This is a genomic window from Rhodococcus sp. PSi06, from assembly GCF_054960675.1.
The window spans coordinates 170,974-227,254 of the sequence record NZ_JBHNYO010000002.1 but is presented as its reverse complement, the minus strand read 5'-3'; the positions used below and the strand labels follow the sequence as shown (position 1 = coordinate 227,254).

Below are 56,281 nucleotides of genomic sequence, written 5' to 3'. Positions count from 1 at the left end.
GAGGGATTCGATGTCCTGGTTGAACGTCGCAAAGATCATGCCGCCGTAGGACTCGGTACGCAGCTTCTTGAGCGAGAGTTCACCCTTTTCGATGACCCCCTCGTAACCCTCGGGGTACGGAATTCCGCGCAGCTGGCCGTCGAGGCTGTAGGACCAGGCATGGTACGGGCACGTGAATCCGTTTGCTACGCCGGTCTTCTGCTCACAGATGCTGGCACCTCGATGCCGACAACGGTTGAGCAGTGTGTTGACCTGCCCCTTGCGGTTCTTGGTCACGATGACCGGCTGTAGGCCGACGTGAGTGGATTTGAAACTGCCCGGCTTGGGCAGTTCCGATTCGTGGGCAACCCAGATCCAGGTGCTCTCGAATATCTTGGTGATCTCCTCGTCGAACACGTCGGGGTCGGTGTAGATCCGACCCGCGACACGATCGCCCATCACCAGGTCGGATGCCGCGAATGTCGGTGCGGTCTGTTCGGTGTCGTGCACGGTCATCGATATCTCCAAAGGTTCGACGTCGTCGAGGTTGTCAGTGGTGGCCACCGAATGACGCGGCTGGGCAGCGCCATTCGGTGGAGCGTGAGTGCGCGGTGTTTCAGTACGTGCGGGGAGTGAGCGCGCGGCCGATGCGGGCCTCGATCTTCACGAACTTCCACAGCTTCCAGTCGCTCGTTCCCACTTCGATCGTCCGCAGGAAGTTGCACGCTTGCTTGACGGTGTCGTGAGAGTCGACGTCGGCGAGCAAGTAGCAGGTCCACGGCCACGAGTCCGAGGGGCCGACCATGGTGGCGTCGTCATCGATATCGCCGATGAAGTCGACTCCCTCGAGCCCCTTGATGCCGTCGGAGAGGGCGACGAACGCGGTCCAGACGTCGCCTGCTGTCACCCCGGCCTCGGGGAGATCGAAGAAGTTCTGGTTGATGCCGATGCAGAACAGGACGCGGAGCGGAGTGGTGGTCATGTGTTGTCTTTCGTGAGTCACTTGAAACCGGGGATGGTGGACGGTTGGCCCATCAGTACCGCGCCTGCGGCATCCAGGATCGCCGGCCCCAGAAAGGCATGCTGTTGGGGGACGAGTGCGTCACCGGCCCACTGCTGGAGAGGGTGTGATGCGAAAATTGTTCCGGTACCGGAGATTTCGATGATCTTGGTGACCACGGAGGCAGATGTCTTCGCAAGGTGGCTCGAGGCCAACCGAAGGTGTGCGTTCTGGGCATCGGTGGGCTCGTCACCGCGCAGCACCGAGTTCCACACTTCTTCGGTCACCTCGTAGAAGTATGCACGCGCCGAGCGTAGAGCGGCTTCGGCTTCGGCGACGGCGATGCGGTAATACGGTCGGTCCGCCAGCTTGGGCGCGCCGGTGATGCCGGACCTGCCGGCACCGATCTGCACTGCATAGTCGAGTGCGCTACGGGCAACGCCCGCCCCGACAACCGCGAGAACCTGTGCTGCGTAGGCGATCGTGGGGTAGTGGTAGAGCGGCTCGTCGATGGTGGCCGCGCCGCCACGGATGAAGGTCCACTCGCGTGCTACCTCCACCTTGTTCACCACCAGATCGAACGACCCGGTGCCGCGCATGCCTACGACATCCCAGTCCTGGACGATTTCCACGTCGCTCGGCCGCAGCAACGCTGTCCGAGGCTTACCTCCGGTCGAATCGTCGCCGGGTATTCCCACGCCGAGGATGTCGGCACCCATCGAACCGCTCGCGAACTTCCAGCGGCCGTCGACCAGGAATCCGCGGTCGGTTGCCGCCGCCGGTTGTACCGGAAAGAGCCCACCTGCAAAGACGACATCGGGTCCGTCCGAGTACAACTCGGCCTGGGTATCGACCGGCAGTGCCGCAAGGTAGATCAGTGCGGAACCGAAGCTCGCCACCCAGCCGGCGGACCCGTCGACGATGGAGATCTTCTCCACGGTCCGTAGAAAATCGGCCGGTGCCTGGGGATCGCCGCCGAAGCGGCGAGGGGTGGCGGCCCGATAGATACCGATCTCCTTGAGACGGTCGATGAAATCGGGGGATACGAAACGTTGATCGCGAAACTCCTGCCGCCGCTGTGCGAGCTCGACCAACACATCGTCGAGAGTCGCGGCGTTCCGCGCTTCCGGTGGGGCGTGCTGAGTGAGTGTCATGACCGTCTCCTTGTGCCTGAAGCCTGGAAGCCTCGTGCCGTGTTCGTTGGTTCGACCGTAATGCGAGTCACGTTCGGCGAAAATCGGTAAAGAGTGCGGTCGGCAGGGGGTGCGTCCATCAGTCGTGTAGGTAATTTCTTCAGTCCGCCCGCGTAATTCGGAGCTTTCGCACACCGCCCGGGGCACCGCGCTTACGCTCTCGAGATGTCCATGGACCCACGTGCGCCGGAGCTGGTGTCGGCCGATTTCGTCGAAATGATGAACCGTGCGCAGGTATGCGTGCTCATCCACGACGGGGTGTCCAAGAGCATCCTGTGGGCCAATCCGGCCGCCTGCGCGATGTTGGAATTCGATCTCGACGAGATACGCCCTTTGAAGGCGAACGACATGAGTAGTTCTGCGCAGCAATACGACCGAGTCGTCGGCCGCGCGTGGCTGCACGAAGCCGTCGAGCACGGCGGCAGCCGTATGGAGTGGCATTACCGGTCGAAATCGGGACGCATCATTCCGACCGACGCGATCGCCACCAGGATCGAGTTGCGGCAGGGTCCGGCAGTGATGGTGCAGTTCCGTGACATCGAGAACGAACAACGCACCGAGCGTGCCCTGAGATTGACCACCACGTACGTCGATGCACTGTCCAGAAATACCTCGGCGATCGCTTTCGTCCTCGACGAAACCGGTGCGATCGGATTCGCCACCGATACCGCCATGGAACATCTGGGTATCGATCCGAGTGTCGAACCTCCAGCGGGCAGGTTGCTCGCGTCGTACTCGTCCTTCCACATTGCCGGTCGTCGATCCACGTGGAGTGAGCTGGTGCGGGATGCGAGTCCGGTGGCATCGGTTCGGCTCGAGGTACCCGCGGGCGACGGCAAGACACTGTGGCTCGACGGCAGCGTCGAGCGGTTGCAGGAGAACGAGGTCAACGCCTATCTGATGTTGCTGCATGATGTGTCCGATCGCGTGCGCACCGAGGAGATTCGCGGATTGGAACTGCAACGGGAGAATTACCTGGCGCGGTACAACGCCATGGGCGACATGGCCATGGCGATCGCCCACGAGTTGGGGCAGCCACTCGCTGCAGCAGGCAACTTTCTGGCGGGCATCGGGACGATCCTGACCGACGACGGACCACTCGACACGCGTGTGGAGTACGGGCTGGCATCGGCGCACAGGCAGATCGAAAGAGCCGCAACGATTGTCTCGACACTTCGAGCCTTCGTGGGTCACCTCGAACAGATCGAGCAGACCGTCGACCTCAACACCGTGGTCACCGAATGCCTGTACTTCATACGACTACGCGCGGAACAGAATTCGGTCCGAATCCTGTTCGAGCTCGCCGACGAACAGGTCCCGGTGCGGTGCGAACGCGTGCTCACCGGCCAGGTGATCATCAACCTCTGCTTCAACGCCATCGACGAAATGGCTCACTGCCCGCCGGCGCAACGCACGATCACGTTGGCGACCGGGAACCGCGAGGACGGTGGCACCTTCTCGGTGAGCGATCGCGGACGAGGGCTGCAGCGCAACCCGTTCGAGGAGTCGTTCACCACCAAACAAGCCGGTAGCGGGATCGGTCTGGCCTTGAGCTACCGCATCATCACCAGGCAGCACGGCTCCATCTGGTACACCCCTGGGAAGGACGGAGGTTCGGTGTTCGGCTTCGCGCTTCCGACGGTCGACGGCGACGTGATTCCAGCGGACCGGTGATGTCCGCCGGTGTAGGGAAAATCTTCAGAGGCGGGAAGGAAACTCTCGATTCCGGTACGACCGCAGAACTCGTAGCGTCGACCCATGATCTTCGGTTGCTGAGCACTGCGCAACCGGACCTATCCGGGAGAGCGACGTATGGATGACACACGAGAGTGCATGACCCTGATGTGCTACAACGATACTCACGGATACGGGTGGCGGCACGTCGACCTGTTCATGCACGACAGCGACGGCAACGAGCTCAATTGGGTGCACTGGCAAGTCAAAGCGGACGGGCCCGATGCAGCGGACCAAGCCACCGCTCGGCACGAGCCGTTGCTTCGCCGCGTCTCGGAGTGGCGGCATTTCGTCAGCGCCAGCGGGATGGACTACTGGACCGCTGATGCCGTGTGGGGAGACCGATGACCGTCGACTCGCCGCTGCACCGGCCGTGGTCCTTGGCCGACCTCGTCGCCGATCTTCGGGCCGGAAGAACCACCGCAGCGGATGCGTGGCAGCGGTCCCAGAAGCGGATCGACGACACCGAGCCGGAGCTGGCGGCATGGGTGGTCCATCGACCCCCGGCCCCCTCGCCCGATCCGTCCGAACCGATGGGCCCACTGGGCGGAATTCCGCTGGGAGTCAAAGACATCATCGATGTATCGGGTTTTCCGACCAAGTGCGGTACCGACCTCTACGCAGACCGACCGCCGGCCGATCTGGACGCTGCAGTGGTGGACGCGTGGCGCACTGCCGGTGCCGTGCCTGCGGGCAAGACGGTCTCCACCGAATTCGCCTTCTTCGCACCCGGTCCCACTCGTAATCCCGCGGATCCGACGCACACTCCCGGGGGATCGTCGAGTGGATCGGCAGCCTCGGTGGCGTCGGGGCAGGTGCCTCTGGCTCTCGGTTCTCAGACTGCCGGATCGGTGACCCGCCCGGCGTCGTACTGCGGTGTCGCGTCGCTGGTCATGACCAGGGGCCGGCATTCGACCGATGGGGTGACCGGCCTGGCCGAGAGTCTGGACAGTCACGGGCTCTACGCGGCTCAGGTTCGCGACCTGGCGTGTGCGTGGTCTGCATTCGTGGGGCAGGAGGTGGTGCTTGGATGCTTGTCCGCGCGTCCACGGGTAATGCTCTGGGACGCCAACGAACTGGGAGTGGTGGAGCCCGTCATGGCGCACGCGCTCGCCGCTCTCGGTCGAGCGATCCGTGCAGACGGTGCCGAGTTGGCGGGATTCGCTGCGGCCGACGCCGTCTCCGAGGCCACCACGGCTCATGCCGTCGTCATGGCCTACGAGGCAGCGCGCGAACGAAGTGCACTGTTCGCCGACATCGACCGGCTCAGCGATCCGTTGGCCGCCCTGCTGCGGCGCGGTGCGGCAACGACCACCGCGGACTACCGTGCGGCCTGCACGACCATCGCCGATTCGCGTCAGCGCATCCTGGCACTCTTCGACGATGTCGACATCATCGTCGGGCCCGCCGCTCCCGGTGCGGCTCCACCGGGTCTGGACGCAACCGGAGATCCGGTGCTGAGCCGGGCCTGGCAGGCATGGGGACTGCCCGTGGTCACCGTGCCCGGCCTGACGGACGGTTCCGGATTGCCGCTGGGAGTACAGGTGATCGGACCGCCGAATGCAGAGTCCGAGTTACTGGCCGGCGCGTCCTGGATCTCCGCCGTGATCGCCCATTCCGCGGCGTGACCTCGGCACCACCGATCGTCCATTTTTCGTTATCGAGCATCATTCTTCCCACCGAGCACAGGAGGCGGCCATGACCGCAGTATCGAATTTCACCACCGATCTTTTCGTGGACGGGGTCTGGAGCGGCGGTGGTGCCGGAACATTCGAGACGTACGACCCTGCGACCGGTGAGAAGCTCGCCGATATCGCCTCGGCCGACGCCGCCGACGTCGACCGTGCGGTCGGTGCGGCGCAGGCCGCGTTGACCGGAAGTTGGGCCGCGGTGCCGCCGTCGCACAAGGGGCAGCTGCTGAACAGGCTGGCCGATCTCGTCGAACGTGACGCAGAGACTCTCGCTCGACTCGAATCGCTCGACATGGGCGGTCTGTTCGTCCTGGGTAAGATGATGTTCGTCCCGAATCTCGTTGCATCGCTGCGCTATTACGCGGGTTGGGCGGACAAGATCAACGGCGAGACCCTGCCCAACGATGGCTACATGGGTCGCCCTACCTTCGCCTACACACGCCGCGAGCCGGTCGGAGTGATCGCCACGATCATCCCGTGGAATGCACCGCTGATGATTCTCGGGTGGAAGCTGGCTCCGGCCCTGGCAACGGGCAACACCGTGATAGTCAAGCCGGCGGAAGACGCATCGTTGTCGATCCTGCATCTTGCGCGGCTCATCGACGAGGCAGGTTTCCCGGCAGGCGTCGTGCAGGTCCTTCCGGGTATCGGTGCGATCACCGGTGAGGCGCTGACGACACATCGCGGCATCGCGAAGGTCTCGTTCACCGGATCCACCGCCGTGGGTCGCCGAATCCTGGTCAACTCCGCGATGGACTTCAAGCGGACCACTCTCGAGCTCGGTGGCAAGTCTCCGCAGGTCATTTTCGGCGACGCCGACCTCGAGTCCGCGGTGGGTGGAGCTGCGATGGGTCTGTTCACCAACTCGGGAGAGGTGTGCGCCGCAGGAACTCGCATCTTCGCGCACCGGTCCGTCTACGACGCTGTGGTGGACGGTCTCGGCGCCGCTGCAGGTGCTCAGGTGCTGGGCAATCCGTTCGACGAATCGACCACCATGGGCCCGTTGATCAACGCCAAGCAGAAGGAGCGTGTGCTCGGCTACATCGAGCAAGGCAAGTCCGAAGGTGCACGCATGGTGGCCGGAGGTGCCGCCGTCGACGGAGAAGGTCACGAGCGGGGGCATTTCGTGCGACCGACGGTGTTCGCCGGCACCAACGACCTGACGATCGCCCGCGAGGAGATATTCGGACCCGTCGGCATCGTCGTTCCCTTCGACGACGACGCCGAGGCGATCGCGATGGCCAACGACAATCAGTACGGCTTGGCGGCCACCCTGTGGACGACCGATCTGGCGCGCGCACACACCGTGTCGGCAGCACTGCAGGCAGGAGCCGTAGCGGTCAACGGATGGTCACCTCTCGCCCCCCAGTTGCCCTGGGGTGGAGTCAAAGCCAGCGGGCTCGGCCGTGAGCTCGGATACGAAGGAATCCTGGCCAACACCGAGGCGAAGACCGTCACGATCGTTCTGTGACCGACGGCGTCCACGCCGCCGACCTTACGGTCGGCGGCTTCCGCTGTGCGAGGAGCGATTCGGGGCTAGTGTCGGAACTCATGGAAACCGTGAAGCCCACCGTCGTTCACGTGGTCGACGACGACGAGGATCTCAGGCAATCACTTGCGTTTCTTCTTCAGAGTGTCGGAATAGAGGCGTTGACCTATCCGACTGCCATCGCGTTTCTCGAGGAGATGGACGCGGCGGAGCCGGGGGTGGTCATCGTCGACGTGAGAATGCCGGGAATGAGCGGCTTCGAGCTTCAGGACGAATTGGTCAGGCGTGATTATCCGGCTCCGATCATTTTCTGTTCGGCGCACGGCGACATTCCCATGTCCGTGCGTGCTCTGCGTGCCGGCGCCGTCGATTTTCTCGAAAAGCCCTACGAGCCGCAGCGCATGCTCGAAGTCGTGCAAGAGCAATCGAGGTTGGCGGCCGGCGTGTTCTCCGAGCGTGCGGAGCGTGCCCGAGTTCATCGACGACTCGACACCCTGACGCCACGCGAGCGAGAGGTGTTGCGGCTGGTGGTCGAGGGTATGGCGAGCCAACAGATTGCTCGTCGCCTCGGCACCAGCGTCAAGACCGTCGATGTGCACCGAGCTCGTATCAAGGCCAAGACCGAGGCGGAGAGCCTCGGAACCCTGGTTCGTGACGTGCTGGCGTGGCGAGTGACCGTCTGACACTTCACGACATTCGATTCGGACGGTATGTCTAAAGGTTTCCCCCCTACCTGTAAGAGCGGGCCGGAAATTAATTTGGGTCATACCAATTCGGTCAACCGTCGAGAATGCTCAGGAGATCGCCATGCCTCGAACAGTGGCAACAGAGGAAGCACAGAGAACGTTTCGAGAAGTGACAGGACACTATCCGACGGGAGTCGCGGTGGTGACCGGCACAGACCCGACGGGCGAACTACTGGCACTCGTCGTGGGTACCTTCAGTTCGGTCTCGCTCGATCCTCCACTGGTCTCGTTCATGCCCATGAAGACCTCGCGAACCTTCGCGCGTATGCAGGATTGCTCGTCCCTGTGCATCAACATCGTCGGCGGCGATCAAGAACGTGAGGTGATGTCGATTGCGCGGCGCTGGGAGAACAAGTTCGACGGAATCGACTGGTATCCATCGCCGCACGGCAGCCCGGTGCTCACCGATGCGATCGGGTGGATGGACACGACGATCTGGAAGACGGTCGATGCCGGAGATCACTGGATCGTGTTGTGTGAGGTTCAGGACATGGCCATCACGAACCCGGTGTCGCCCTTGATCTTCTTCCAAGGCGGTTACGGCAGCTTCGTGTGCACCTCACTGCTCGCTCGAATGGACCACGAAATTCTCCCGGCCATCCATGCTGCCCATGCTGCCCGCTCCGAGGTCGAAGCTCTCGCGGCGCACATCGGCTGTGAAGTCTCGGTCCTGACCGCCGTCAGTGCCGACGAGATGGCGACGGTGTTGTCCGCCACCGCACCCGGCGTCGATCGCGATGCCGCTCTGGCTCAACGCATCCCGATCGTGCCGCCGATCGGCGACTCGTACGTCTTCTCGTTGCCCGAGGCCGAACAGGACCGGTGGATCGACAAGCTCAAGGGCGACGACAAGGACACTCAGGTGCATCGAAACCGTCTGAACTTCATTCGTGAACACGGTTACGGGATCTCGTTCCTCCCGGCGGCAGGATCGGATGCGTACACCGAGATGCGCCAGGCCACCAAGCAGTACGAGTCCGGCCGGCTGACTCCGAGGCAGGAACGCGAGATCAGAGCACAGATCGGCCGCACCTCCGTCGATTACCGCCCGCAGGTGCTCGACGACGCCGGCACGTACAACGTCGGATCGGTGGTGCTGCCCGTTCGCGATCCATCGGGTCGACACACCTTGACCCTTCGCCTCGCTCAGGTGCCACAGAACGTGACCGGACGTGTGCTGACGGAGTGGATCGCGAGCGCCAGAGCCGTTGTGGCAGTGCTCGAAACGGCACCGGGTGGAACGGGTAGCGACGCCGCGTTCGCCGATGCCGCGTTCACCGATGCCGCAGTGGGGCTCTGAGCGCGACGCACAGACCACAGAAACGAGCCCCCGGACCTTGTTGGTCCGGGGGCTCGTTTCGTGCGTCACCCGTCCGTACGGCGTCGACTTCCAGAAAAGAACCCCCTGCCGGCATCCATGGGAACTGGATTGCGGCAGGGGGTTCGACGGACGTGCTCGTCGATCGACAGCGTCAGGGCGTGGCGTCGTCGCGATGCAGTGACGGAGTCCGGTCGAGCCGTGTGTCGATGATGTGGCCACCGACGACGCCCGCGACGAACACCAGACACAGCGCGGCAAGGAATGTGACGGCAACCGCTGCGGAGCCGCCTATGAGGGTGGTGAAGTTGTCCAGCACCAATGCGGTGATGGCAATGAGGCCGATGCTGCCGAGTACCGGTGCGACGCGGGTGTTCCACAGACGCGAATCCACGTCGGTGCGATGGAAGAACACCACGATGGCGAAGCTCGTCAGAACCATGACAGCGAGGATGGCGACGATGGAGATGCCGGACATCCAGGTGAACAGCTGGAGCACCGGGTCGGCCCCGGCCAGTGCGAAGACGCCGACGACCAGCACCGCGGAGACGGTCTGCAGGATGGAGCCGCGGTGCGGTGAACCATGTTGGGGATGCACCGCGGCGAAACGTGATGGGGCGTAACCCGATCGCGCGAGCGCGAAGACATAACGCGAGATTGCCGAGTGAAATGCGAGCACCGCAGCGAACAAGCTCGTCACCAGCATGATCGCTATGACGTCCGCAGCCATCGGTGACAGGTAGACCGCAACTGCGGCGAACGTGAGATTGGCGGTGTCTTCGCTTGCGGCAGCGGCGATTCGGTCGCTACCGTACGCAAGCACCAAGGCCCAACTGCACACGGCGTACAGGGCACCGATCAACACGATGGCGACGTAGGTGGCGATCGGAACGGTTCGTTTGGCGTCGCGTGCTTCTTCGCCGTAGATGGCGGTTGCCTCGAATCCGACGAAGCTGCCGACAGCGAACATCATCGCGATTCCGGGGGATGCAGAGAAGAACGCGTGCGGGGTGAACGATTCGAAGTCGACGCCCTGAGCCCCGCCCTTGATGAACACCGCTGCCGAAAGGGCGACGATGGCAACGATTTCGAGCACCAAGAGACACCCGAGAACTTTGGTTCCGACTTCGATGTTGCGATATCCCACCAACGCGACGCAGGCAATGAGCGCGAAGGCCCACACCCACCACGGCAGATCCGGCCCACCGTACTGGACCACCAACGAATCGATCGCGTTCGCGGCCAATCCGTAGATTCCGGCCTGAATGGCGGTGTAGGCGAAGATTGCCAGCGCCGCCGCACCGACCCCGAGCCGAGCATTCAACCCCCGTGTCACGTAGGCGTAGAACGCGCCGGTGTCGGTGATATGTCCGCTCATCGCGGCGTATCCGACGCTGAAGACCAGCAGAACGATTGCGGCAACCACGTAGGTCGACGGTGCGCCTGCTCCGTTGCCCAGGGCGATCATGACCGGCAGCGAACCGGCCACAGTGGTGAGCGGGGAGGCGGCCGCCAGCACGAGGAAGACGATGCCGGCCACCCCGATGGAGCCTCTGAGTTGTTGGGAGTTCGATGACATCGCGGACGTCCTTGTCGGTGGTAGTTTGCGACGGAGAGCGAAAATCTACGTTCGTTGATTGATCTGACGAAGCTACCGCCGCTGTGACGTGGCGTACATAGGGGTTTTCCTTATCGACATCGACGCGGTGAGGAGCGGTTCGGTGCTGCTCAGCGGTGCACCGCATAGGCTGGTTCGATGTTCCTCCTCTTCGGTTTCGGCAGTAAGCGCACAGTCCTGGGTCAGGGTTCGGTGCGCACATGTCCGCGTTGCCACAACTCGACCCAGTGGGCGCGCATGAAGCAATACCGTCAGTTCTCGCTGTTCTTCGTGCCGATCGCACGCTGGAACCGCGTCGAGTTCGAGGAATGCGGAATCTGCGGAGCTGCGACGTCCCCGTGACCGGCGTCTGCGCGCGCAGTCTCGGTGCCCGATCGCGGGCTCGCGCGCCCCTGACGAGCCAGGCGCGCGAACCTCACGAACGACGAGCCGCTCACGCCGGTGCCAGCACCACCACCGAATTGTGTCCACCCATGCCCAACGACGACTTCATCGTCAGGCCGGGCTCGGCCTTGGTGAAACCGTCGAGCAGCAGTGGATGAGCGGTCGAGACCTGCGGTGCAGCGGGAACCAGGCCGCGTTCGAATCCCATGACGGCAGAGACGGTTTCGATGGCCGATGCCGCACCTTGGCAGTGGCCGGTGAGAGGCTTCACCGAATACACCTGTGCGCGTGATTCGAGAACGGTCTCCATCATGTCGGTTTCCGCCGCATCACACTGCGCCGTACCGGGTCCGTGTGCGTTCAGGTAACGGACCTGCCGTGCCGTGACGTCGGCATCGGCCAGGGCTGCCTCGAAGCACTCACGTATCCGAGTGTGTGCGGGGTCTATCGACGTCGCGTGGAAGGCGTCGTGTGTCATCGACCCGCCCAGGACCCGCGCATACGCAGCGTCGCTACCCTTGGTCAGCACGAAAGCCGTTGCTGCTTCGCCCATTCCGAATCCGCGGCTGCCTTCCTGGAACGGCCGGCAGCCCTGTTGGGGCTCCACGTCGACGATGCCGACGCCGAGCTCGACGAAATGATCGATGTTCTCCGGCGTCAGCGACAGATCCGTGGCGACGAACACGACGTCGTCGACGAAGCCGGTGTCGAGCCACATCTTCGCAGTGAGCAGGCCGGCGTTTCCCGACGCGCACATGGCCGAGACGTTCATGGCCGGACCGTGAAATCCGTGCTCCTGCATCAGGAGCGACACCGGCGTGGACGGCATCAGCGTGAGGTAGTCGCGCACCCGACGCGCACCGCCGTCCTCGAGATAGAACTGTCGCCACTCGTCCACCTCGCCGAGGACGACCGCGTGCACCAGGCCCACTCGTCGGCCCGGTCGCCACCCGCGACGGAGCGCGTCGTCGATGGCCTCGCGCGCAGCCCCGCGCAACGCCCGACCGAAGCGGCTGGTGCCGTCGTCGAGCCGACCGCCGTCGGGCACCTTGGCGAGCCAGACCGGGTTCTTCCCGGCTCGGGACGGATTGTGATGCAACGTCGCGGCGGCCTTGCCGGTGGCCAGACCGTTCCACAGCGACGCCGTGCCCCAGCCGTAGCCGGAGACTGCGCCCATTCCGCTGATGTCGATTCCGTGCGTGTTCATGATCGATTTCCGTTCCTTCTCGAGTTGTACGAGCCGTTTTCGGCCGGTTACTCGATTTAGCCCCGCAAACGGGGCTTCGGTCCACTCCGAAAAGGTGCAAAGGGGTCGAACCGTGCAGAAGTTCCCGGCCGAGTCGACGAAAGTGGTTCAATCGAGTGTTGACCGACCGCCTACGAACGCGAGGACCGCAGATGGCCCCAGGGGAGCGCGACGTTGTCGGCGACCCCGGAGTAGATCCCGGGTCGCCGAGCCTTGCCGATCGCTACCGGGTGCTGATCGAACATTCGCCGGACGCGATCGGCGTACACCGACAGGGCACACTCGTCTATCTCAACCCTGCTGGGTTGCGGTATCTGCGCGCCGAGACCCTCGACGATGTGGCGGGCCGCCCGATCACCGACTTCATCGCGGCCGATTCGATCGGTCCGATGCTCGAGCGCATCTCGACCTTGGACGTGCACGGGGCAGCAAGTGCCGCATCGGAAGCCACGGTGCAGGCCCTCGACGGGTCGACGCTGACCATGGAAGCGGTATCGGTTCGTACGGCGTGGAACGGTGAGCCGGCCTTCCAGGTCATCCTGCGCGACCTCACCGAACACAAAGCCGCTCAGAAAGCCCTCCAGTATCAAGCTGCTCTGGTCGAGCACGTCAGCGATGCGATCGTGGGTGTGTCCGCCGGCGGTGTCGTGTCGAGTTGGAATCCTGCTGCGGAATCGGTGTACGGACGCCGCGCGATCGACGTGTTGGGCGGCAGTGTCTCCGATGCAGTCGGGGTGCCGTGCGACCCTGTGGCGATACTCGCCGCCGGCGGCCGGCTGTGGGATACGCATCGGCGCGCGGACGGGACTCCCTTGGCGGTCGTGGTGTCCGCCGCTCAGATGCCGGACGGTTACGTGCTCGTCTGCGCGGACCAGAGCGCTGTCCGACGGGCAGAAGAACATTTCACCGCCGTGGTGGAGTCCCTGGAGGCGGGCGTCGTCGTACTCGATCATGCCGGCCGCATCAGCTCGGCGAATCTGGCGGCCAAGACCATTCTCGATGTCCAGGTAGGGCTGACGACGACCGGACAATCCGAGTCTCTGCCGTTCCGGGTGTACGGCACCGACCAGGAACCACTTCTGCCACTGGAACATCCGGTCGCCATCACAGGCCGGACGGGCAATCCCACACAGGCGGTGATCGGAGTCGAACGCCGCCGCGACGGACGCCACTTCTGGTTGTCGTTGACTGCGACGATGCTCGATCCAGGCGAGCCGTCGCCGTCGATAGTGGCAACGTTCGTCGACATCACCGATGCCTATCGGATGAGCATGAAGCTCGAACATGCGGCAACGCACGACGACCTCACCGGGTTGCCCAACCGCCCACTCATTCTGGCCCGCCTCGATCAGGAATTGTCCCGCCCTTCCCGACAGGCCGCCATGGCTGTGTTGTTCATCGACCTCGACAACTTCAAGACCATCAACGATCTGCACGGGCACACGGTCGGCGATGCCGTGTTGGGAGTCGTGGCCGCGCGTCTGACGCGGGCTCTGCCCGCCGACGCATTCGTCGGACGAATCGGCGGCGACGAGTTCGTCGCCGTGGTTCCTGGTTGCTCGGGTGCCGAGGCCGACGACGTGCGCTCAGAACTCGCCACCCCGATCACGACCGCGGGCCGAGAGCTCACGGTGACCGCAAGCATCGGCTGCGTGACCGTCGAGCGTGGAGATTCCCGCACGGCACTGGACATACTCGACGACGCCGATCACGAGATGTACCAGGCCAAGCCGATGTCGCAGTACCTGTCGCAGACGTAGAGCCGATAACGAATCGGCTCGACTGTGCACCGTTGTTGCTCGTGGGGCTCGTGCGTCGTACATACTTCAGCGGTGATGACGACCCTGCGCAAGCACGCGTTCGCCCTTCCCGTGACGCTCGTCGCCGCCGCCGGGCTGTTGATGGGTGCCGCCGGGACCGGTGCGGCTGCGCCCGCGGTGACGTACACCATGGTGGCCTTCAGCAACGACAGCGATCGCGACATGGACGTGTACCAGTCCGACAACGGTACGGACTTCACCACCCTGCGAACCGCTGCGTACACCCCGCCTTCCGGTGTGGTGCGCGACTCCAGCATCTTTCGAGCCGCTGACGGAACGTACTACGTGACCTACACGACGGGCGGCGGGGCGGAGATCGGTTTCGCACGCAGCACCGATCGCGTCGACTGGGAGTTCATGCAGAACCTGCCCATTCCGTACTGCTGCTTGCTCCTGCCCGGCACCGGTGCAGGTACCGGGTCGGCAGGGTCCTCGGAGATACCGTCGCTGTCGCCGTTCACCACCAAGGCCTGGGCTCCCGAGTGGTTCGTAGAGGGTGACCGCGTCAGCATCATCGTGTCGCTGTCGGCCGGCGGCGGGTTCGTTCCGTATCTGATGACCGCAACCGATCCCGGTCTGACGACATGGAGTTCGCCGACTCCGTTGACCGGGATCATCAACGATCACATCGACACCACGGTGGTGAAGGCCGGGGCGTTCTACCATGCCTTCACCAAAGGCGAGAGCAAGAAAGTCATCGAACACTGGATCGCACCGTCGCTCGGTGGTCCGTACGTTCTGGACCCCACCTTCCGCGACTTCGGTCCCTTGAAGGAAGGGCCTGCCGTAGTCGAATTGCCCGACGGCTCGTGGCGGTTGTACTACGACGACTACACCAACCAGAAGTATTTCTACTCCGACAGCGCGGACTTGGTCGGCTGGTCGGAACCGAAGGAGCTCCCGGGCCTGTCCGGAACCGTGCGCCACATCGGCGTGATGCGAGAGTCGGCCTGAGACACGATCACTCGTCTGATCCCGAGAGAGCTCGGAGACCGGCCGCGATGAACTCCCCGGTGGCGTTCGCAGCGTTTCGGGCACCGGCCCCGGTATCGGAACCCGCCAGCGCACGGTGAGTGATTCCCTCGCCGATCACCCCGAGCTTGAAGTTGGCCAGGGCCAGATAGAAGCCCCAATTCGCCAGCTCCCGACCCGATTCGACGGCGTACTGTTGCGCGAGATCCGCAGCCGAGGGGTACCGGTCGCTCGTCCATGCTGCATCCGCGCCCAAGACCGCATCGAACACGGGCTGCCGGTAGATGCACATCAGCGCGACGTCGGTGAGAGGATCGCCGAGCGTGGACATCTCCCAATCGACTACGGCAGCAACGGAACCGACGTCATCGGCATCGAGAATGGTGTTGTCGACGCGATAGTCCCCGTGCACGATCGACGACGCAGAATGCGACGGTATCGCGGCTTCGAGTGCTCGGTGCAGCCGATCGACGTCGGGCAGATCGCGGGTCTTGACGCTCTGCCACTGCCGAGCCCAGGTCGCCACCTGACGGGAGACGAAGCCGTCGGGTCGGCCGAACGATTCCAGGCCCACCGCACCGGGGTCGACGGCATGCAGGCGGGCGAGCACCCGGACGAGCTCGGCAGCGTTCGCGGTGACATCCGAGTCCGAAAGATCCGCCAGATCCTCACGCGTGCGGACGACTCGGCCGGGGACGAACTCGACGACGGTCATCGGTGCGCCGAGGACCACACCGTCCCGATCGAACGCGACGGTGCGCGCGACGGGAACGTCCGTGGCTGCCAGAGCTTCGGTGACGGCCCACTCGCGGGCCATGTCGTGGGCCGAGGGAGTGAGTCCACTGGTGGGAGGACGCCGAACAACCCAGGTCGAGCTGTCGTCGTAGGCCTTGTACGTCAGGTTGGAGCGGCCACCGCTGATCATCTCGACCGACAGCGTGCCCTCGACCTCGATGTCGTTGGTCCGCAAGAACTGTTCCAACGCAGCGCGATTCATGCCCGGCAGTTCGCTCACGACTGTGCCTCCCGCAGTGCCCGCTTGGCGGCACCTATCGTTCGCTTGGCGATGGCCCAGCGGTGTACCTCGGATGGTCCATCGTAGACGCGGAACGGCCGCACTTCGCGAGAGAGCCTCGCCAGCGGAAGGTCGTCCGATACGCCGAGCCCTCCGCACATCTGGATGCTTCGGTCCACGATTCGGAAAATCGCCTCGGCGGCGAACGTCTTGGCGATGGATGTTTCGTTGCTCGCGTGCCCACCCCGATCCAATTCGAAGCAGGCCTTCACGAGCAGCGCACGGGTGGCCGCGATGTCGATCTCGTTGTCCGCGACCATCTTCTGCACCATGCCGAGATCGCCGAGCTTGCCGCCGAATCCTTCGCGCTGGGCCACCTGGGCGACGGCGATGTCATGGGCTCGCCTGGAGGCACCGAGCCAGCGCATCACATGGGTCATGCGGGCCGGCCCCAAACGCACCTGGGCGTAGGCGAATCCCTCGTCGACGGCCCCGAGTACGTTCTCGTCGGGAACGAGTACGTTCTCGAAGAACACCTCGCAGTGTCCGCCGATCATGGCCTTGTCCAAGGTGCCGATATGTCGGCCGACCGTGATGCCTGCAGTATCGGCGGGTGCCAAGAACATCGTGGCTCCGCCCCGGTCACCGGGCCGACCGGAGGTTCGGGCCATGATGATGAAGAACCCGGCACCGTCGGCACCGGTGATGAACCACTTGTGCCCGTTGATCTTCCATCCACCCTCGACCCGCTCGGCCGCGGTGGTCAACGCCGAGGGATCTGAGCCGGCACCCGGTGCGGGTTCGGTCATCGCGAACGCCGACCGCACATCTCCCTGCGCGAGGGGAGCGAGGAACTGCTCCTTCTGCGCCGCGGACGCGATGTGCGCCAGCATGTGCACGTTGCCCTCGTCCGGTGCTCCGAGGTTGAGGGCTATCGGCCCGAACAATGAGTACCCGGCTTCCTCGAACACCGGAGCGCGGTCGCTCATCGACAGCCCGTGGCCACCGTATTCGACGGGGGCATGAGGCGCGAACACGCCGGCGTCCTTCGCGGCCGCCTGCATCTCGATGCGAAGCCGATCTCCGCCGGCATCGGTGACGTTGCCGAGAAACCGGTCCTCGATGGGAAGCACGTGGTCTCGAGTGAAAGCGCGAGTCCGGTCGATCAGCTTCTCGATGTCCGGGTCGTACGTCAGATCGATGGTCACCATGTGCTCCTTGTCCACTACCGACCGAACACTCGCTCGGTACCTCGAAGGTTGGCACAACTGCCCGTGCGGGTCAAGGAACCCGGCCCCTACGTGCGTATCGCGGTGACGGCACCGACCGTGCGTCGGGCGATGTCGAGATAGACCGCGACCAATTGGCCCGGTGACATGGTCCCGTCGGGGCGGTACCACGTGGCCACGCCGATGCACATGGTCGTGACGGCGCGGCTGGCGTCCGCCGGGTGCGGGGTATCGAACACTCCGGATTCGACTCCGTCGGCGACGATCGAATCGAGTAGACGTTGCTCCTCGTCCCGTTTGGCGATGTACGCGGCGCGGTTCGCCGGGTCGAGACTTCGGATCTCCGTCGAGCACACGAAGGCGACGTCGCGCCGGTGAATGTGAAACAGCAGCAGACACTCCACGACCGCGTCGAATCGATCGCTCGGCGATGTGCCCGCTCCGTCCTCGGCCGATCGAGTCCGATCCAGCAGTTCGTCCATCGACGCATTCATGATGCCGACCAACAGCGCCTGCTTCGATGGAAAGTGGTGGTAGAGGCCGGGAACCGAGAGTCCGGCACCCGCGGCGATCTGCCGCACCGACGTGCCGTGGTAACCCTGTTCGACGAACATGGTCAATGCCGACGCCAACGCTGGGGAGAGGTTCGAGCCCTCGTACGTTCGCCAGGTGTTCGTCGCGGTCATGCGTTCACCGTAGATGCCGCGGGCCGAGAGTTTGCTCCTGACGTGACGTGAGGTCTTACCGTTGGCCCCATGAACAGCACCGCTTCGACCACCTGGGGAATCGGGGACGTCGCCCGACGTACTGGAGTCACCGAGCGCACCCTGCGTTACTACGAAGAGCTGGGTCTGTTGGCCCCGGCCCGAGACGGAGGTGGCAGACGCCGATACACCGGGGGCGACCTCGATCGCCTCTACCGCATCAGACTGCTCCGCGAATTGGGTACTCCCGTTGCCGATGTCGACCCGGAGGTGGTCGATCTGCAGCATCTGACGCGGCAGCATCTGGCCGAGTTGGACCGACGGATGGTCGAGCTCGCTCGAGTACGCGAACGTGTTCGGTCGGTCGAGGACCGGCTTCTTCAGGGTGCGCGTCCCGGCGACGACGCGTTGTTGGATCTGCTCTCGGGCCTGTCCACCGACGAGCCTGCAGTGACCAGGCGCACCACGTTGCTCGTCTACCGCGACATCGCTGCGGCTCAGTCCTATCTCGTGGACGTTCTGGGATTGGCACCCGGGCCGATCGAGTACGACGGAGACAGAGCGGTCCACGGTGAGGTGCACGCCGGTGACGGCGTCGTCTGGCTGCATCGCGAGGCCCCCGAACATCGGATGGTATCGCCATTGACCATGGGCGCAGTCACCGCATCGCTGGCGATCCTCGTCGACGACGTCGATGCCCATCACGCCCGCGTGGCGGCAACCGGGGCAGCAATCGACTACCCGCCCACCGACATGGCCTACGGCGTCCGTGAATACAGCGTCCGCGATCCCGAGGGACATCTGTGGTCGTTTCAGACGGCGATCGTCGAACCGGTGGCGTGCTGAAGGCGGTGACTTCCCGGTAGTGCGACATCACCGCCTCGCCGATCGAGGACCGATTCAGGCCACCAGAACCTTGGTCACCTCGGCCGCGATGGCGGCTTCGCCGAGCGCATTGGGGTGCAGGGGGACGAACTGGTCCGCGAACAGGAGCGGTTCCACCCACCGCACACCGACGGCTTGGCATGCATCGTGCCCTTCCGACACCACGGACATGTCGACGAAGGTCGTGTCGGTGTCGGCCGCTGCCTGGCGGATGGCATCGTTCAGCGTGGCCTGGAGGTTGCGTAGATACCGAACGTCACCGGCCGCGACAGGAACCGCCGGTTCGCAGGTACTCGCGGCCGGGATGAGCCATGGATAACCGATGATGATCACCCTGGCCGCGGGCGCACGAGTATGTATGTCTCGCAATGCTTGCCGAACGGCCGGCAGCGTGTTGTCGACAATTTTGTCGTCGAAGGTGCTTCCGTTCTGCTGCGTGCACGGATCGACGGCGCCTGCGTGCGTCACCAACGCACTGACGCACGCGGCGATCGCACCCGAGAACACGCTGTTGTCGTTACCGCCGATCATCACGGTCACCACATCGGCCGACGGCGGCAATGCGTCGAATTGCGGCCGTGCGCCATCGAATTGAGGAGTGGAGAAGTCATCGGTGGCCGCACCGCCGCAGCTGACATCGGTGAGGCCGTAGCCCTGCTGTCGGGCCACGATGTGCGCGAAGTTCTGTTCGGATTGCAAGCACCGGACCGGCAGGCCCGGAGCCAGCGGAAGAACGCCGCTACCGGCACCGAAACTGTCGCCGAGGTTCACGTACTCGACGGTCGACGCTGTGGCAGGGAAGGGGATCGCCAGCGCAACGAGGACGGACACAACCGTTCCGAGCCCGAACCGCTTTGTCCTGGTGCGCACTGAAAAGACCCCCTGATGGCCGGATAATCCTGGAAAGCGTACCGCTGTTCGCGCCCGGGGAGGATCGACCGAGGACGCCGGTCTTCCCATGACACCCCGGGGAGATCGTGAGGTGCCCTACGTTGGATCCATGAAGACAGCAGATGCCACTCGTCGACGCCTCCTTCTCCTGCTGACCGTGATCGGGTTCGTCGTCCCCAACTCGTTCGTCGTGACCTACTTCAAGGAGCACGGAGTCGGTCGCGACAGCGCAACCGCGTTCTTCGCGGACTGGGTTGCGTCGACTCCCACTCGTGCATTGACTGCCGATCTGGGTATCACGAGCATCGCTTTCGGGATCTGGTCCTTCTGGGATTCGAAGGACAACGGAGTCAGGCACTGGTGGTTGGTGCCCGTCGGTACCGGTTCTGTGGGAATCTGCTTCGCGGCACCGCTGTACCTTCTACTGCGCGAGTATTCGCGGTAGTCCTGTTTCGCCCGGTCCCACCGCTCCACCAGATTGTGCTCGTGTCCGGTACCGCAGCCGCGTGTGCCCCTCGCAGAAGGACGTACTCCCATGACCGATGACTCGTTGGCCGATTTCGATCGAACCGAATTCACTGCGGACGGCCGTACGGCACCGGTCTATCGCATCGGCACCGGGCCGGCGGTCGTCGTGATGTCCGAAATGCCGGGCATCACGCCGAAAGTGGCGGACTTCGCGCGTACCGTCGCCGGAATCGGATGCACCGCAATCGTTCCGCACCTGTTCGGCGTCGATGGGAAGGACCCGCTGACCGCACCACTGGGGCTGCTCGGTACCGCCGCCACCATGTCCCGTGCCATGGTGCCGGCCTGCATCAGTCGAGAATTCACGATCCTGGCCACAGGCAAGTCGTCGCGAATCGTGGTGTGGCTGCGGGCTCTCGCGGCCGAGGAACACGAGCGGTGCGGAGGACCGGGTGTCGGTGCCATCGGAATGTGCTTCACCGGTGGGTTCGCTCTCGCGATGGCTGCCGACGACCGATTGATCGCACCGGTGCTGTCGCAACCGTCTCTTCCGTTCGCGGCATCGAAGTCACGCGGTCGTTCCATCGACATCAGTGCCGGCGACTTGTCCAAGGTGAAGAGCCGTTGTGCTGCAGGCGGTCTGACCGTTCTCGGGATGCGATTCCAAGGCGACAAGATGTGCCCCCCTGCACGGTTCGAGTTCCTGCGCGAACAACTCGGTGATGCATTCGTATCGGTCGAGTTGCCCGATTCTGCGTTCAACCCGGAAGCACTCGGGCCGCCGCACTCCGTCGTGACGGAAGGACTCATCGACGAGCCCGGTCAGCCGACGCGGCAGGCTCTGGATCAGGTACTCGATCTGTTCCGCACCAAGTTGCTCGCAGCGCAGTGAGGGAACGCGGCGCGAACAGGTCGTCGCGATCGTGTGCCGGGAATCACCGATCCGCAGCCGGAGGCCTGATTCACGACCACGGAATCGTGGCCTGCAGAACCGCCTCTTTCAAGGCGGCCGTCCGCAGCGCCGTCACCGTCTGATATTCGGGATCGGCCACCATCTCGCTGAAGGCCTTACGTGACGGGTACCGGACCAGGAGCACTGCATCCCAGGCCTGCCCGTCCTCGGCGGCAAGTGCGGTCGAACCGTCGCCTGCGTACAGCACCGTTGCGCCGTAGCGCGGGAGGAAAGTCTCGTCCAGTGCCGTCGCATATTCTGCGTAGGACTCGCGACCACCCTCGGCGAAACGCAGCAGGTTGAGCATCACCACCGGACCGCCGGGATCTTCTTCCAGGTAGCGCTTCAGGTCTCTTCCGCGTGGATCTATAGCCATGGTTCGAGTATGCGTGAGCCGTCGATCCAGTGGAGCGTGAAGCGCTGTCGTCGGTCGAGCCGCTTCGCCGACGGACCCCGCGAGGCGGGGGCTCTGCGCTCAGCGGTAGAACGTGGAGAGCGGAAAACCAGTGACTCGACAAAAGGGAAGTGTGTCGTCCATGACCGATATTCAGAACGTGACCGTGTTCGGAACTGGAGTGCTCGGTTCGCAGATCATGATGCAGGCTGCCTACCACGGAAAAACTGTTGTGGGATACGACATTTCCGACGAACTGCTCGCCGCACTGCCGGATCGATGGGAATGGATGCGCGGGTATTACCGGCGTGACCTGGAAACTTTCGACGAGGTGCGCTTCGACGAGGCCATCGAATCCATCACGGTCACCACCAGCGTCGCGGAGGCCGTATCGGACGCCGACCTGGTGATCGAGGCAGTTCCGGAGGATCTCGACCTGAAGAAGAAGGTCTGGTCGGATATCGGCGCGTCCGCACCGCCGAAAACCATCTTCGTGACCAACTCGTCGTCGCTACTGCCCAGCAGTTTCGCCGAGGCCACCGGGCGACCGGAAAAGTTCCTGGCATTGCACTTCGCCAATCTCGTGTGGCGGTACAACACCGGTGAGGTGATGGCAACTGCTGCAACGGATCCTGCGTGCTTCGATATCGTCTTGCGATTTGCTTCGGAGATCGGTCTCGTTCCCGTTCCGGTCCGCAAGGAAATTCCGGGATACGTGCTGAACAGTCTTCTCATCCCGTTGCTGCAGGCGGGAGCCAACCTCTACGTCGGCGGGGTTGCCAATCCGGCGGATATCGACAACGTGTGGCGCATTGCCACCGGGTCGCCCGCCGGCCCGTTCCAGATATACGACACGGTCGGCTTCAACGTCGCAGCACACATCGCGCGGGCACATGGTGGCGAGGCTCAGGTCCGGTTTGCCGACTTGCTGCAGAAGGGTATCGACGCGGGAAAAACCGGCCTCGGTGACGGTGAAGGCTTCTACACGTACGACTCCGACGGCCGGCGACTCGAGGCTGTCGAGTCGTGGAACATCAACTGAATCGCTCGACCCCGCCTGTCAGAGGTACGGATCCGCCCAGGCACTGATGATCCGACCGGCACGAGCGGCTTGATTCTTGCCGGTGAGAAGGTGATTGGCCCCCTCGAGCGACACGAAGCTCCTGGGGTGGCGGGCGGCTTGGAAGATCTCGCTGGCGTTGTCGATCCCCACCGTGTTGTCCGTGGGGGAGTGCATGACGAGTAGCGGTCTCCGCAGGGTGGTGATGCGCTCGCGCAGGTCTGCCTTGCGGACGTCGTCGACGAACTGTCGTTTCAGGGTCAACGCTTTGCCGCCGGCGTGGAACGGCGCTTCGCCCTCCTCCTGGATCCGGTGAATGAGTGCGTCGTAGTTGTGCTCCACGTGCGCGGGCTGAAACGGGGCGGCGACGATGGCGACCGCTTCGACCGTCGGACAGTCGTGTGCCGCAGCAATGGCCGCCGAGCCGCCGAAGGAATGGCCGACGAGCAGCTTCACCGTGCGACCGGTCGCGTTCATGAACTCGACGGCCTTGACGGTGTCGTGCACCTTGTTCGAGAACGAGCCGTCGCCCCAATCGCCCTCGGAGTGGCCCAGACCGAGGTTGTCGAAGCGAAGCATCCCGATTCCGTCGGCCGCGAGCTGTTTGCACATTCGATTGGCCGCGGGGCAGTCCTTGCCGAGGGTGAAACCGTGCGCGAACACGCCCCACCCTCGTGCCTCACCCTCTGGAACATCGACCACGCCTGCCAAGGTGGGTCCGGTAGCGCTGGTGAACGTGACCTGTTCCGACATACCGGTCATCTTATGATCGACGACTGCAGCGCGGACGATCAGGCACGGTCGGGGGTGCGTACGACCACCGACGTGGTCATCGAGGTCACCGAGTTGCGCCGAGCCGGGTCAACCGAGTTGCCGTAGCTGTATCGCGGTGTCGAGCGCCAGTCGATGCCATGCCGAACGCGGATCGCGTCCGGTCAGTTCCTCGGCCCGACGCAATCGGTAGCGCAGAGTCTGCGGATGCACCCGAATCCGGGCGGCTGCAGCCGTTGCCGTGCCGGTGGCGATGAAGGCCGAAAGACCCTGCAGGACGTGTTCGTTCGCGGGTTCGGTCAGGGGACCGAGCACCGTACGTACCACCTCGCTCGTGTCGGCGGTAGGCCGTGCGGTCAACAGCGCCAGTAGCTGACCGTCACCCTGATCGAGCAGTGTTCGGTTGTCGAAGGCGTGCTCCGGGGCGGTGTCCAATGCCTCCGAAGCGAGTCGCCACGAACTGCTGATGCCGGCAACGGTCGATTTCTCCACGAGGCATCCACGCAGCCGCAGATCTCGACACGCGAGGTCGGCATCGGCGCGGCCGATAGAGGGCGGCAACAACGCGATCGCTCGATGTTCGCGACGAGTACACAGATAATTGCGCTGCAACGACGTCGCAGATCGGTCCGGCGGCACGAGTCCCAAAGCGAGAACGAGGGATTCGACGGTGTCGTCGGACATCGGTCGGGCCGGATCGGTCGAGTGCACGACCAGCAGATTCGGGTGCGCGGCCAGCGTCACGTCCAGTTCCCGAGTGCGGTCCGACACCGTCCCCGGCGAGTTGTGTCTGGCGGCCAACAGGTCGTCGAGCAAGGCAGCGTGCGCCTGCGCACGGTTCGATGTGAGTTGTTCTCGCGCAACGACGTACGCGCCGATGATCTCCTCGGAGATGGCGTCGATGGCGTCGAGCACACCGAGTCCGAGTTCTGCGATGTCCGGTGGTTCGAGGACACCGAGGTATTCGGTTGTCACGTGCCGAACGAACACGCTCGACGCAACTCGATACGCCCGCAACACGTCGGCCAACGGGCGCCCGTCTGCGGCGCGCGCGGCACCGATCGCGCGGAATCTGCTGTGATCGCGGTCGTCGATCGAGCGATCGCCGTGCGCCCACAGCGCCATCAAGCGCCTCAGCGACCAATACGCGATGGCTTCGACGTCGGCCAACTGTGCACCCTGCAGGGATCGGTAGACCGGGATCGCGTCACGAATCGCGTCCACGGCCGACGCGACGACGGGCACCAGTTCCGATTCGATCCTCTCGACCACGGCGACCCGCGCTGGGTACATGGGGCTACTCCCTACCTTTGTCATCCACTGACAAATCCTATAGTCAATCGAGACGTTTTCCTTGAGTTCCGACGCGGACGACCCGCACAGTCGAGAGAGACAGCGGGGCCGAGCGGAAGAGTGGGGCAATGGACGCAGACGTGATCGTGGTGGGTGCAGGTTTGGCCGGACTGGTGGCAACCGCCGAATTGGCAGACGTCGGAAAGCGTGTGCTCCTCCTCGACCAGGAACCCGAGCAGAACCTGGGTGGTCAGGCGTTCTGGTCACTGGGCGGACTGTTCATGGTCGACACCCCGGAACAACGACGCATGGGTATCAAGGATTCGGCAGAACTGGCCTGGCAGGACTGGCTCGGCACCGCGACCTTCGATCGGGGCATCGACGATCCCGCCGGCGAGGACTACTGGGGACACCAGTGGGCACGCGCCTACCTCGATTTCGCGGCGGGGGAGAAGAGGTCCTGGCTACACGCCCAGGGCGTACGGTGGGTTCCAATCGTCGGCTGGGCCGAACGCGGCGGATACCTCGCCGACGGCCACGGCAATTCGGTTCCGCGCTTCCACCTGACGTGGGGCACCGGGCCGGGCGTCGTCGCACCGTTCGAGCGTCGTGTCCGCGAGGCCGCCGACAAAGGACTGGTGCGCTTCGGTTTCCGTCATCGCGTCGACGAGTTCGTAATCCGAGCAGGGGTGGTCGAGGGAGTGCGCGGCGCAATTCTCGAACCCAGCGCAGCAGAGCGCGGCGCGGGCAGTAGTCGCGTCGAGGTGGGGGAGTTCGAGTTGCAGGCAGGCGCAGTGCTCGTCACTGCGGGTGGCATCGGAGCCAATCATGATCTGGTGCGGGAGAATTGGCCGGCCCGGCTGGGAACGCCTCCACAATCGCTGATTTCGGGGGTCCCGGAACATGTCGACGGCCGCATGCTCGGTCTCACCGAGAAGGTCGGCGGACGTCTGGTCAACAAGGACCGGATGTGGCACTACACCGAGGGCATCAAGAACTGGGACCCGATCTGGAAGAACCATGGAATCAGGATCATTCCAGGACCGTCGTCGATGTGGTTCGATGCGCGTGGTCGGCGCTTCCAGGCCCCCAATTTCCCGGGCTTCGACACCCTCGGAACGTTGAAAGCCATCCAGGACAGCGGGTTCGAGTACTCGTGGTTCGTCCTCACCCAGAAAATCATCGAGAAGGAATTCGCGTTGTCGGGATCGGAGCAGAATCCCGACATCACCGGCAAGAACCTCAAGCTCGTACTCGGCCGAGTCTTGCCAGGAGCGAGTGAACCGGTCGAGGCGTTCAAGAAGTACGGGGAAGATTTTGTCGTCGCCGATACCCTCGGCGAACTCGTGCAGGGAATGAACAGGGTCTCCGGTGAGGATCTGATCGACGTGGTCGACCTGCAACGGCAGATCGAGGCTCGCGACCGTGAGGTCGACAACCCGTTCACCAAGGACCTGCAGGTGTCCGCGATCCACAATTCTCGTCGTTCGCGCGGGGAGCGCATCGCGCGTACTGCGTCTCTGCACAAGATTCTCGATCCCAAATCGGGGCCGTTGATTGCAGTGCGATTGAACATCATCACCCGAAAGACGTTGGGTGGAATACAAACCGACCTTCAAGGCCGCGTCCTCGACGGCAACGGGCGCGCGATCGAGGGGCTGTGGGCGGCAGGCGAGATCGCCGGATTCGGCGGTGGTGGAGTGCACGGGTATCGCTCGCTGGAGGGAACGTTCCTGGGCGGATGCATTTTCGGGGGCCGCCAGGCCGGACGTGCGCTCGCGGCGCAGGCGTGACGGTGTTCCGACGCCTCGGTCGGCCCCCACTGCCGGGCCCATCGGAGATCGCCACCACCGCGTCGGCCACTCCTCGCTCGCCGGTGACGGTGTCCTTTCTCGGTGTCAGCACGGTCTTGTTCGACGACGGCGAATCCGCAATTCTCACCGATGGGTTCTTCTCGCGCCCCTCGTTGGCGAAAACCCTTGTGTTGCCTCTTCGCTCCGACATGCAACGCATCGACGCTGCCTTGCGCAGAGCAGGAATCACCTCGCTCGACGCTGTGCTGTGTGCCCATTCGCATTTCGATCACGCACTCGATTCAGCGGCGGTGGCTCGGATGACCGGGGCGGTTCTGGTCGGTGGTTCCTCGACCGGTTTCATCGGGCGGGGTTCGGACCTGCCCGACGACCGTATCGTCGTGGTGGAGAACGGTAGAACGACCGAGCATGGAAATTTCGCCGTCACCTTCGTCGAATCCGTGCACTCTCATCCGGATCGGGCGCACGGGGAGATCGAGCGACCACTGAGCCAGCCCGCACGAGTGCGCGAATATCGGTGCGGCGAGGCGTGGTCGATGCTGATAGAACACATGCCCAGTGGCCGGACCGCACTCGTCCACAGCAGCGCAGGTTTTCGGGTCGGCATGCTCGACGGAAGCCACGCCGACGTGGCCTATCTGTCGATAGGCCAACTCGGCCGGCAATCGCGCGCGTTCATCGAGCAGTACTGGCGCGAGACGGTCTCGGTGGTCAGAGCCCGACGGGTGGTTCTGACGCACTGGGACAACTTCTTTCGATCTCTGCACAAGCCCCTGCATGCACTCCCGTACGCCTTCGACGATATGACTACCTCGATCGCCGTGCTGAACGACTGTGCGCGACGAGACGGAATTGTCCTCGAGCTACCGACGCTGTGGCGACGCGGCGACCCGTGGGCCCGAGGGGCGCGTCAGCCCGTCTGATCCTCGATCGAATCGACGATCAACCGCGCACACAGAGCCGGGTCGTCGATCATCGGAACATGGCCGACGCCCGGTGCGGTGACGAACCGGGCCCGAGGCAGGCGCTGTCGGGCAATGGGGACGAACTCGGCCGGCGGAAAGATGCGATCGTGAGCCGCCCACGAGACAGTGATCGGGCAGGGCAGCTCGAGCAGTGGGTCCATGCTTTCACGGGTGTTCAGTAGTTCGTACGCTGCGTCGCACCCGACGAGATCTTGGAACGATCGAACGGCCTGCTGCGGCGTCATGCGGTCTCCGTGAACTGCGATGTCGCGCATTGTAATTCGGCGAGCAAGCCCGAATTTCATCAGCGCTGGGGCGAGGTGACGAGTCGCGTCGGCCAACCTCTTGGTACGGATCAAGGTGGCTCGACTGGCGCCCGGCTTTTCGTCCTTCTCCCACAGTCCTGCAGGTGAGAATGCACAGACCGAACGCGCGCGTCCCCGTCTCGCCAGCTCGACGGACATCCATCCGCCCATCGAATTTCCGGCAATGTGTACTGCATCGAGGCCGCGCGAGTCCAGTTCGCGTTCTGCAGCATCGGTAACGGCGCCGATTGTGGCTGCGCCGGCGAGTGTCGGGCCGCCACGGTGACCGGCCGCGGTGGGAGCAATGACGTCGAACCGTTCGGCGAGCAACGGTACGACGTCGTCCCACGCAGCTCCCGACATGGTGACGCCATGCAGCAACATCAAGGCCGGCTTTGTCCTCATCGGCTGAACTCTGCCAGGCGAGTAGACACTTGCTCCGGTAAACCGTTGTTCTGCTTCTGCGCCGCCGTCAGAACGTCCAGATGGTTGTATCCGTGCAGCGTGATCGGAACGTCTTTCGGGCTGTCCGACGCACCCAGATCCAGACCACCGTCGCCTTGCAGAGTCAGCACGGGGTTGCGGCCCACGCCGTCGCGGTGGAGGTAGTGGGCGGCAATCGACGGCGAGGTCGGTTGCCCCAGATCGGTGGTGATGGCCGTCGGGAAGTACCACTCGGTGAAGTCGAGGGGTGGTTCGCTCAGGCTCCGCGCGATCTGCGAGATGGAGGTGACTTCCTTCGAAGGATCGGTGTAGTCGTTCGGGGTCATCTCGTCGTAGTCCTGCCAGGTGTAGACGACGGACGGATCTCCATAGCTCGTCGGTGCCGCCTTGCGGTCGCTGCCGAAGAGCTGGCCGAGGAGCGGAATCGTGGCGATCACTTGGTTGGGTATCGGGAAGTACTTGTCCTGAACGGGGCCGCCGCCGATGAAGCCGACGCTCGTCTGCAGAAACCCGAGTGGCTGGGAATTGTCGTCGAGCAGAGCGCCGACAACTGCGTCGTTGGTCGCGTACAACGTCCGGACGTCGGGTAAACCGGTGGCGGCCATCAGCGGGTCCTTCGACAGCAAGGTTCGTAGTGTCGCGTCGAAATTGAGGCTGTGCGGAAGTCGGTCCACGATGTCGTTGATTCCGGTCGGGTTCAATCGAGCGGCAAGCCCCGCTATCGCCAGGAGATTCGTGGTTTCCGGATTGATGACGGCCGGGAGCCGCGTCACGGGATACACGTCTGTCAGCGCGCCCGACGCAGCCTCGAGTGGGGCGGCGAGTGCGGGCGGAATTTCGGGAATCTCGAAGTTCCTGATGGGATTAGGTGGACCGGCCTTGATCACGGTGTCCAGGGCGAAATACCCTGAGCACTGGTTGTATCCGATGTCGTCGGTGGTCGCCGGGTTGCCGTCGAAATCCCAGTTCGCGAAGTAGCCGGTCAGAAACCCGCCCAGTGAATGTCCGCCGCAGAGCACCTTCTGCTTGCGAACGGCCTGATCGGGAAACTCGAGACGAAGCACGTCGTACTGGTCGCGCATGGTCTGCACCAGTCCTTGGTCTTTCAACCATGCGGTGCCGGCGCCGTCTGCGTATCCGGCGAAGGTGCGGCCGTCGGCGGTGCCCCCTCCGAAGTAGTAGTCGGTGGCGACGTCGAGGTCGTTCGCGGCGAGTGCGGCCTGCGTTCCGGTGTGATCCTCCAGGCAGTTCGAGCGACGGTCGAGAGCCCAGAACTCGATGTGTCTGCCCTCGGCGTCGGCTGCGGCGACGGTGTTGCGGGCAACCGACTCGAACGCACCCGCGCCCTCGAATATCCCGGGTTGCGCCACCAGCACTCGGTCGGCGTCTGCGGAATCCGCGGGACCGTCCGCAGCGCGGTATCGCAGATAAGAGAGTCGATCGCATTCCGCCGGGTGTGGGCCGAAGTCGGCTGGGAGCGGTGCGTCCAGACCGACGACCGTCGCCACGACACCGGTGACGGGTGACGAAGACTCGATTCTCCGTTCGGTGCGGCCCGTCATCGACTCGGCAGCGACTGATGGCGGAACCGCCACAGCAACCGATACCAACAGTGCAGCACACACGGTTGGACCTACGAACGAGCGCAGCACATATTCCGCAAGATTTGTCATGGCCCCCACCATCGGAACGAGATCGACGTGCGTCTGGGAACCTAGCATCGAACCGTGCGATGGGGGCGCTATCGGTCACAGGTCGTCGAGGGTGACCAGGCCGTCCTGCAGTGCTCTCGCCACCAGCGACGCTTTGGTGGGCGCGGTACGACCGACCCCGGCATACTTCGCGCGAATACGGGACAGATGAGTGTTGACCGTACCCAGCGCGATATGCAGGACCGCGCACACTTCTTGTTTTGAGTCGCAACGCAACCAGGCACCCAGGACCGCGATTTCGCGCGTAGTCAAACCCGGATCAGCGAACTCGGCCGGCACCCGAGGCCTCTCGGTGCCGGGGTTTGCGGTGGTTCGGGAGCGAACCGTCGACGCGCTTCGACGAGGCGCAAATCGCTGTGACGGGTGCATCGGCGCACCGGACGCATTGTCGAGCGTCGTGGTGGTCGCACCTGTGTTCGTGTTCCGCATGGCATCCGACCCCCGTTGTCGTCTTGGGTGTTTCGCTCATCCGACCACGCCGCAAAATATGACACAACACCATTGTATTCGAGGATCGACCGCTAATTGGATATTGATGTCCAACATGTTTGATGAAGTTATAAAGTTCTGCCTGACATGCATATTGCTATAGTCGTCAATCCATCAGATCGAACATTCGTAGGCGGCTGTCGTTGAGCTCGAAATCCACACCACGTGAAGAACTGATCGGGGCGGGTTTGCGCTTGCTGGCCGATCTCGATATGTCGGTGCTGGCAAAATCGTTGTCGATTGCCGCGATCGTGGACGAGGCAGGACTGTCGCATCAGACCTTTCACAACGTGTATCCCGGCTCCTCTCGTGCCGAGGAACGCGGCGGCAAGGAAGCGTTCGTGGAGGATCTACTCGCACATGTGTCGTTGCAGTACTCGCCGCTCGACGAGCCCGGCGAGCAGTCTTCCTCCGAGCTCGCGGACTATTTCGAGCACCTGACTTCAGGGTTGATGCGGAGAAGAATGATCGGTGGCATGATCGCCTCCGATCATGCCGGGGCGCGATCGTCGCTGGCACCGGATTTCGATGCCATGGATCGCGCCGCGGAGCGCGCGGTTCGGAACAAGCTTCGAGCTCGCGGCGGTTCGGTGAAAAGGCCGCTGACGGTGGCCGACCTGTCCACTGTGTTCGTTGCCTTGCTCGACGGCCTCGCCTTTCGGGAAACTGTCAGCCCGGGAACTATCTCCCCGGCACGGGTGTCCGAGGTCGTCGACTCGCTGCTGGACTGGGCGATCGACCCGGTGCATTCGGATCGATGGCAGGGTGCCGTGCAGCAGGTCGATGCTCCCCGATCGCTCGACACTGTCGATCCTGCACACGATGACATCGAATCAGATGTCATTGCGGCTGCCGAGACGTTGTTCTCGGAACATGCATATTTCTCGGTCACTCTCGCAGACATCGCGTCGGCCTCCTCCCTGACCGTCACCGATCTCAAACGCCTCTTTCCGAGCAAGGTCGACATCATCGTCGCCGCACTCACCCCCGAGTTCGAGCGTGTTCTTCGGCTGGGCCGCGCCGACGCCCGGCTCGAAGTGGAACCCGTTGTTGCACTGAGGCGTTCGGTCAGTCGCTTGGCAGAGTTCGTGGCGCGTAACCGAGCCATGAGCTCGGGGATGTTGCTTGCGTTGAGTTTCGAGCAAATTCACGAGCCCGGTACCGTCACCACCATCAGGGAGCATCTCCCTGTGCCGTCAGCGCTCACTCCGATCATCGAAAGCGGGCAGCGCCGAGGTGATTTCGCTACCGATGCGTCTGCCCTCGAATTGGCTACGATGCTCGCCAACAACGTCGTGATCAGATCTCTGACACGATCGTCAGAATCCCCGGAGGAAGTCACCGCCAACGTACTCAGGGTGTTCCTGTCCGGAATGCTGTCTCGTTGAACTTTCGGAAAGCTACGCCTCGACCGCGCCGGTCTCGGGAATGGGGACGTCGAAGGCGAGCAGCGCCACGTCGTCCTGAAGTCCGTCGCCGAACGACGCCAGCAGGGCAGTGAGGTCGTCGACGATCTTCGGAGCTGTGGTGGGCCCCATCTCGGCGACGAAGGTCTCGAGGTTCCCGTTGTCGTCGAAGCGAGTTCGGCCCGGCCCCACAATGGCTTCGGTGAGGCCGTCGGTGTAGAAAGCCATGACGTCACCCGGTCGGAGTGTCACCGATGCCGACTCGAAGTGCGGCTCGGACAGGGCACCGACGAGCTGCCCGCCGGTCGTATCGACGAAATCGACTGCAGCGTTGTGGCTTACGCGTATCGCAGGTGGGTGCCCGCCGCTCGCGAGGTGCACCACCGCGCCGTTCGGTTGCGGAGTGATGGTGCCGAACACCACCGTGCAGAACCTCGGGTCGTCGCCGTGAAACTCGTGATGCAGAACGGTGTTGAGGTTCTCCAGCACCGCAATCGGGTTGCGGTCGAACACCGCCGCGGCCCGCAAGGTGTACCGGGTCAGGGACGTGACGGCGGCGGCGCCGGCACCCTTGCCGCTCACGTCACCGAGAAAGAAGCCCCACGTGTCTTTGTCGAGGGGAAACACATCGTAGAAATCACCACCGACTTCGTCGAGGGATGCGGGGTGATAGTGAGCTGCTACGTTCATGCCGGTGGGGGCAGAGAGGATCGGTGGCAGCAGAGTCCGCTGCAACGTCGACGCCAAGATCTGTACCTGAGTTCGTTCGGCCTCGGCCAGTTTTCGGGCTTGCTCCGACTCTCCCAACGCATCCTGGGATCGATCGAGGGCTGCTTCGGCATCGTCCTGAGCTGCCTCGGCATTCATACGGGCGTCGACCAGATCCTGTTCGCGAACGCGGCGTTCGGTCTCGTTGTGCAGTGTCATCGTGACGGTCATCGCGCCCGACTCCGAGCGAAGCCTGTTGGCCAACACGGACACCGCGGTGGACGATGCTCGCCCCGGCGCGCCGGTCAGATGCGCAGCAGTCCCGATCGGCACGTCCGACTCGGACGTGGACGCCGCGTCGAGCAGGCCGGCCAGCACCGGCGCGAACTCGGTGCCGAAGAGATCTGCGACCGGGGTTCCTTCCAAGGATTCGCGACTGCGGGCCGTGATTCGAGAGGCGGCCACGTTCGCGTACAGAATTCTTCCGCTGGCGACGTCGACCGAGAACACTCCGCAGGGCGCAGAGGCGAGTAGTTCGGCAGCCGAAGCGGTCATGTTCACTCCTCCTGGTCAGGTCGCGCGATGGGACGATCCGATGTGGCCTGCCGCGGCGAGCGGATTGCTCCACACGACGGTCACCACCGTCCCGAGTCCGGGGCGGTGATCGACCGACAACTCGTCCGATACGGCGGCGGCCAGTTGCAGGCCATGGCTGCGAGTGGTCGTCGGTGTCGGGGGGTGCCACGTTCCGGTGTCGGAGACGGTCACGGTGAGCGTCTCGTGGTCGTATGCCGCGGTGATCGTCATCGTTCCGGTCTCGGGTGACGTGCGGTAAGCGTGTTCGACGACGTTGGCGAGGGCTTCGTAGACCCCGAGCACGATGTCGTCGACCAGAGCCCGGTTCACTCCTAGTTCGAGAACCCAGCGCTGCAACCGCCGTCGAAGCGTGCTTGCCGTCGTCGGCTCGGCCAGTGCTGTGTGGCTCCAACGCAGAGGAGCGGACGCCGAATTGCGTTCGGTCACGATCTTCGCTCCGGCCGGGGGTTGGATGTCATCGGTCGACCTCGCCGTTGCGGGCCGACGATTGCACGTGCGCTACCGCGTCCGGAACGGTGGTGAACGTGGCCATCACGCGATCGATTCCGCTGAGCTGCACCGGCCGAACGACGACCCCGTTCACTGCGACCAACGCCATGCGCGAGGCGTCCGGCAGTCGATCGCAGACTCGCACCAGCACGGTGATTGCGCTCGACGACAGAAAACTCACGTCGGTCAAGTCCACGACCAGGCCCCCGTCAGCGGTATCCGCTGCTGGGAACGCTGTGGCGGACAGTGCGGGGATAGTGTCGAGATCGAGTTCTCCTCGAACAGTGAGTACGGTCGTCGAGTCGTGCGCAGCCGACACGATCTCGAACGGCCCTCCGGTCGGCTCCTCTGACATGGTTCCGACGTTACCCGTTATCGAGAGCGATTCATGACCGAAAAGTGTCGATCAACAGCTCACCGGCACCGAGTACGTCGAGAACCATGCGCATCGATCGCGCAGGTGCGAAGACTGCGATCTTGCCGGGGTGTACGTATGTCGCGTCGATGATCGCGTTCGCGACACCGGAGTACATGAACGACGCCTCGGACAGGTCCACCACGACCTGTTCGCTGGTGGACGCCAGGCGGTCGAGGCTGTGGACGAATTCGGCCCGGGTGGACATGTCCAGTTCGCCGAACACGCGCAATGTGCTGTGACCACCGTGGTTGCGAACCGTCTCGAGTCGGAATACGCCTTCGTCGTCGCGAAGGGACCGTTCCATGGTTGCAGTGCTCGTCAACATGTCGTTACCTCTTCCCCGAAGCGCTCGAACCGATCGGTGTACCCGTACGGCGCGAGGCGCTGAGTTGTTGTGCTGTCAACTATGCCAGTGCCCGATTTCGGAAGGCGTCGCCGAATGTCTCGAACCGATAACGAAAGATCTCGGTTCGATAACGCCACTACCTGGCCAGTAATTCGATGAGCGAACTTGTGACTTTCTTCTTCATCCAGCCGCGTACTCCTCGCTGACCGAGTGCAGCCCGTGCCGCGTTGAGGCCTGCTGCCCCGTGCACCCCGCCGCCGGGATGTGCTGATGCAGAACCGAGAAACAAACCCTCGACCGGGGTCTCCGACCGTCCCAGCCCCGGCGTCGGCCGAAAAATCAACTGTTGCTGCAGCTGTGCTGTCCCTCCGTTCACCGCGCCCCCGTACAGATTGGGATCGGCTCCGTGCAGATCGCTCGGTCGCTGCACGACCCGGCCGACGATCGAATCCAGAAATCCCGGCGCATGAGCTTCGAGAACGCTGTCCACGCGGTCGGCGACGGTGTCGGCCGACGCATCGTCGACGACGCCTCTCGGTAGATGGGTGTAGGCCCACGCGCTCTCGGTACCTTCCGGCGATCTGGTCCGATCGGCCGTGGTCATCTGGCCGAACAGCATGAACGGGCTCTGTGGGAGATTTCCGGTGGTGAGGTCGGCTGCCCAGTGCACCAGGCCGTTGTCGTCGGCACCGAGGTGAACTGTGCCTGCATCCGCCAAAGACGGTGAGTTCCAGGGTATTCGACGATCGAGGGCGTAGTTGACCTTCACGACCGGGGTGTCCCACTCGAAAGTGCGAAGGTCGTCGTGCACTCGGCGCGGAACTGCGTCGAACGGAAGCAGTGAGCCGTACAGAGCCGGTGCCGACACATCGGCGACGATTGCCCTACGGGCGCGGAACGTGTCTCCGGCCGCCGTGTGCACCGCACGCGCGCGACCGCCGCGAACGTCGATCGACTCGACCAGCTGTCCGCATTCGAGCGCGGCACCCGATGCGGCCCCTCGGCGAATCAGAGCCCCCGTCAGCGCCGATGAGCCACCGACAGGGGCGGGGTAGCCGACGTCCTGCGCGAGCATCGTGAGCAGGTAGCCCATCATTCCGCTGACCGGGGCATCGGTGGGCACGTCGCCATGCATTGCATTTCCCAGCAGCAAGCAACGCGCAGCCTCGCTGTGAAACAGCTCGTGCGCCATCACCCGGGCGGGAAGGGCCGCGAAACGCACGAAACGCAGAGTTTCGGACGGTCCGAGGGCGCGGGCCAACCGAGCTGCGGGTGCCACGGGCGGGAACGGTCCGAACAGGGAACCGAGGAGCGGCCCCCGAACGAGTTCCCATTGCTCGAAGAGCCGCAGCCAGGTATCGCCGTCGCGCGCGTCGTGCTCGGCCAGCATTGCGGCCGTGGTCTCGACGTCATGATGGACCACTGGCGCGCCGGTGTCCTGCGGAGATAGTGCGTGGCCGTACACCGCAGGGGAGTGCGACCATTGCAACCCGTGTCGTTCGAGCTCGAGTGCGGTCATGGCCGGCGATGCAAGCGCCATCGGATAGAAGGCGCTGAAGAGATCACTGGTGAAACCCGGAATTAGCTCGGCGCTGCGCAAAGCACCGCCTGGGTGCTCGGCAGCCTCGAGGACCACGACGTCCCAGCCCGCGTCGGCCATCGCCGCAGCAGCCACCAATCCGTTGTGACCGCTGCCGATGACGATTGCGTCGACTTCGGTGGTGGTCATGGGGAGGTGCTCCTCTGTTCGATGTTCCTGCTGCTGTGAACCCTACCGACGAAGTACGACGCGACGCCTACCGCGACTTCGGTGCTCACGAAGACGATGGCACCGAGCACGTCGCCGAGAACGAACGAGAACATTTTCCCGAGACTGCTTGTCGCAGTGGAGTGTTGCTCACGGTGAGGTGGACCGCTCGGCCAGGAGTGCAAGCCTGCGCAACGCCTCGGCGTTGCGTGGATGCGCCAGAAGATGTTGGATGCGGTCCGGCACCAGGTCGAACGGTGCTGTGATCGCATGTTCGATGATCTCGATACGGCAGCCGGTTGCGGTGGGGTGCAACCGCACAACGATCGACGCCTTTCCGAACGGCAGTGCACGCGCCTCGAGTCGGAGTTCACGCCCGACGTGCATTCCCACCGATCGGGTCACGTCACTGAGTACCGCGGGCCACGCACCGACCGAATGATGGATCGAGCTTCCTGCAGCGGGCCAATTGCCGTCGACGGCTCTTATTCGGGAAGCGCCGACAACCCATGTCGCATAGCTCCATCCGTTTGCGAGAACGTCCCAAACGTCGTCGCAGCTGGCTGTCGTGTTCCGCTGGGTTGGCACGGTTCGGCCTCCGAACTCTCGTGGTGTCCGCTGCTCCTGGGCTCGAAGTCGATGTAGTGCGCGTCATGGGGTCGCGGGGAAACGACCCGAATCATTCATATGCCCCGAAACTGCCGGACCCAATCGGATGTCGACCACCTGATTCGCGGTCGACCCCGGATTGTCATACTGAGTGCATGTCGACAATCGCGTATGTCATTGCAGGCTCGGAAGCCACCGGCGGAGCCGGTCTGCAGGCAGACCTCAAGACATTCGAGCGGCTCGGGGTGTACGGCGTCGGAACGATCACGTGCATCGTGTCGTTCGACCCGAAGTCCGGCTGGGGTCACCGGTTCGTCCCCATCGACAGTTCGGTCATCGCCGATCAGATCGAAGTCGCCACTGCCGCACACGATCTCGATGTCGTCAAGATCGGCATGCTCGGTACCCCCGGCACCGTGGACTCGGTTGCGAGCTCGTTGCGCCTGCAGCCGTGGCGGCACGTGGTGGTCGACCCCGTGTTGATCTGCAAAGGTCAGGAACCCGGTGCCGCGCTCGACACCGACAACGCCCTCCGGCGCGACATTCTCCCGCTGGCCACCGTGATCACCCCCAATCTTTTCGAGGCGCAGACGCTGTCTGGAATGGACGAGATCATCACCATCGACGACCTCGGCGAAGCCGCGAAGAGAATCGCCGACCTCGGACCGCAGTTCGTAGTGGTCAAGGGTGGTGCCGGGCTGCCCGGCGACGAAGCCGTCGACGTCGTCTACGACGGGTCGGATCTGACCGTGCTGCGCGCCCCTAAAGTGGGCGAAGAACGCGTGTCGGGTGCTGGCTGCGTGTTCGCAGCAGCCATCACCGCGGAGCTGGCCAAAGGCGCGGACGTGCTCGACGCCGTTGCGACGGCGAAGGACTTTGCGCACGCCGGCATCGTCGGCCGGCTCGCGAGCCGCGCTCCGTTCGCTGCCGTGAGCTGGCACGACTGACCGTCCGCCGACGCCAGGTTTACCTCCGGACTCGAGCGGGCAGCCGTCGTGGACGGTTTGTCTCGAATAGGGCAAACGGTCCGAATCCGGAGGGGATCCACATGGCAGAACAGAACTCGCGCGAAGCCGACGCCGGGGCGACCGACGACGATCGGACAACCCGCGGGCACGCGGGTGAGGCAATTGTCGACACTCGCAACTGGCCCGGCTACATCTGCATCGGAGTGGCATTGGTGAGCCTGGGTCTCACTCTGACCGCGGCAGGTTATGGATTCACCGGGTGGGTGTGGATCGGGGCAATTGCTGCACCGGTCCTTCTCGTGGCCGGGGTTGCCTTGGTCCTTTTGGAGCGTAAGCGTGTCAAGGCCCTGGAAGGCAAGTCGCTGACCGACCCGGCTGGACACTGATCGCAGTCCGAGCAGTCGGTACAACCGGTCGACGTGCCCGTCGACCGGCCTAGCGTAGGGATTGCTGGGACTTGCGTTCCTTCTTGCCCTGCGCCTTGTCGGCTCGCCGCTGCGCGAATCTGCCGGCTGATTTCAGGCCCCTGGACACGACGTTGTCCTTGCCCGTTCGCTTTTCTAGGCTCTGCCCCGCAAAAGCCAAGAGTCGAGCGAGGATGGGAAGCCCGATCGCCACGATGAGGTAACGGTACAGGTACTTGCGTGCCAGCAAGGGAAGCATCGAAAAGATCCTCTCGGGTGGGAGTCGGTCAGCGGACGGCGCGTCGTACCTTCAGTGCGGCGGTAGCAGTGAGAGTGATGACGGCACCCACGACGGCTGCGCCGAGCAGCGAAACGCCTTGGCCGAGATCGAAGTTCCAGCCCAGGAAGTCGATCGTGGTGTGCACGGTGTTCTGCAGTACGAAGATCACCAGTGCTGCGACGAGTACGAGCGTGATGAGCAGGGCGAGCTTCGAGGCGAATCCGCCGCGGCGCTTGGTGGTTTTGGTGTCGGTCGATGCGGTCATGAGGGGTTTCCGTTCTCGGGTGTGAAGGTGGATGAAGTGCAAGTGCCGCCGATCATCGAGATCGGCGGCACTCGATGGGGTGGGGGTTACTTGAAGGTGTCCTTGATGTTCTCGCCGACCTTCTTCACGCCTGCCGAACCCTGATCCTTCTTGCCCTCGGCCTCGAGGTCCTTGTTGTCGGTGGCGTCGCCGACAACTTCCTTCGCCTTGCCGATGGCGTCTTCTGCTGCGTTCTTGGCCTTGTCGATGAAGCTCATGGTGTTCGCCTTTCAGGTGGCTGTGAATGTTGGTAACGGATAGATAGTCGGTTTTCCCGACCGAAAGCAAACGCCGAGGAAGTGTGATCTACATCACCGATGCGACGCGGGTAATCAGGTGAGGGAGACCAGCTCGGTGATGTCGTCGTGCGGAAGCTCGCCGTCGACCACTGCGGTGACCACGGAACTGTTCAGCGTGATGGCACCCTTGTGGTTGTCCAGGAATGCTGTGTCGGCGGCATCGCGACCGACAGAGATGCGCACCAGTGTCGACCGAGGTGCGAGGCAGGTGGCGTCGACAACGCGCCATTGGCCGCCCACGAACGCCTCTGCCACAGCATGGAAGTCCATCGGATCGCAGCCGGGTGCGTACACCGCCACCAGGCGGGCCGGCACGTTGACCGCACGCAGCATGGCGACCACGAGGTGCGAATAGTCCCGGCAGACGCCCTGTCCGGCGAGCAGTGTGTCGACGGCACCGTCGATCGGATCACTGCTTCCCGGAACGTAACTCAGCCGAGCGCCGACCCACGCGGAAATTTTGGCCAGCAGTTCCTCGGAGTCCGCGTAGTCGCCGAATTCGGTGGCGGCGAATCCGTAGAACTTGTCGGCCTCGGCGTACCGACTCGGTCGCAGATAGAGCGACATGTCGTAATCGGTGACCGGAGCCGGAGCGGTGTTGCCCAGGATCGTGGCGTCGTACGAAACCTGAAGGTTGCCGACATCGGCCGGCATGACGTGGATCCTGTTGCCGTGCGGTCCGCTGACCTCCTTCGCCTCGATAGGGTTGCCGTCGAGAACGAAGGAGAGCGATTCGGTGACCGTCGTGCCCGGATGCGGGGCAATCGCGATCTGGAATTCGAGTGTGGTGGCGGCGGTGATGTCTACATCGAGGCGCGCGGATACGTCGCGTTTGAGCACGGGTACTCCTGGCAGGTGGTGTTGGCGTGTGAACTCGCTGCCAGCACCCGTATCCACCGAAACCAACCGCGGCCTGTCACCGAGTGATCAGCGCCACCCCAGTGCTGGGGCCACGTCGCGGAGCAGTGTCTCCAGGACGTGTGCGCAGTACTCCACGCCTAATTGGTTCGGAACGGTGAGCAGCAGTGTGTCCGCAGCTGCTATCGCCTCGTCGGCGGCGAGTTCGTCGATCAGGCGATCGGGCTCGCCCGCGTAGGTCTTGCCGAACCGAGCCTTTCCGCCGTCGAGGTAGCCGACTTGATCGTCGCCGCTTCCGTCTCGTCCGAAGTACGCACGGTCCAGGTCGTTGACGATAGGAAAGATACTGCGGCTCACGGATGTTCGAGGCTCGAAATCGTGCCCGGCGTCGCTCCACGTCTTGTGGAAACGCTCGATCTGCTCGGCCTGCAACTGATGGAAGGGCACTCCGGTGTCTTCGCTCAGAAGCGTAGAGCTCATCAGGTTCATGCCCTGGCGTGCCGTCCACTCGGCGGTCTCACGAGTACCGGCACCCCACCAGATGCGCTGACGCAAACCGGGGGAGTGCGGTTCGAGGCGCAGCAGGCCGGGTGGGTTGGGGAACATCGGCCGCGGGTTCGGCTGAGCGAAGCCCTTGCCTTCCAAGAGATCGAGGTAGATGCGGGTGTGCTCGCGAGCCATGTCGGCATGATCGGTTCCCTCCGCGGGGGTGTATCCGAAGTACCGGTAGCCCTCGATGACCTGTTCGGGCGATCCCCGGCTCACGCCGAGTTGTAGCCGCCCGCCCGAGATCAGATCGGCGGAGCCGGAGTCCTCGGCCATGTAGAAGGGATTCTCGTACCTCATGTCGATGACACCGGTACCGATCTCGATGGTGCTCGTTCTGGCACCGACCGCAGCAAGCAGCGGAAACGGAGACGCGAGTTGGTTGGCGAAGTGATGAACCCGGTAGTACGCCCCGTCGGCACCGAGCTCTTCGGCAGCAACGGCGAGGTCGATCGACTGCAACAGAACGTCCGACGCCGATCTGGTCTGTGACTGCGGGGACGGTGACCAGTGTCCGAAGGACAAGAATCCGATCTTCTTCATCAGGCGCTCTTTCGTTGAAGGATCAACCACTTTCACCGTGCTTCAGCGTATGGCGGGGTGTATTCATTCCCTCCGGCGTGTTACGCGCCGATTCCGGCCGTCAGCAACTTCGCCAGTTCGAGATACGCGTCGCCGTCGCTCAGCCCGGTCAAGCGAAACACCTCGCGCGTTTGGATTCGCACCATGACCGACGAGGCGACATCGCCTACGAAGGCGGCGTGTACGTCCCGCACTTCTCCGCTCGCCACGCCCTCGCTGATCAACTCCTGAACGCGCCGGGCGGCGATCGCCGTGTTGCGCTCGTACACCGAACGAGCCGCTTCGAGTGATGCCAGATCGGTCATGAACTGTTCGGATGCCGACTCCAAGGCAGCGCCGACGGCCGTGAGGTAGGTGGTGATGCGATTGCGGGTGCCGTCCACCTCGGCGACTGCGTTTTCCACCTGCGTGGTCATGGACTTGAAGTAGTGCACGGTGGCTCCGCCGACCAGCTGATCCTTGCTGGACGCCAGGGTGTACAGGGTGGATTTGGAGCAGCGCAGCCGGGCCGCGATGGTGTCGAGCGTCAGGTGGGCGAATCCCTCGGCCAAGAACAGGCTCACGAGTTGGTCGAAGAGTTCGGAACGGCGCGCCGTGGCATGCGAGGTCACGGGTGCGTTCACACCAAGGATGGTACTGCATCGACTTGTGCAGTACTGTGCATCAGTACTGCGGATCATCCTGCAGTACTGATGCTGAAATCCGTCCCGGAGGTTGTCCGTGCCCGTCGATCGCCTGTTGCCCACTGCCGAAGCGCGAGATCTCATTGCGCTCACCCGAGATGTGGCGGACAAGGTTCTCGACCCGATCGTCGACGAACACGAACGCCGGGAGACCTACCCGGACGGGGTGTTCGCAACGCTGGGTGAGGCGGGGTTGCTGAGCTTGCCGTACGCCGAAGAGTGGGGCGGCGGCGGACAACCGTACGAGGTTTACCTGCAAGTTCTCGAAGAGTTGGCATCACGGTGGGCCGCAGTTGCCGTCGCAGTGAGCGTGCACAGCCTGGCCTGCCATCCGTTGATGGCCTTCGGTACCGAGCAGCAGAAGGCAGACAAGCTCCCCGGCATGCTGGGGGGTGCACAGATCGGGGCTTACTCGCTGTCCGAGGCGCAGGCCGGGTCCGACGCAGCCGCGTTGAGCTGTAAGGCCACGGCGACCGACGGCGGGTACACGGTCAACGGATCGAAAGCGTGGATCACACACGGCGGCAAGGCCGACTTCTACAACCTGTTCGCCCGCACCGGCCAAGGGTCCAAGGGCATCTCGTGCTTCCTCGTCCCGAACGACACCGAGGGGCTCACCTTCGGCAAACCCGAAGAGAAGATGGGATTGCATGCGATCCCGACGACCTCCGCACACTACGACAACGTGCACGCCCCCACCGAGTGGCGTATCGGAGCGGAGGGCCAAGGGTTGCAGATCGCCTTCAGTGCTCTCGATGCCGGCCGGCTCGGAATCGCCGCTGTTGCAGTGGGTATCGCCCAAGCGGCACTCGACGACGCAGTGAAGTACGCGCAGGAACGTACCGCGTTCGACAAGAAGATCATCGACCATCAGGGGCTGGGCTTCGTACTGGCCGACATGGCAGCGGCAGTCGATTCCGCTCGGGCCACCTATCTCGACGCAGCTCGCCGCCGGGACGCCGGACTTCCCTACTCCCGCAATGCTTCTGTGGCCAAGCTGATCGCCACGGACGCTGCCATGAAGGTGACCACCGATGCCGTGCAGGTGTTCGGCGGCTACGGCTACACGAGGGACTTCCGCGTCGAGCGATACATGCGCGACGCGAAGATCACGCAGATCTTCGAGGGCACCAACCAGATTCAGCGTCTGGTCATCGCCCGATCGCTCGCAACCAGCTGACACGTCTCGCTCGCTGTCCATACAAGGTAGGGAATTCTTACATGACGACAACCGAACCCGATATCCATACCACTGCGGGTAAATTGGCTGATCTTCGTAAACGTCTCGCGGGTGCGGAGCATCCCTCGGGTGAGGCGGCGGTGGAGCGGGTCCACGCGAAGGGCAAGTTGACTGCTCGTGAGCGGATCACCGCCCTGCTCGACGAGGGGTCGTTCGTCGAGCTCGATGCGTTGGCGCGGCACCGGTCCCAGAATTTCGGGTTGGGGGAGAACCGGCCCCTCGGTGATGGTGTCGTCACCGGCTACGGCACGGTCGACGGCCGTGATGTGTGCGTGTTCTCCCAGGACGCGACCGTCTTCGGTGGCTCACTCGGGGAGATCTACGGCGAGAAGATCGTCAAGGTGATGGATCTGGCGATCAAGACCGGCCGTCCGTTGGTGGGCATCAACGAAGGCGCCGGGGCCCGGATCCAGGAAGGTGTCGTCTCGCTGGGGTTGTACGGGGAAATCTTCCACCGCAACGTCCGCGCATCGGGGGTGATCCCGCAGATCTCGGTGATCATGGGCCCGGCAGCGGGTGGGCACGTCTACTCCCCGGCGTTGACCGATTTCGTGGTCATGGTCGATGGCACCAGCCAGATGTTCGTCACCGGCCCCGATGTGATCAAGACCGTCACCGGGGAGAACGTGACGATGGAAGAGCTCGGTGGCGCGCACACCCACATGGAGAAGTCCGGAGTCGCGCACTATGTCGCCTCGGGGGAACACGATGCCCTCGACTACGTCCGTGACCTACTGAGTTATTTGCCGAGCAACAATCGGGCCGATGCGCCGCGGACCGCGGCGTCGGATCCGATCGTCGGGGCGATCGAGGACTCGTTGACGGCGGAGGATCTCGAACTCGACACTCTGATTCCGGATTCGCCGAACACTCCGTACGACATGCACGAGGTGATCCGCCGGATCCTCGACGACGACGAATTCCTCGAAGTCCAAGAAGGGCGGGCCCGCAACATCATCGTCGGATTCGGTCGGGTCGATGGCCGGTCGGTGGGGATCGTGGCCAATCAACCCACCCAGTTCGCCGGCACCTTGGATATCGATGCCTCGGAGAAGGCGGCGCGGTTCGTGCGCACCTGTGATTGCTTCAACGTTCCGATCATCACGTTGGTCGATGTGCCAGGATTCCTGCCCGGCACGGGGCAGGAATACAACGGCATCATCCGGCGCGGGGCGAAACTGCTCTACGCCTACGGGGAGGCGACGGTCGGGAAGATCACCGTCATCACCCGCAAAGCCTACGGCGGGGCGTACGACGTGATGGGGTCCAAGCACATGGGGGCCGATGTGAACTTGGCGTGGCCGACAGCGCAGATCGCGGTGATGGGGGCTTCGGGTGCGGTCGGGTTCGTGTACCGCAAGAAACTGTTGGAAGCAGCGACCAACGGTGAGGACGTCGATGCGTTGCGTCTCGAGTTGCAGCAGGAATACGAGGACACGTTGGTCAATCCGTATGTCGCGGCCGAGCGGGGGTATCTCGATGCGGTCATCCCGCCCAGTCACACCCGTGGGCAGATCGTGACCGCGTTGCGTCTGCTCGAACGCAAACAAGTGACCCTGCCGCCGAAGAAACACGGAAACATCCCCCTATGAGCGCAGCGAATCATGACGCAGTGAGCGACGCGAATCAGGACGCAGTGAGCGGCGAAGCGAATCATGCTGCGGCTGATAGTTGGTCGTTTCGCGGAAGTCCGACCGATGCCGAAATCGCTGCCGTCGTTGCGGTTCTGACTGCCGCGCGGTCGTCGGTGGCCGAGGACATGCCGGCACCGATCGATCTGTGGGGTCGCCCGGAAGATCTGCACCGTTACGGACTCGCCGGTGCCCCAGCTCTTTTCGTCAATGCCCGATACGGCCAGTGAAGGATTTCGCACATATGACCACCTCAACTTCCCATAAGAAGATCTCGAAGGTTCTTGTTGCCAATCGTGGTGAGATCGCGGTGCGGGTGATCCGGGCGGCTGCTGATGCCGGGTTGGCCAGTGTCGCTGTGTACGCCGAGCCCGATGCCGATGCCCCGTTCGTTCGGTTGGCCGATGAGGCGTTCGCACTCGGCGGGGCGTCCTCGGCGGAATCCTATTTGGTGATCGACAAAATCTTGGATGCCGCCGCCAAGTCCGGGGCCGACGCCATCCACCCCGGTTACGGATTCCTCTCCGAGAACGCCGACTTCGCGCAAGCGGTCATCGACGCCGGCCTGATCTGGATCGGACCGTCCCCACAATCGATCCGCGACCTCGGCGACAAGGTCACCGCCCGCCACATCGCTGCCCGCGCCAAAGCCCCCTCCGTCCCCGGCACCTCCGAACCGGTCAAAGATGCCGACGAGATCCTGGCGTTCGTCGACGAACACGGCCTCCCGATCGCCATCAAAGCCGCATTCGGTGGCGGCGGCCGCGGCATGAAAGTGGCCCGCACCCGCGAAGAAATCCCCGAGTTGTTCGATTCCGCCACCCGCGAAGCCGTCGCCGCGTTCGGGCGCGGGGAATGCTTCGTCGAACGCTACCTCGACAAACCCCGCCACGTCGAAGCCCAGGTCATCGCCGACCAGCACGGCAACGTCATCGTCGCCGGCACCCGCGACTGCTCCCTGCAACGCCGCTTCCAGAAACTCGTCGAAGAAGCCCCCGCCCCGTTCCTCACCGACGCCCAACGCAAAGAAATCCACGCCTCCGCCAAAGCCATCTGCCTCGAAGCGGGCTACTACGGCGCCGGAACCGTCGAATACCTCGTCGGCCAAGACGGCCTCGTCAGCTTCCTGGAAGTCAACACCCGCCTGCAGGTCGAACACCCCGTGACCGAGGAAACCTCCGGCATCGACCTGGTCCTGCAACAGTTCCGCATCGCCAACGGTGACGAACTGACCATCACCGAAGACCCGACCCCGCGGGGGCATTCGTTCGAGTTCCGGATCAACGGCGAAGACGCCGGCCGCGGGTTCCTGCCCGCCCCCGGCCCGGTCACCACCTTCACCGCCCCCTCCGGCCCGGGTGTCCGCGTCGATTCCGGTGTCGAATCCGGCTCGGTGATCGGGGGCCAGTTCGATTCGATGCTCGCCAAACTCATCGTCACCGGCGCCACCCGCGAGGAAGCACTCGCCCGCTCCCGCCGCGCCCTGGCCGAATTCACCGTCGAAGGCCTCGCGACGGTGATCCCGTTCCACGCTGCGGTGGTCTCCGATCCCGCGTTCATCGGCGACGGCGACTCCTTCTCGGTGCACACCCGGTGGATCGAAACCGAATTCGACAATCAGGTTCCTCCGTTCACCGCCGGCCAACCGATCGGAGACGACGAGGTCCTGCCCCGGCAGTCCATCATCGTCGAGGTCGGTGGCCGCCGCGTCGAGGTGTCCCTGCCCGGCGAACTGTCTCTCGGCGGCAACGGAGGTGGCGGCAACAGTGGTGCTGCCGGTGCGGTGCGGCGCAAGCCGAAAGCCCGCACCCGTGGTGGTGCCGGTAACGGTGCCGCGTCCGGTGATGCGGTCACCGCCCCGATGCAGGGCACCGTGGTCAAAGTCGCCGTCGAAGAAGGCGACACCGTCGAGGTCGGGGACCTCATCGCTGTCCTGGAAGCGATGAAGATGGAAAACCCCGTCACCGCCCACAAAGCCGGCACCATCACCGGCCTGTCCGTCACCGCAGGCGACGCCATCACCCAAGGCACCGTCCTCACAGAAATCAAATAGGGAGTACTCGATGACTGCCCTCGCTGAATCGTTCGACGGCGATACCTCTCCGGTGCACTCGACCGAACTCGAGATCGTGTCGACGGTGCTGCGCATGGCGTCGGCCGCGCGGGTTCGTCTGGCGGAGGCACTGGACGCGCAGGGGCTGAGCTGGGCGAGGTACGAGGTTCTCGAACTGGTGTGCAGGCGAGGGCCGACGTCGTACAGCACATTGTCGCGAGAGTTGGTGCGGCACAGAACGAGCATCACCGCGACCACCGCGAGTCTGGTGGACGCGGGACTGCTGGTGCGAAGCGTGAATCCGCGGAATCGGCAGCAGTACTTGGTCGAAGCCACCGACTCCGGCCACCGTGCGGTGACACGCGCCGAACGGGCGCTCGAGCGCGCTCGGTCGCGGATGGCCGTCGATGCCGACTCTGCACAGACGCTCGAGGTTCTGCGGGGTATCGAGAAGCAATGGAACGGTCGACGCTGATCGGCGGCCGACGGCAGTACCGCGTGCGGTGCTCGGGTTGCCCCGGAACGGAACGGGCCTGCGATGAACATGTGACGTCGGGCCGGTAGATTCCGAACCAATACTTGACTTGGTCCAGAAAGCCGGTGAATACTGGCCTCGTGATGCCGATCTCGCCGCATGCGGAGCTACTGCGCACAGTCGATATGCGCGTGACCCGTCCCCGGGTCGCGGTACTCGAGGTCGTCGAAAACAACCCGCACGCAGATACCGACACCATTCTCGGGCTCGTGCGTTCCGTGCTGCCGGAAGTGTCCCGGCAGACTGTGTACGACGTTCTCAATGCTTTGACAACGGCGCGCCTGGTTCGGCGGATCGAGCCCGCTGGTTCGCCTGCGCGATACGAAGCGCGCGTCGGAGACAATCACCATCACGCCGTGTGCCGCTCGTGCGGGGTCATCGCCGATGTGGATTGCGCAGTCGGCGAGACGCCGTGTCTCACGGCATCGGACTCCGTCGGTTTCACCATCGACGAGGCGGAGGTCATCTATTGGGGCCTCTGCGCACAGTGTTCGGCGGCTCGTGAGCAGCCGGCAGTGTCCGTTCAATTTCCTCCCCGGTCTCGAACACAGCAGAGTTCGTGACCACCGATCACAGCCCGATCGTCATACCTTGGAAGGAAGCACGTGTCTGAAGACCACGTAACACGCGAAAAAGAGATGAACGAGGATCAGCCGCAGGAGGGCGGCGGCGGGAAGTGTCCGGTCATGCACGACTCGATGCCGATGCCCGTCGAAGGCGGAAGCAACCGTGAGTGGTGGCCCAAGTCCCTGAACCTGAAGATCCTCAAGAAGAACCCGGCAGTCGGCGACCCCATGGGACCCGACTTCGACTACGCAGCCGAGTTCAACTCTCTCGATCTCGCCGAGGTCAAGCGTGACATCGAAGCCCTGATGACGAACTCGCAGCCCTGGTGGCCTGCCGACTTCGGTCACTACGGCCCCTTCTTCATTCGCATGGCATGGCACGCAGCGGGCACGTACCGCAAGCAGGACGGTCGCGGCGGCGCCGGAGCAGGCATGCAGCGTTTTGCGCCGCTGAACAGCTGGCCCGACAACGCCTCGCTCGACAAGGCCCGCCGGTTGGTGTGGCCCGTCAAGCAGAAGTACGGCAAGAAGCTCTCGTGGGCCGACCTCATCGTCCTCACCGGAAACGTCGCCATCGAGTCGATGGGCCTGCCCACCTACGGTTTCGCCGGCGGCCGCGTCGACGCCTGGGAGCCGGACGAAGACGTCTACTGGGGTCCCGAGCAGACCTGGTTGGGCGACGAGCGCTACGACGGTGATCGCACGAGCCTCGAAAACCCCTTGGCCGCAGTGCAGATGGGCCTGATCTACGTCAATCCCGAAGGCCCGAACGGTAACCCGGATCCCGTGCAGTCCGCACTGGACATCCGCGAGACCTTCGGCCGCATGGCCATGAACGACATCGAGACCGCGGCACTCGCCGTCGGCGGCCACACGTTCGGCAAGACGCACGGTGCTGCCGACCCCGACGCGCACATCGGCGCAGAGCCCGAAGGTGCCCCCATCGAGCAGATGGGCCTCGGCTGGAAGAACAGCTTCCAGAGCGGCGTCGGCGCAGACGCGATCACCAGTGGTCTCGAGGTCATCTGGACCCCGACCCCGACGCAGTGGGACAACAGCTTCCTCGAGACGCTCTACGGATTCGAGTGGGAGCTCTACAAGAGCCCCGGCGGCGCACACCAGTGGCGTCCCAAGAACGGCGAGGGCGCGGATCTCGTTCCCGATCCCGCGGACCCGTCCAAGCGTCGCCACCCGTCGATGCTGACCTCCGACATCGCGATGCGCGTCGATCCGATCTACGAGCAGATCACCCGTCGTTGGCTCGATCATCCCGAGGAGCTGGCAGAGGAGTTCCAGAAGGCATGGTTCAAGCTCACCCACCGCGACATGGGACCGGTCTCGCGCTACCTCGGCCCCGAGGTTCCGGCGGAGCCCCTGCTCTGGCAGGACCCGATCCCGGCCGTCGATCACGAGCTGATCGATGACGCACAGATCGCCGAGCTCAAGCAGGCCATCCTCGGCTCGGAACTCAGCCAGGATCAGCTCATCTCGGCTGCTTGGGCGGCAGCAGCGTCGTTCCGCGTCAGCGACAAGCGTGGCGGTGCCAACGGTGGTCGTCTGCGCTTGCAGCCGCAGGCCGGCTGGGAGGTCAACGAGCCCGACGAGATCGCTCAGGTCGTCCGTGTTCTCGAAGGCATCCAGCAGTCGTTCTCCGGCACCGTCTCGTTCGCGGACCTCGTCGTCCTCGGCGGCGTCGCAGCCGTCGAGCAGGCCGCCAAGAACGCCGGCGTCGACATCACGGTTCCGTTCACCCCGGGTCGCATGGATGCGACGCAGGAAAACACGGACGTCGACTCGTTCTCCGATCTCGAGCCCAAGGTCGACGGCTTCCGCAACTTCCTGGGCAAGGGCCAGAAGCTCCCGGCCGAGTTCAACCTGGTCGACCGGGCCAACCTGCTCTCGCTCAGCGCACCGGAAATGACCGTGCTGGTCGGCGGTCTGCGTGTGCTCGGCGCGAACTTCAAGGGGTCGACGCACGGCGTCCTCACCGACAAGGTCGGCACACTCACCAACGACTTCTTCGTCAATCTCCTCGACATGGGAACCGAGTGGGTTCCCGCTGCAGAGGAGGGCATCTACGAGGCCAAGGATGCGGCGACCGGTGAGAAGAAGTGGACCGGAACTCGCAACGATCTGGTCTTCGGCTCGAACTCCGAATTGCGCGCTATCGCCGAGGTGTACGCCTGCGACGACGCGAAGGAGAAGTTCGTCCGCGACTTCGTCGCGGCCTGGGACAAGGTCATGATGCTCGATCGCTTCGAACTGAGCTGATCGGGTAGAACGCTTCACCACAACACCCCGCGAACCTGTGGTTCGCGGGGTGTTGTGCTGTGGCAGAAGGAGTGTCGAATCAGCGCTGCGACATCGCGTGCGCCGCGGCCTTGATGGCCCGGCGAATTCGAGGATAGGTACCACACCGGCAGACGTTCTCGATGGTGTCGATGTCCTCGTCGGTCGGGTCGGGTATGCGCTTCAGCAAAGCGACGGCCGCCATGATCTGGCCCGGCTGGCAGTAACCGCACGCAGAGACGTCCTCGTCGATCCACGCCTGCTGCACCGGATGGAGAACGTCGCCATCGGCAAGTCCCTCGATGGTCGTGACCTCCTTGTCGACCGCATCGGATACCGGTGTGACGCAGGGGAGTACCTCCTCGCCGTCGAGATGGCTGGTGCAGGCGTGACACACGCCGATGCCGCACCCGTATTTCGGCCCGCGAATACCGAGCTCGTCTCGGAGGGCCCAGAGCAACGGCATGTCGTCCGGCAGGTCCACTGATACCGCGGCCCCGTTGACCACGAACTTCTTCTCAGCCATGGATGCTCATTTCGGGAACGGATCGAAATCGACGTCGAACAGGATCGGGAAGCTGGTGGGGGTGGTATCGGTGGCCCGCGCATACGCGTTGGCCACGGCGGCGGCCGCCGCGGGCACTCCCAATTCTCCTGCACCACCAGGGTTCTCGGTGGTCGGAGGCATGATCACCACCCGCACGTCCGGTGGTGAGTCGCGTTGGCGGGCGTAGTGGAACTGCGAGTAGCTGCCTTCGAGCGGCAATCCCTGCTCGTAGTGCAGCCCGGCTCGCAGCGTGGTCGAGATGCCGTCCATCAGGCAACCGATCATCTGAGCTTCGAGGCTCCGCGGGTTGACCACTCGCCCCACGTCGACCACGATGACGGCTTTCGTCACGCGCGGCATTCGTGGATCCCGTGCATCGATCTCGACGAGATAACCTGCACTGGAGCCGAATTCGACATGGAACGCGATACCCTGCGCTCGGCCCGGGCCGAGATCTGCACCCCAGTTGCCCTCGGCAGCGAGCGTGCGCAGTACGTCACGGTGGCGCTCGCTCGCCACCGCCCCGATCCGCAGCTCCATCGGATCGGTAACGAGGGCGTGGGCGATGCGGTCCACCATGATCTCCGCGGCGGTACGTACGGTTCCCGAGAACACCGATCGCCAACTGCCGGTCGGCATCGCGATCGGTACCTCGACCAAGGTCCTGATGCCGGCGTCGGTGAACGAGTACGGGTCTCGGGTGCTGTGGAACAGCGTCTGAGATATCAGGGGGGACGGTGCCACTGCGTCGGTCACGAGGTCACCGAAACCGCCGTCGAAATCGGTGCAGACGGCAGCCACACGTTGCTCCCAGGAGATCACGGTGCCGCGGGCGAGGACCGCGTCGAACTTGGTGTGTACAGCGGGTCTGGCCCGGCCGTGCCGCATGTCGTCCACTCGCGACCACATCAGGCGCACCGGTCTGCCCAGTGCTCGGGAGATGACGGCGGCTTCGAGTGGGCCGTCCAGATAGAGCCTCCGCCCGAACGATCCGCCGCCGTTCATCACGTGGGTGGTGACCCGATTCAACGGAAGGCCCAGTGTCAGGGCAATTCTCTGACCCGCGTAGTTGGGCAACTGCATCGACGCCCAGACGTCCGCGCGATCGGCCCGCACGTCGGCGACCGCCGAATTGGTTTCCATCGCTGCGTGCGAGACGGGAGCGAAGTCGAAGTCGACGTTCAGTTTCGTTTCGCCCGGCAGCTCGGGCCTGCCCACTCCGCCGAAGCCCGTGAACGCCGGGGTGCTCCGCCGAAGCCTGTCCTGGATGGAATCGGTGGACTCGTCGTCGATCGTTCCCGCGTTCCACGTGACCACCGCGGCGTCCTTCGCGGCCAGCGCGTAGCCGAAGGTGCGCGCCATGATGGCAACCCCGGTGGACACGACGGCAATGTCGATGACCCCCGGCATCGCTCGCAACGCCGCCTCGTCCACGGTGGCAACGGTTCCGTTGATCGTCGGTGGGCGTCGGACGACGACAGGCATGGCGTCGGGCACGTCGAGATCGAGCGTGTAGGTGAGCTGACCGGTGACGATCGCGCGAGCGTCCAGGCGCGTCGTCGGGGTGCCGACGACAGTTGTGTCCGTCGTGGGCTTCGGGGCAACCGCGTCGTAGCGCAGATCCGGAGCTGCGGCGGCGGCCGCCAGTTCGCCGAAATGCGCCGACCGCCCGTCCGGTGCCGAGACGATGCCGTCGGCGATCGTCAGCGCGCGGATGTCCGCTCCCCACCGGTCGGCGGCGGCGCGGAGCAACCGTGCTCGCGCCGTCGCAGCGGTGGAACGAGCCGGCTCCCACAGAGATTGGATGGAGTTGGAGCCGCCGGTGTAGTGGTTGCCGATCAGTTCCTGCCGGCCACGGGAGAGGGAGATCACAGTCTTGTCGAGTGAAATGTCGAGCTCTTCTGCTATCAACATCGCCACCGACGTCGTGAGGCCTTGCCCGATCTCGGCGCGGGGCAAGGAGCAGTGCACGGATCCGTCCCCGCGTACCTCGAGGATCACCAGATTCGAGTCGGCGGGAAGAGCGGTGCGCCCCTGTCCGAGTTCGGTTTCGTTGTCGGACGGCTCGGCAGAAGCCGTGGTCCGCGTCACGAGCATCAGCGTCGAGCCGGCCACCACTGCGGTGATGAAAGCACGACGCGACACGGTGCGCCGCTCGGGTATCGCGTGCGTCACATCGTCCTTTCGGTCGGGCTCGACCTTACAGTCGTCGATCCGGCACTTCGTGCACATCGAGGCGCGGCCGGTCGTGAATCCCACGGTGTCGGCATTCGTTCGGTGCTCGTCACGACGAGGCTCGAGATCCGGCGTTATCGAGTCGTTATATTTCGTTGCTTTATCGTGACAGGGAGCCCCGATGGGCCGCGATGTTCGAGCGGCAGCATGGGCAACATGGAACCAGACGACATGGCGGCCGGGTCCGCGCAAGACGCACGAGAGAGCTCTGCAACGAGCGACCGAGGCTTCGGATCTTTCCTGGAGATGTTTCAGAGCGCGTCGACGACGAATTCCGACCGCGAGCACTGACCCGCACGGCGGGGCAAGGACGTCGCCGGTCGAGTTAGCGTGGAGAGATGCAGTCACCGATCACCCGCTATCTCGAATCCGTTCTCGACGATTGTCGTGGACAGGGCGGCGGGGCCATCGCGGAGGGCAACGCCGAACTCGAACGAGCGGACCCGGACACCTTCGCAGTCGCCCTTGCGACCGTCGGCGGATCCGTCTACGCCGCCGGCGATCACGGCGTCGAGTTCTCCATCCAGTCCATCTCCAAGGCACTCGCGTATGCGTTGGCCATCGAAGACAACGGACTGGAACGAATGCTCGAGGCGACCGACGTCGAGCCCTCCGGTGATTCCTTCAACGAGATCTCGCTCGAACGCAGCACGGGCCGCCCGCGTAATCCGTTGATCAATGCCGGCGCCCTCGCTGTGCACTCGATGATTCGTGGCCACTCGCCCCAGGATCGTGCGGACCGTGTTCGAGACCTCCACAGTCGCTGTGCTGGAAGAACATTGAGTACCAACTCGTCGGTGTACGAGGCCGAGATCGAATCGGACGACCGCAACACCGCGATTGCGCATCTGCTGAAATCGGTGGGAGTGCTCGCAGCAGAACCGGCCGACGTTGTCGACGGGTATGCCCGCCAGTGCTCAGTGGACGTCAACTGCGTCGACCTGGCCACCATCGCCTCGGTGATGGCCAACGGTGGAGTCGATCCCATCACCGAGGAGCGACTGATCGACGGTGCGATCAACCGGCACGTGCTGTCGGTGATGTCGACATGTGGAATGTACGACGGTTCCGGTAGTTGGATTGCCGCGGTGGGCATTCCGGCGAAGAGCGGGGTAGCCGGTGCCATCGTCGGTGTGCTGCCCGGGCAGGTGGGGGTGGCCGTACTCTCGCCCAGGTTGAACGAACACGGGAACAGTGTGCGGGGAGTTGCAGTGTTCGAGCGACTCTCACGTGATCTGGAACTGCACATGATGCACGTGGCACCGAGTGGTGCATCGGCCATCCGTGAGGTGACCGGCGAAGACGTGACGACCGTGCAACTGCAGGGCGATCTGCGTTTCGCGGGAGCCGAATCGGTGCTGGCCACTCTGGCGAACAGTGAGAAGCTCAGCCGCCGAATCGTTCTCGATCTGAGTCACGTGCGGGCAATGGACGACGTTGCACGTCGAATGCTCGACGCTGCTGCCGCCGGTCTGCGCGAAGACGGATACGACGTCCAGATCGACGACCCGAACGCACTGATGACAGTGCTCGACCTCGAGTGACGCCTACCCGGTGCCGTCAGAGCCGTCCGCGAAGAATCAAGTTCCAATAGCTCCGTGGCAGGCCGTAACGGTCGAACAGCCAGGCCGATCGGCGCGCCTTCAGCGGATCGAGAAACGACGGTAGCGATGGCGTGAGCGACCCGGTTCGGTCGAACTCGGCCGCAACGAGACGGTGGGAGTCGATCGTCACCGGTGCGACGGTATAGCCGTCGTACGACGTCAATTCTCTTCCGGCTCTGGCGGCCAGCAGATTGTCCACCAGCACGGCTATCTGCTTTCTCAGCCCACCGCCGGAGGAATCGGTGTCTATCGCCGCACCGTCACCGGCGGCCCAGATGTCGCGGTGATCGCGGTGCCGCAGGGTGCGCGGATCGATGTCGACGAGACCGTGCTGTGCGCCGCCGGTCAATCCGGACGACTCCACCCATGGCTGCCCGCGGAACGGTGGAACCAGGTGCAGCATTCGATAATCGATGATCGTCTGCGCGCCCTCGTGATCGGTGACCGTGATCTGCCGGGTGGCAGGCGACAGCGCGGTCACAGCGGTTCGGTGCAGAATTCTGACGCCGAGTTCGTCGAGATGTCTGCGCAACATCGAGTCGAGCCGAGGGACCCCGAGCAGCTCTTCACGATCGATGACCAGAATGATGTCGATGTCGGCAAGCTCCCCGGTCGCGCGCCAGTGCGCGGCAGCCAGGAACAATGGCTTGAGCGTGGTTCCGGTGCAGCCCACAGGTGGCCGGGGAACGGTGAACACTGCAGTGCTGCGCTCGGTGGAGTCGCCGACACCGGGTGACGGAAAGTGGGAGATCAACTGCCAGGTCTTTTCGGCTCGACCCAGATAGTTGCTCGTCACCGCGTCGGAGTCGGCTGCCGCGGAAATACCGGCAAGTGCGTCGTCATCGGGTACCAGGCCGGTGCCGATGATGAGGTCTCCGTAGCCGTAGCGTCGACCGGACGCAGTCGTGGTCACCTTCTGCACGGGATCGACCCCGACGACCGCGTCTTGGATCCAGGTGCACTTCTTCGGCATCACCGAGCGTTGAGTGCGCTCGGCGTCGGCGAGTCGGGCCTGACCGCCACCGACGTACGACAGCAGAGGCTGATAGGTGTGAACAGCCTGGGGTTCGATGACGGCTACATCGGTGATGCCGCGGCGCAGCGCGCGCGCGGCCGCACTGACTCCGGCGTTGCCGCCGCCGAGAACGAGTACGTCGTGGTAGCCGTCGACGCCGCTCGATATCAAGCCGAGATCTCTCTGTCTGCGAGCGCCGCGTCGAGGGTGGTGTGAAATGCTGTGCGGCCGAGCGAGTCTGCCGCCAGCGCTCGGGTCGATTCGATCGATCCGGCCACGGCCAGTCGAGTGCCCCATCGGCTCAGATGCATCGACGTGGCGTCGAGAATTGCCGCCGTGCCTGCCGGTATCGCGTCGAGTGCGGTCAGATCGAGCACCAGTCGAGAGCCCTCGACCGCTGCATCGCCGAGCGTCTCGGCCAATACTCCGAGATCCTGCCGTCCGAATTCGCCGACGATGCGAACGACGGTGGCATCGCCGAACTCGGTGACGGTGATGCCCGCACCGGCAGTCGGGGCCGGAAACACCTGCCGAAGCGAGGGCACGACGACGGTGGGAACGGAATCGATCGAAGGCAGAACAGACACGAGAATCTCCTCGGTGAACAACGTGGGCGACGATGCCGACGCAGACGGTAGGGACCCGATATGGGTGAACGACGGCGTTTTCCTCACCGCGAGTTATCGATGGACTACCCGATTCGGGTGGTTTCATGCGTATTGTTTGCGACCTGCCCGAGCG

At 64.0% G+C, this 56,281-nt stretch carries 58 protein-coding genes (1 of these 58 cut by a window edge); 26 read left to right on the top strand and 32 right to left on the bottom strand.

Annotated elements, in window-relative coordinates:
• From ACFI9K_RS03495 to ACFI9K_RS03485, 3 genes are all read right to left on the bottom strand, one after another.
• On the bottom strand, positions 1–495 hold the start of the coding sequence (locus ACFI9K_RS03495) for an aromatic ring-hydroxylating oxygenase subunit alpha (RefSeq protein ID WP_462662454.1). Its footprint begins 804 nt before the window's first position; 495 of the gene's 1,299 nt are visible here — the first part of the coding sequence; the start codon lies at positions 493–495; the stop codon falls past the left edge of the window.
• A 100-nt stretch (positions 496–595) separates the two neighbouring features.
• A complete protein-coding gene (locus ACFI9K_RS03490) occupies positions 596–961 on the bottom strand; it encodes a hypothetical protein (protein WP_222092698.1) in 366 nt (121 codons plus the stop codon).
• A gap of 17 nt (positions 962–978) precedes the next feature.
• Complete coding sequence (locus ACFI9K_RS03485; protein ID WP_462662252.1) at positions 979–2,133, bottom strand: acyl-CoA dehydrogenase family protein; 1,155 nt, start codon at positions 2,131–2,133, stop codon at positions 979–981.
• Between the two features lie 204 nt (positions 2,134–2,337).
• Here ACFI9K_RS03485 and ACFI9K_RS03480 point away from each other — a divergent pair, with 204 nt between their 5' ends.
• From ACFI9K_RS03480 to ACFI9K_RS03455, 6 genes are all read left to right on the top strand, one after another.
• Positions 2,338–3,846: a PAS domain-containing sensor histidine kinase gene (locus ACFI9K_RS03480; protein ID WP_462662251.1), complete on the top strand. Its 1,509-nt coding sequence runs from the start codon at positions 2,338–2,340 to the stop codon at positions 3,844–3,846.
• Between the two features lie 138 nt (positions 3,847–3,984).
• Positions 3,985–4,254, top strand: a complete 270-nt coding sequence (locus tag ACFI9K_RS03475; protein WP_462662250.1) for a hypothetical protein — start codon at positions 3,985–3,987, stop codon at positions 4,252–4,254.
• On the top strand, positions 4,251–5,534 hold the full coding sequence (locus tag ACFI9K_RS03470; RefSeq protein ID WP_462662249.1) for an amidase: 1,284 nt from the start codon (positions 4,251–4,253) through the stop codon (positions 5,532–5,534). The genes ACFI9K_RS03475 and ACFI9K_RS03470 overlap by 4 nt, the downstream gene beginning before the upstream one ends.
• 70 nt (positions 5,535–5,604) lie before the next feature.
• Positions 5,605–7,068, top strand: coding sequence for an aldehyde dehydrogenase family protein (locus tag ACFI9K_RS03465; protein WP_462662248.1), 1,464 nt, complete (start codon positions 5,605–5,607; stop codon positions 7,066–7,068).
• Between the two features lie 80 nt (positions 7,069–7,148).
• Entirely contained in the window at positions 7,149–7,769 is a 621-nt protein-coding gene (locus ACFI9K_RS03460; RefSeq protein ID WP_222092703.1) for a response regulator, read from the top strand.
• A 124-nt stretch (positions 7,770–7,893) separates the two neighbouring features.
• Positions 7,894–9,132, top strand: a complete 1,239-nt coding sequence (locus ACFI9K_RS03455) for a flavin reductase family protein (RefSeq protein WP_462662247.1) — start codon at positions 7,894–7,896, stop codon at positions 9,130–9,132.
• A 172-nt stretch (positions 9,133–9,304) separates the two neighbouring features.
• Here the strand turns inward: ACFI9K_RS03455 and ACFI9K_RS03450 are convergent, their stop codons facing one another.
• Complete coding sequence (locus ACFI9K_RS03450; protein ID WP_462662246.1) at positions 9,305–10,729, bottom strand: APC family permease; 1,425 nt, start codon at positions 10,727–10,729, stop codon at positions 9,305–9,307.
• 177 nt (positions 10,730–10,906) lie between these two features.
• Here ACFI9K_RS03450 and ACFI9K_RS03445 point away from each other — a divergent pair, with 177 nt between their 5' ends.
• A complete protein-coding gene (locus tag ACFI9K_RS03445) occupies positions 10,907–11,110 on the top strand; it encodes a zinc-ribbon domain-containing protein (RefSeq protein ID WP_222092706.1) in 204 nt (67 codons plus the stop codon).
• Positions 11,111–11,201: 91 nt separating this feature from the next.
• Here the strand turns inward: ACFI9K_RS03445 and ACFI9K_RS03440 are convergent, their stop codons facing one another.
• Positions 11,202–12,359 (bottom strand): beta-ketoacyl synthase N-terminal-like domain-containing protein, encoded by a 1,158-nt coding sequence (locus ACFI9K_RS03440; protein WP_462662245.1) that lies wholly within the window; start codon positions 12,357–12,359, stop codon positions 11,202–11,204.
• Positions 12,360–12,550: 191 nt separating this feature from the next.
• Here ACFI9K_RS03440 and ACFI9K_RS03435 point away from each other — a divergent pair, with 191 nt between their 5' ends.
• Positions 12,551–14,158: a diguanylate cyclase domain-containing protein gene (locus ACFI9K_RS03435; protein WP_462662244.1), complete on the top strand. Its 1,608-nt coding sequence runs from the start codon at positions 12,551–12,553 to the stop codon at positions 14,156–14,158.
• A gap of 75 nt (positions 14,159–14,233) precedes the next feature.
• Positions 14,234–15,172 carry a glycoside hydrolase family protein gene (locus tag ACFI9K_RS03430; protein WP_462662453.1) on the top strand — a complete coding sequence of 313 codons (939 nt, stop codon included), beginning with the start codon at positions 14,234–14,236 and terminating at the stop codon, positions 15,170–15,172.
• Positions 15,173–15,179: 7 nt separating this feature from the next.
• Here ACFI9K_RS03430 and ACFI9K_RS03425 read toward each other — a convergent pair whose 3' ends face one another.
• From ACFI9K_RS03425 to ACFI9K_RS03415, 3 genes are all read right to left on the bottom strand, one after another.
• Positions 15,180–16,205, bottom strand: a complete 1,026-nt coding sequence (locus tag ACFI9K_RS03425; protein ID WP_462662243.1) for a phosphotransferase family protein — start codon at positions 16,203–16,205, stop codon at positions 15,180–15,182.
• Positions 16,202–17,413 (bottom strand): acyl-CoA dehydrogenase family protein, encoded by a 1,212-nt coding sequence (locus ACFI9K_RS03420; RefSeq protein WP_462662242.1) that lies wholly within the window; start codon positions 17,411–17,413, stop codon positions 16,202–16,204. Before ACFI9K_RS03420 ends, ACFI9K_RS03425 begins: the two co-directional genes overlap by 4 nt.
• Positions 17,414–17,502: 89 nt before the next feature.
• Complete coding sequence (locus tag ACFI9K_RS03415) at positions 17,503–18,120, bottom strand: TetR/AcrR family transcriptional regulator (protein ID WP_462662241.1); 618 nt, start codon at positions 18,118–18,120, stop codon at positions 17,503–17,505.
• 69 nt (positions 18,121–18,189) lie between these two features.
• Here ACFI9K_RS03415 and ACFI9K_RS03410 point away from each other — a divergent pair, with 69 nt between their 5' ends.
• Entirely contained in the window at positions 18,190–18,984 is a 795-nt protein-coding gene (locus ACFI9K_RS03410; protein ID WP_462662240.1) for a MerR family transcriptional regulator, read from the top strand.
• Positions 18,985–19,038: 54 nt separating this feature from the next.
• On the opposite strand, the gene ACFI9K_RS03405 is transcribed toward ACFI9K_RS03410, so the two are convergent.
• Complete coding sequence (locus ACFI9K_RS03405) at positions 19,039–19,893, bottom strand: SGNH/GDSL hydrolase family protein (RefSeq protein ID WP_462662239.1); 855 nt, start codon at positions 19,891–19,893, stop codon at positions 19,039–19,041.
• 130 nt (positions 19,894–20,023) lie between these two features.
• Between ACFI9K_RS03405 and ACFI9K_RS03400 the strand changes: the two genes are divergently transcribed.
• Together ACFI9K_RS03400 and ACFI9K_RS03395 are read left to right on the top strand one after the other, a co-directional pair.
• Positions 20,024–20,359, top strand: a complete 336-nt coding sequence (locus tag ACFI9K_RS03400; RefSeq protein ID WP_462662238.1) for a DUF2834 domain-containing protein — start codon at positions 20,024–20,026, stop codon at positions 20,357–20,359.
• Positions 20,360–20,449: 90 nt separating this feature from the next.
• On the top strand, positions 20,450–21,274 hold the full coding sequence (locus ACFI9K_RS03395; RefSeq protein WP_462662237.1) for a dienelactone hydrolase family protein: 825 nt from the start codon (positions 20,450–20,452) through the stop codon (positions 21,272–21,274).
• A 70-nt stretch (positions 21,275–21,344) separates the two neighbouring features.
• Here the strand turns inward: ACFI9K_RS03395 and ACFI9K_RS03390 are convergent, their stop codons facing one another.
• Positions 21,345–21,710, bottom strand: a complete 366-nt coding sequence (locus ACFI9K_RS03390) for a DUF1330 domain-containing protein (RefSeq protein ID WP_462662236.1) — start codon at positions 21,708–21,710, stop codon at positions 21,345–21,347.
• 160 nt (positions 21,711–21,870) lie between these two features.
• On the opposite strand from ACFI9K_RS03390, the gene ACFI9K_RS03385 reads away from it, so the two are divergent.
• The gene (locus ACFI9K_RS03385; RefSeq protein WP_462662235.1) at positions 21,871–22,770 is read left to right on the top strand and encodes a 3-hydroxyacyl-CoA dehydrogenase; all 900 of its coding nucleotides are present in this window, start codon (positions 21,871–21,873) and stop codon (positions 22,768–22,770) included.
• Between the two features lie 18 nt (positions 22,771–22,788).
• Here ACFI9K_RS03385 and ACFI9K_RS03380 read toward each other — a convergent pair whose 3' ends face one another.
• A complete protein-coding gene (locus tag ACFI9K_RS03380; protein WP_462662234.1) occupies positions 22,789–23,541 on the bottom strand; it encodes an alpha/beta hydrolase family protein in 753 nt (250 codons plus the stop codon).
• 108 nt (positions 23,542–23,649) lie between these two features.
• A complete protein-coding gene (locus ACFI9K_RS03375) occupies positions 23,650–24,852 on the bottom strand; it encodes a helix-turn-helix domain-containing protein (RefSeq protein ID WP_462662233.1) in 1,203 nt (400 codons plus the stop codon).
• A 128-nt stretch (positions 24,853–24,980) separates the two neighbouring features.
• Between ACFI9K_RS03375 and ACFI9K_RS03370 the strand changes: the two genes are divergently transcribed.
• Positions 24,981–26,645, top strand: coding sequence for an FAD-binding dehydrogenase (locus ACFI9K_RS03370; RefSeq protein ID WP_462662232.1), 1,665 nt, complete (start codon positions 24,981–24,983; stop codon positions 26,643–26,645).
• 2 nt (positions 26,646–26,647) lie between these two features.
• The gene (locus ACFI9K_RS03365) at positions 26,648–27,589 is read left to right on the top strand and encodes an MBL fold metallo-hydrolase (protein ID WP_462662452.1); all 942 of its coding nucleotides are present in this window, start codon (positions 26,648–26,650) and stop codon (positions 27,587–27,589) included.
• Here ACFI9K_RS03365 and ACFI9K_RS03360 read toward each other — a convergent pair.
• The 3 genes from ACFI9K_RS03360 to ACFI9K_RS03350 form a co-directional block, all read right to left on the bottom strand.
• Entirely contained in the window at positions 27,577–28,341 is a 765-nt protein-coding gene (locus ACFI9K_RS03360; protein ID WP_462662231.1) for an alpha/beta fold hydrolase, read from the bottom strand. The two genes, ACFI9K_RS03365 and ACFI9K_RS03360, sit on opposite strands and share 13 nt — an antisense overlap.
• Positions 28,338–30,053 (bottom strand): hypothetical protein, encoded by a 1,716-nt coding sequence (locus ACFI9K_RS03355; protein ID WP_462662230.1) that lies wholly within the window; start codon positions 30,051–30,053, stop codon positions 28,338–28,340. Before ACFI9K_RS03355 ends, ACFI9K_RS03360 begins: the two co-directional genes overlap by 4 nt.
• A 75-nt stretch (positions 30,054–30,128) precedes the next feature.
• Positions 30,129–30,344 carry a LuxR C-terminal-related transcriptional regulator gene (locus ACFI9K_RS03350; protein ID WP_462662229.1) on the bottom strand — a complete coding sequence of 72 codons (216 nt, stop codon included), beginning with the start codon at positions 30,342–30,344 and terminating at the stop codon, positions 30,129–30,131.
• Positions 30,345–30,724: 380 nt separating this feature from the next.
• Here ACFI9K_RS03350 and ACFI9K_RS03345 point away from each other — a divergent pair, with 380 nt between their 5' ends.
• A complete protein-coding gene (locus ACFI9K_RS03345; RefSeq protein ID WP_462662228.1) occupies positions 30,725–31,969 on the top strand; it encodes a TetR family transcriptional regulator C-terminal domain-containing protein in 1,245 nt (414 codons plus the stop codon).
• A 12-nt stretch (positions 31,970–31,981) separates the two neighbouring features.
• Here ACFI9K_RS03345 and ACFI9K_RS03340 read toward each other — a convergent pair whose 3' ends face one another.
• The 7 genes from ACFI9K_RS03340 to ACFI9K_RS03310 form a co-directional block, all read right to left on the bottom strand.
• On the bottom strand, positions 31,982–33,250 hold the full coding sequence (locus ACFI9K_RS03340) for a PP2C family protein-serine/threonine phosphatase (protein ID WP_462662227.1): 1,269 nt from the start codon (positions 33,248–33,250) through the stop codon (positions 31,982–31,984).
• 15 nt (positions 33,251–33,265) lie between these two features.
• Entirely contained in the window at positions 33,266–33,718 is a 453-nt protein-coding gene (locus ACFI9K_RS03335; protein WP_462662226.1) for an ATP-binding protein, read from the bottom strand.
• Positions 33,719–33,746: 28 nt separating this feature from the next.
• A complete protein-coding gene (locus ACFI9K_RS03330; protein WP_462662225.1) occupies positions 33,747–34,136 on the bottom strand; it encodes an STAS domain-containing protein in 390 nt (129 codons plus the stop codon).
• A gap of 31 nt (positions 34,137–34,167) precedes the next feature.
• Positions 34,168–34,524, bottom strand: a complete 357-nt coding sequence (locus ACFI9K_RS03325; protein ID WP_057476521.1) for an STAS domain-containing protein — start codon at positions 34,522–34,524, stop codon at positions 34,168–34,170.
• 157 nt (positions 34,525–34,681) lie between these two features.
• Positions 34,682–36,274, bottom strand: a complete 1,593-nt coding sequence (locus tag ACFI9K_RS03320) for a phytoene desaturase family protein (RefSeq protein WP_462662224.1) — start codon at positions 36,272–36,274, stop codon at positions 34,682–34,684.
• A complete protein-coding gene (locus ACFI9K_RS03315) occupies positions 36,271–36,408 on the bottom strand; it encodes a hypothetical protein (protein ID WP_462662223.1) in 138 nt (45 codons plus the stop codon). The genes ACFI9K_RS03320 and ACFI9K_RS03315 overlap by 4 nt, the downstream gene beginning before the upstream one ends.
• Positions 36,409–36,442: 34 nt before the next feature.
• Positions 36,443–36,880: an SRPBCC family protein gene (locus tag ACFI9K_RS03310; protein ID WP_462662222.1), complete on the bottom strand. Its 438-nt coding sequence runs from the start codon at positions 36,878–36,880 to the stop codon at positions 36,443–36,445.
• A 176-nt stretch (positions 36,881–37,056) separates the two neighbouring features.
• Here ACFI9K_RS03310 and thiD point away from each other — a divergent pair, with 176 nt between their 5' ends.
• Positions 37,057–37,848, top strand: a complete 792-nt coding sequence (gene thiD / locus ACFI9K_RS03305; RefSeq protein WP_462662221.1) for a bifunctional hydroxymethylpyrimidine kinase/phosphomethylpyrimidine kinase — start codon at positions 37,057–37,059, stop codon at positions 37,846–37,848.
• A gap of 101 nt (positions 37,849–37,949) precedes the next feature.
• On the top strand, positions 37,950–38,255 hold the full coding sequence (locus ACFI9K_RS03300) for a hypothetical protein (RefSeq protein WP_462662220.1): 306 nt from the start codon (positions 37,950–37,952) through the stop codon (positions 38,253–38,255).
• Between the two features lie 49 nt (positions 38,256–38,304).
• Here the strand turns inward: ACFI9K_RS03300 and ACFI9K_RS03295 are convergent, their stop codons facing one another.
• The 6 genes from ACFI9K_RS03295 to ACFI9K_RS03270 form a co-directional block, all read right to left on the bottom strand.
• Positions 38,305–38,532, bottom strand: coding sequence for a hypothetical protein (locus tag ACFI9K_RS03295; RefSeq protein WP_462662219.1), 228 nt, complete (start codon positions 38,530–38,532; stop codon positions 38,305–38,307).
• Positions 38,533–38,560: 28 nt separating this feature from the next.
• The gene (locus ACFI9K_RS03290) at positions 38,561–38,818 is read right to left on the bottom strand and encodes a lipopolysaccharide assembly protein LapA domain-containing protein (RefSeq protein ID WP_462662218.1); all 258 of its coding nucleotides are present in this window, start codon (positions 38,816–38,818) and stop codon (positions 38,561–38,563) included.
• A gap of 86 nt (positions 38,819–38,904) precedes the next feature.
• Positions 38,905–39,075: a CsbD family protein gene (locus ACFI9K_RS03285; protein WP_008718579.1), complete on the bottom strand. Its 171-nt coding sequence runs from the start codon at positions 39,073–39,075 to the stop codon at positions 38,905–38,907.
• Between the two features lie 114 nt (positions 39,076–39,189).
• Positions 39,190–39,996 carry a transglutaminase-like domain-containing protein gene (locus tag ACFI9K_RS03280; protein ID WP_057476529.1) on the bottom strand — a complete coding sequence of 269 codons (807 nt, stop codon included), beginning with the start codon at positions 39,994–39,996 and terminating at the stop codon, positions 39,190–39,192.
• A gap of 87 nt (positions 39,997–40,083) precedes the next feature.
• Complete coding sequence (locus ACFI9K_RS03275) at positions 40,084–41,103, bottom strand: LLM class flavin-dependent oxidoreductase (RefSeq protein WP_462662217.1); 1,020 nt, start codon at positions 41,101–41,103, stop codon at positions 40,084–40,086.
• Positions 41,104–41,183: 80 nt separating this feature from the next.
• Entirely contained in the window at positions 41,184–41,765 is a 582-nt protein-coding gene (locus ACFI9K_RS03270) for a TetR/AcrR family transcriptional regulator (protein ID WP_222092734.1), read from the bottom strand.
• 97 nt (positions 41,766–41,862) lie between these two features.
• Between ACFI9K_RS03270 and ACFI9K_RS03265 the strand changes: the two genes are divergently transcribed.
• The 7 genes from ACFI9K_RS03265 (at position 41,863) to katG (ending at position 50,121) form a co-directional block, all read left to right on the top strand.
• Positions 41,863–43,005 (top strand): acyl-CoA dehydrogenase family protein, encoded by a 1,143-nt coding sequence (locus ACFI9K_RS03265; protein WP_462662216.1) that lies wholly within the window; start codon positions 41,863–41,865, stop codon positions 43,003–43,005.
• Between the two features lie 41 nt (positions 43,006–43,046).
• The gene (locus ACFI9K_RS03260) at positions 43,047–44,657 is read left to right on the top strand and encodes an acyl-CoA carboxylase subunit beta (RefSeq protein ID WP_462662215.1); all 1,611 of its coding nucleotides are present in this window, start codon (positions 43,047–43,049) and stop codon (positions 44,655–44,657) included.
• Positions 44,654–44,926, top strand: coding sequence for an acyl-CoA carboxylase epsilon subunit (locus tag ACFI9K_RS03255; protein WP_462662214.1), 273 nt, complete (start codon positions 44,654–44,656; stop codon positions 44,924–44,926). The genes ACFI9K_RS03260 and ACFI9K_RS03255 overlap by 4 nt, the downstream gene beginning before the upstream one ends.
• 14 nt (positions 44,927–44,940) lie before the next feature.
• Positions 44,941–46,749: an acetyl/propionyl/methylcrotonyl-CoA carboxylase subunit alpha gene (locus ACFI9K_RS03250; RefSeq protein WP_462662213.1), complete on the top strand. Its 1,809-nt coding sequence runs from the start codon at positions 44,941–44,943 to the stop codon at positions 46,747–46,749.
• Positions 46,750–46,759: 10 nt separating this feature from the next.
• A complete protein-coding gene (locus ACFI9K_RS03245) occupies positions 46,760–47,224 on the top strand; it encodes a MarR family transcriptional regulator (RefSeq protein WP_462662212.1) in 465 nt (154 codons plus the stop codon).
• Positions 47,225–47,367: 143 nt separating this feature from the next.
• Positions 47,368–47,847: a Fur family transcriptional regulator gene (locus ACFI9K_RS03240; protein WP_462662451.1), complete on the top strand. Its 480-nt coding sequence runs from the start codon at positions 47,368–47,370 to the stop codon at positions 47,845–47,847.
• A gap of 42 nt (positions 47,848–47,889) precedes the next feature.
• Positions 47,890–50,121 carry a catalase/peroxidase HPI gene (gene katG, locus ACFI9K_RS03235; RefSeq protein ID WP_462662211.1) on the top strand — a complete coding sequence of 744 codons (2,232 nt, stop codon included), beginning with the start codon at positions 47,890–47,892 and terminating at the stop codon, positions 50,119–50,121.
• A 79-nt stretch (positions 50,122–50,200) separates the two neighbouring features.
• On the opposite strand, the gene ACFI9K_RS03230 is transcribed toward katG, so the two are convergent.
• Entirely contained in the window at positions 50,201–50,665 is a 465-nt protein-coding gene (locus tag ACFI9K_RS03230) for a (2Fe-2S)-binding protein (protein WP_462662210.1), read from the bottom strand.
• Between the two features lie 6 nt (positions 50,666–50,671).
• Positions 50,672–52,861, bottom strand: a complete 2,190-nt coding sequence (locus tag ACFI9K_RS03225; RefSeq protein ID WP_462662209.1) for a molybdopterin cofactor-binding domain-containing protein — start codon at positions 52,859–52,861, stop codon at positions 50,672–50,674.
• 398 nt (positions 52,862–53,259) lie between these two features.
• Here ACFI9K_RS03225 and glsA point away from each other — a divergent pair, with 398 nt between their 5' ends.
• On the top strand, positions 53,260–54,465 hold the full coding sequence (glsA, locus tag ACFI9K_RS03220) for a glutaminase A (RefSeq protein ID WP_462662208.1): 1,206 nt from the start codon (positions 53,260–53,262) through the stop codon (positions 54,463–54,465).
• Between the two features lie 16 nt (positions 54,466–54,481).
• Here glsA and ACFI9K_RS03215 read toward each other — a convergent pair whose 3' ends face one another.
• Both ACFI9K_RS03215 and ACFI9K_RS03210 read right to left on the bottom strand, forming a co-directional pair.
• On the bottom strand, positions 54,482–55,711 hold the full coding sequence (locus ACFI9K_RS03215) for an NAD(P)/FAD-dependent oxidoreductase (RefSeq protein WP_462662207.1): 1,230 nt from the start codon (positions 55,709–55,711) through the stop codon (positions 54,482–54,484).
• Entirely contained in the window at positions 55,708–56,127 is a 420-nt protein-coding gene (locus tag ACFI9K_RS03210) for a hypothetical protein (RefSeq protein ID WP_462662206.1), read from the bottom strand. The genes ACFI9K_RS03215 and ACFI9K_RS03210 overlap by 4 nt, the downstream gene beginning before the upstream one ends.
• Between the last annotated feature and the right edge of the window lie 154 nt (positions 56,128–56,281).

Bases quoted from the DNA above. Each gene is read 5' to 3' on its own strand.
- ACFI9K_RS03490 (WP_222092698.1), bottom strand. From the start codon at position 961: ATGACCACCACTCCGCTCCGCGTCCTGTTCTGCATCGGCATCAACCAG.
- ACFI9K_RS03485 (WP_462662252.1), bottom strand. From the start codon at position 2,133: ATGACACTCACTCAGCACGCCCCACCGGAAGCGCGGAACGCCGCGACT.
- ACFI9K_RS03480 (WP_462662251.1), top strand. From the start codon at position 2,338: ATGTCCATGGACCCACGTGCGCCGGAGCTGGTGTCGGCCGATTTCGTC.
- ACFI9K_RS03475 (WP_462662250.1), top strand. From the start codon at position 3,985: ATGGATGACACACGAGAGTGCATGACCCTGATGTGCTACAACGATACT.
- ACFI9K_RS03470 (WP_462662249.1), top strand. From the start codon at position 4,251: ATGACCGTCGACTCGCCGCTGCACCGGCCGTGGTCCTTGGCCGACCTC.
- ACFI9K_RS03465 (WP_462662248.1), top strand. From the start codon at position 5,605: ATGACCGCAGTATCGAATTTCACCACCGATCTTTTCGTGGACGGGGTC.
- ACFI9K_RS03460 (WP_222092703.1), top strand. From the start codon at position 7,149: ATGGAAACCGTGAAGCCCACCGTCGTTCACGTGGTCGACGACGACGAG.
- ACFI9K_RS03455 (WP_462662247.1), top strand. From the start codon at position 7,894: ATGCCTCGAACAGTGGCAACAGAGGAAGCACAGAGAACGTTTCGAGAA.
- ACFI9K_RS03450 (WP_462662246.1), bottom strand. From the start codon at position 10,729: ATGTCATCGAACTCCCAACAACTCAGAGGCTCCATCGGGGTGGCCGGC.
- ACFI9K_RS03445 (WP_222092706.1), top strand. From the start codon at position 10,907: ATGTTCCTCCTCTTCGGTTTCGGCAGTAAGCGCACAGTCCTGGGTCAG.
- ACFI9K_RS03440 (WP_462662245.1), bottom strand. From the start codon at position 12,359: ATGAACACGCACGGAATCGACATCAGCGGAATGGGCGCAGTCTCCGGC.
- ACFI9K_RS03435 (WP_462662244.1), top strand. From the start codon at position 12,551: ATGGCCCCAGGGGAGCGCGACGTTGTCGGCGACCCCGGAGTAGATCCC.
- ACFI9K_RS03430 (WP_462662453.1), top strand. From the start codon at position 14,234: ATGACGACCCTGCGCAAGCACGCGTTCGCCCTTCCCGTGACGCTCGTC.
- ACFI9K_RS03415 (WP_462662241.1), bottom strand. From the start codon at position 18,120: ATGACCGCGACGAACACCTGGCGAACGTACGAGGGCTCGAACCTCTCC.
- ACFI9K_RS03410 (WP_462662240.1), top strand. From the start codon at position 18,190: ATGAACAGCACCGCTTCGACCACCTGGGGAATCGGGGACGTCGCCCGA.
- ACFI9K_RS03400 (WP_462662238.1), top strand. From the start codon at position 20,024: ATGAAGACAGCAGATGCCACTCGTCGACGCCTCCTTCTCCTGCTGACC.
- ACFI9K_RS03395 (WP_462662237.1), top strand. From the start codon at position 20,450: ATGACCGATGACTCGTTGGCCGATTTCGATCGAACCGAATTCACTGCG.
- ACFI9K_RS03390 (WP_462662236.1), bottom strand. From the start codon at position 21,710: ATGGCTATAGATCCACGCGGAAGAGACCTGAAGCGCTACCTGGAAGAA.
- ACFI9K_RS03385 (WP_462662235.1), top strand. From the start codon at position 21,871: ATGACCGATATTCAGAACGTGACCGTGTTCGGAACTGGAGTGCTCGGT.
- ACFI9K_RS03380 (WP_462662234.1), bottom strand. From the start codon at position 23,541: ATGTCGGAACAGGTCACGTTCACCAGCGCTACCGGACCCACCTTGGCA.
- ACFI9K_RS03375 (WP_462662233.1), bottom strand. From the start codon at position 24,852: ATGTACCCAGCGCGGGTCGCCGTGGTCGAGAGGATCGAATCGGAACTG.
- ACFI9K_RS03370 (WP_462662232.1), top strand. From the start codon at position 24,981: ATGGACGCAGACGTGATCGTGGTGGGTGCAGGTTTGGCCGGACTGGTG.
- ACFI9K_RS03360 (WP_462662231.1), bottom strand. From the start codon at position 28,341: ATGAGGACAAAGCCGGCCTTGATGTTGCTGCATGGCGTCACCATGTCG.
- ACFI9K_RS03355 (WP_462662230.1), bottom strand. From the start codon at position 30,053: ATGACAAATCTTGCGGAATATGTGCTGCGCTCGTTCGTAGGTCCAACC.
- ACFI9K_RS03340 (WP_462662227.1), bottom strand. From the start codon at position 33,250: ATGACCGCTTCGGCTGCCGAACTACTCGCCTCTGCGCCCTGCGGAGTG.
- ACFI9K_RS03330 (WP_462662225.1), bottom strand. From the start codon at position 34,136: ATGTCAGAGGAGCCGACCGGAGGGCCGTTCGAGATCGTGTCGGCTGCG.
- ACFI9K_RS03325 (WP_057476521.1), bottom strand. From the start codon at position 34,524: ATGTTGACGAGCACTGCAACCATGGAACGGTCCCTTCGCGACGACGAA.
- ACFI9K_RS03320 (WP_462662224.1), bottom strand. From the start codon at position 36,274: ATGACCACCACCGAAGTCGACGCAATCGTCATCGGCAGCGGTCACAAC.
- ACFI9K_RS03315 (WP_462662223.1), bottom strand. From the start codon at position 36,408: ATGTTCTCGTTCGTTCTCGGCGACGTGCTCGGTGCCATCGTCTTCGTG.
- thiD (WP_462662221.1), top strand. From the start codon at position 37,057: ATGTCGACAATCGCGTATGTCATTGCAGGCTCGGAAGCCACCGGCGGA.
- ACFI9K_RS03300 (WP_462662220.1), top strand. From the start codon at position 37,950: ATGGCAGAACAGAACTCGCGCGAAGCCGACGCCGGGGCGACCGACGAC.
- ACFI9K_RS03295 (WP_462662219.1), bottom strand. From the start codon at position 38,532: ATGCTTCCCTTGCTGGCACGCAAGTACCTGTACCGTTACCTCATCGTG.
- ACFI9K_RS03290 (WP_462662218.1), bottom strand. From the start codon at position 38,818: ATGACCGCATCGACCGACACCAAAACCACCAAGCGCCGCGGCGGATTC.
- ACFI9K_RS03285 (WP_008718579.1), bottom strand. From the start codon at position 39,075: ATGAGCTTCATCGACAAGGCCAAGAACGCAGCAGAAGACGCCATCGGC.
- ACFI9K_RS03275 (WP_462662217.1), bottom strand. From the start codon at position 41,103: ATGAAGAAGATCGGATTCTTGTCCTTCGGACACTGGTCACCGTCCCCG.
- ACFI9K_RS03260 (WP_462662215.1), top strand. From the start codon at position 43,047: ATGACGACAACCGAACCCGATATCCATACCACTGCGGGTAAATTGGCT.
- ACFI9K_RS03255 (WP_462662214.1), top strand. From the start codon at position 44,654: ATGAGCGCAGCGAATCATGACGCAGTGAGCGACGCGAATCAGGACGCA.
- ACFI9K_RS03250 (WP_462662213.1), top strand. From the start codon at position 44,941: ATGACCACCTCAACTTCCCATAAGAAGATCTCGAAGGTTCTTGTTGCC.
- ACFI9K_RS03245 (WP_462662212.1), top strand. From the start codon at position 46,760: ATGACTGCCCTCGCTGAATCGTTCGACGGCGATACCTCTCCGGTGCAC.
- ACFI9K_RS03240 (WP_462662451.1), top strand. From the start codon at position 47,368: ATGCCGATCTCGCCGCATGCGGAGCTACTGCGCACAGTCGATATGCGC.
- ACFI9K_RS03230 (WP_462662210.1), bottom strand. From the start codon at position 50,665: ATGGCTGAGAAGAAGTTCGTGGTCAACGGGGCCGCGGTATCAGTGGAC.
- glsA (WP_462662208.1), top strand. From the start codon at position 53,260: ATGCAGTCACCGATCACCCGCTATCTCGAATCCGTTCTCGACGATTGT.